This window comes from Homoserinimonas aerilata (genome assembly GCF_006716125.1).
Lineage (GTDB): Bacteria > Actinomycetota > Actinomycetes > Actinomycetales > Microbacteriaceae > Homoserinimonas > Homoserinimonas aerilata.
In genome coordinates this window covers 1-56,708 of record NZ_VFOM01000002.1, presented here as the reverse complement: position 1 = coordinate 56,708, position 56,708 = coordinate 1, and the positions used below count along the sequence as shown (strand labels likewise).

At 65.6% G+C, this 56,708-nt stretch carries 55 protein-coding genes, 2 tRNA genes and 2 pseudogenes (1 of these 59 running past the window's edge); 25 read left to right on the top strand and 34 right to left on the bottom strand.

All coding sequences use genetic code 11. The features are described from left to right. Nucleotides 1–1,010: the 5' portion of a histidinol-phosphate transaminase gene (locus FB562_RS10385; protein ID WP_246081457.1), read on the bottom strand. Its footprint begins 73 nt before the window's first position; the window shows 1,010 of its 1,083 coding nt (coding positions 1–1,010); it begins with the start codon at nt 1,008–1,010; its stop codon lies off the left edge, out of view. A 58-nt stretch (nt 1,011–1,068) separates the two neighbouring features. Between FB562_RS10385 and FB562_RS10380 the strand changes: the two genes are divergently transcribed. Next, nucleotides 1,069–1,473, top strand: a complete 405-nt coding sequence (locus tag FB562_RS10380) for a phage holin family protein (protein ID WP_141881237.1) — start codon at nt 1,069–1,071, stop codon at nt 1,471–1,473. A 38-nt stretch (nt 1,474–1,511) separates the two neighbouring features. On the opposite strand, the gene FB562_RS10375 is transcribed toward FB562_RS10380, so the two are convergent. Both FB562_RS10375 and FB562_RS10370 read right to left on the bottom strand, forming a co-directional pair. Further along, a complete protein-coding gene (locus FB562_RS10375) occupies nt 1,512–2,954 on the bottom strand; it encodes a hypothetical protein (RefSeq protein WP_141881236.1) in 1,443 nt (480 codons plus the stop codon). Then, the gene (locus FB562_RS10370) at nt 2,951–3,277 is read right to left on the bottom strand and encodes a hypothetical protein (RefSeq protein ID WP_141881235.1); all 327 of its coding nucleotides are present in this window, start codon (nt 3,275–3,277) and stop codon (nt 2,951–2,953) included. Before FB562_RS10370 ends, FB562_RS10375 begins: the two co-directional genes overlap by 4 nt. Nucleotides 3,278–3,424: 147 nt before the next feature. Here FB562_RS10370 and FB562_RS10365 point away from each other — a divergent pair, with 147 nt between their 5' ends. After that, nucleotides 3,425–3,946 (top strand): low molecular weight protein-tyrosine-phosphatase, encoded by a 522-nt coding sequence (locus FB562_RS10365; protein WP_141881234.1) that lies wholly within the window; start codon nt 3,425–3,427, stop codon nt 3,944–3,946. Then, nucleotides 3,943–5,340, top strand: a complete 1,398-nt coding sequence (gene purB, locus FB562_RS10360) for an adenylosuccinate lyase (RefSeq protein ID WP_141881233.1) — start codon at nt 3,943–3,945, stop codon at nt 5,338–5,340. The genes FB562_RS10365 and purB overlap by 4 nt, the downstream gene beginning before the upstream one ends. Before the next feature lie 130 nt (nt 5,341–5,470). Here purB and FB562_RS10355 read toward each other — a convergent pair whose 3' ends face one another. The 7 genes and pseudogenes from FB562_RS10355 to rpsF form a co-directional block, all read right to left on the bottom strand. Further along, nucleotides 5,471–5,740: a hypothetical protein gene (locus FB562_RS10355; RefSeq protein ID WP_141881232.1), complete on the bottom strand. Its 270-nt coding sequence runs from the start codon at nt 5,738–5,740 to the stop codon at nt 5,471–5,473. Then, on the bottom strand, nt 5,737–6,345 hold the full coding sequence (locus FB562_RS10350) for a hypothetical protein (RefSeq protein WP_141881231.1): 609 nt from the start codon (nt 6,343–6,345) through the stop codon (nt 5,737–5,739). The genes FB562_RS10355 and FB562_RS10350 overlap by 4 nt, the downstream gene beginning before the upstream one ends. Nucleotides 6,346–6,485: 140 nt before the next feature. Then, nucleotides 6,486–7,862 (bottom strand): replicative DNA helicase, encoded by a 1,377-nt coding sequence (dnaB, locus tag FB562_RS10345; protein WP_141881230.1) that lies wholly within the window; start codon nt 7,860–7,862, stop codon nt 6,486–6,488. Nucleotides 7,863–8,377: 515 nt separating this feature from the next. Then, on the bottom strand, nt 8,378–8,830 hold the full coding sequence (gene rplI, locus FB562_RS10340; RefSeq protein ID WP_141881229.1) for a 50S ribosomal protein L9: 453 nt from the start codon (nt 8,828–8,830) through the stop codon (nt 8,378–8,380). A gap of 11 nt (nt 8,831–8,841) precedes the next feature. Next, nucleotides 8,842–9,105, bottom strand: coding sequence for a 30S ribosomal protein S18 (gene rpsR / locus FB562_RS10335; RefSeq protein WP_141881228.1), 264 nt, complete (start codon nt 9,103–9,105; stop codon nt 8,842–8,844). A gap of 44 nt (nt 9,106–9,149) precedes the next feature. Next, nucleotides 9,150–9,659, bottom strand: a complete 510-nt coding sequence (locus FB562_RS10330; RefSeq protein ID WP_141881227.1) for a single-stranded DNA-binding protein — start codon at nt 9,657–9,659, stop codon at nt 9,150–9,152. Between the two features lie 90 nt (nt 9,660–9,749). Then, nucleotides 9,750–10,112, bottom strand: a pseudogene (rpsF, locus tag FB562_RS10325) (30S ribosomal protein S6); the annotation flags it as partial. A 153-nt stretch (nt 10,113–10,265) separates the two neighbouring features. Between rpsF and FB562_RS10320 the strand changes: the two are divergent. Beyond that, a complete protein-coding gene (locus tag FB562_RS10320; RefSeq protein ID WP_141881225.1) occupies nt 10,266–11,339 on the top strand; it encodes an inositol-3-phosphate synthase in 1,074 nt (357 codons plus the stop codon). Here FB562_RS10320 and FB562_RS10315 read toward each other — a convergent pair. The 8 genes from FB562_RS10315 to FB562_RS10280 are packed head-to-tail and all read right to left on the bottom strand — an operon-like array spanning nt 11,317 to nt 20,377. Beyond that, nucleotides 11,317–12,924, bottom strand: coding sequence for a long-chain-fatty-acid--CoA ligase (locus tag FB562_RS10315; protein WP_221625404.1), 1,608 nt, complete (start codon nt 12,922–12,924; stop codon nt 11,317–11,319). The two genes, FB562_RS10320 and FB562_RS10315, sit on opposite strands and share 23 nt — an antisense overlap. Before the next feature lie 55 nt (nt 12,925–12,979). Then, a complete protein-coding gene (gene fabG / locus FB562_RS10310; RefSeq protein WP_141881223.1) occupies nt 12,980–13,738 on the bottom strand; it encodes a 3-oxoacyl-ACP reductase FabG in 759 nt (252 codons plus the stop codon). Next, on the bottom strand, nt 13,735–14,955 hold the full coding sequence (locus FB562_RS10305) for an acetyl-CoA C-acetyltransferase (protein WP_141881222.1): 1,221 nt from the start codon (nt 14,953–14,955) through the stop codon (nt 13,735–13,737). The genes fabG and FB562_RS10305 overlap by 4 nt, the downstream gene beginning before the upstream one ends. Continuing rightward, nucleotides 14,955–15,803: an SMP-30/gluconolactonase/LRE family protein gene (locus FB562_RS10300; RefSeq protein WP_141881221.1), complete on the bottom strand. Its 849-nt coding sequence runs from the start codon at nt 15,801–15,803 to the stop codon at nt 14,955–14,957. The genes FB562_RS10305 and FB562_RS10300 overlap by 1 nt, the downstream gene beginning before the upstream one ends. Before the next feature lie 11 nt (nt 15,804–15,814). Beyond that, on the bottom strand, nt 15,815–16,846 hold the full coding sequence (locus FB562_RS10295; RefSeq protein WP_141881220.1) for an ABC transporter permease: 1,032 nt from the start codon (nt 16,844–16,846) through the stop codon (nt 15,815–15,817). Beyond that, nucleotides 16,846–17,820, bottom strand: a complete 975-nt coding sequence (locus tag FB562_RS10290; protein WP_141881219.1) for an ABC transporter permease — start codon at nt 17,818–17,820, stop codon at nt 16,846–16,848. Before FB562_RS10290 ends, FB562_RS10295 begins: the two co-directional genes overlap by 1 nt. Further along, nucleotides 17,817–19,307 (bottom strand): sugar ABC transporter ATP-binding protein, encoded by a 1,491-nt coding sequence (locus FB562_RS10285; protein ID WP_185740538.1) that lies wholly within the window; start codon nt 19,305–19,307, stop codon nt 17,817–17,819. The genes FB562_RS10290 and FB562_RS10285 overlap by 4 nt, the downstream gene beginning before the upstream one ends. A 32-nt stretch (nt 19,308–19,339) precedes the next feature. Further along, a complete protein-coding gene (locus FB562_RS10280) occupies nt 19,340–20,377 on the bottom strand; it encodes a sugar ABC transporter substrate-binding protein (RefSeq protein ID WP_185740537.1) in 1,038 nt (345 codons plus the stop codon). 168 nt (nt 20,378–20,545) lie between these two features. Here FB562_RS10280 and FB562_RS10275 point away from each other — a divergent pair, with 168 nt between their 5' ends. After that, nucleotides 20,546–21,181: a TetR/AcrR family transcriptional regulator gene (locus FB562_RS10275; RefSeq protein ID WP_185740536.1), complete on the top strand. Its 636-nt coding sequence runs from the start codon at nt 20,546–20,548 to the stop codon at nt 21,179–21,181. A 5-nt stretch (nt 21,182–21,186) separates the two neighbouring features. Here FB562_RS10275 and FB562_RS10270 read toward each other — a convergent pair whose 3' ends face one another. Then, a complete protein-coding gene (locus FB562_RS10270) occupies nt 21,187–22,620 on the bottom strand; it encodes a CCA tRNA nucleotidyltransferase (protein WP_141881215.1) in 1,434 nt (477 codons plus the stop codon). 101 nt (nt 22,621–22,721) lie between these two features. Between FB562_RS10270 and FB562_RS13825 the strand changes: the two genes are divergently transcribed. The 6 genes from FB562_RS13825 to FB562_RS10245 all read left to right on the top strand — a co-directional run bounded on the left by FB562_RS13825 (nt 22,722) and on the right by FB562_RS10245 (nt 30,096). Further along, nucleotides 22,722–24,536: a DUF6049 family protein gene (locus FB562_RS13825; protein WP_246081455.1), complete on the top strand. Its 1,815-nt coding sequence runs from the start codon at nt 22,722–22,724 to the stop codon at nt 24,534–24,536. Then, nucleotides 24,533–26,200, top strand: coding sequence for a murein biosynthesis integral membrane protein MurJ (murJ, locus tag FB562_RS10265; RefSeq protein ID WP_246081454.1), 1,668 nt, complete (start codon nt 24,533–24,535; stop codon nt 26,198–26,200). The genes FB562_RS13825 and murJ overlap by 4 nt, the downstream gene beginning before the upstream one ends. A gap of 68 nt (nt 26,201–26,268) precedes the next feature. Beyond that, the gene (gene trxB, locus FB562_RS10260; RefSeq protein ID WP_141881213.1) at nt 26,269–27,243 is read left to right on the top strand and encodes a thioredoxin-disulfide reductase; all 975 of its coding nucleotides are present in this window, start codon (nt 26,269–26,271) and stop codon (nt 27,241–27,243) included. Between the two features lie 46 nt (nt 27,244–27,289). Beyond that, complete coding sequence (gene trxA / locus FB562_RS10255) at nt 27,290–27,616, top strand: thioredoxin (RefSeq protein WP_141881212.1); 327 nt, start codon at nt 27,290–27,292, stop codon at nt 27,614–27,616. A 122-nt stretch (nt 27,617–27,738) separates the two neighbouring features. Continuing rightward, nucleotides 27,739–29,064: an aminotransferase-like domain-containing protein gene (locus FB562_RS10250; protein ID WP_141881211.1), complete on the top strand. Its 1,326-nt coding sequence runs from the start codon at nt 27,739–27,741 to the stop codon at nt 29,062–29,064. A 66-nt stretch (nt 29,065–29,130) separates the two neighbouring features. After that, nucleotides 29,131–30,096: a D-alanine--D-alanine ligase family protein gene (locus tag FB562_RS10245; RefSeq protein WP_141881210.1), complete on the top strand. Its 966-nt coding sequence runs from the start codon at nt 29,131–29,133 to the stop codon at nt 30,094–30,096. A 108-nt stretch (nt 30,097–30,204) separates the two neighbouring features. On the opposite strand, the gene FB562_RS10240 is transcribed toward FB562_RS10245, so the two are convergent. From FB562_RS10240 to rpmH, 8 genes are all read right to left on the bottom strand, one after another. Next, nucleotides 30,205–31,170, bottom strand: coding sequence for a ParB/RepB/Spo0J family partition protein (locus FB562_RS10240; protein WP_141881209.1), 966 nt, complete (start codon nt 31,168–31,170; stop codon nt 30,205–30,207). A 40-nt stretch (nt 31,171–31,210) separates the two neighbouring features. After that, a complete protein-coding gene (locus tag FB562_RS10235; protein WP_141881432.1) occupies nt 31,211–32,056 on the bottom strand; it encodes a ParA family protein in 846 nt (281 codons plus the stop codon). A gap of 433 nt (nt 32,057–32,489) precedes the next feature. Next, nucleotides 32,490–33,137, bottom strand: coding sequence for a 16S rRNA (guanine(527)-N(7))-methyltransferase RsmG (rsmG, locus tag FB562_RS10230; RefSeq protein ID WP_141881208.1), 648 nt, complete (start codon nt 33,135–33,137; stop codon nt 32,490–32,492). A 20-nt stretch (nt 33,138–33,157) separates the two neighbouring features. Then, nucleotides 33,158–33,682 carry a Jag family protein gene (locus FB562_RS10225; protein WP_141881207.1) on the bottom strand — a complete coding sequence of 175 codons (525 nt, stop codon included), beginning with the start codon at nt 33,680–33,682 and terminating at the stop codon, nt 33,158–33,160. Nucleotides 33,683–33,688: 6 nt separating this feature from the next. Beyond that, complete coding sequence (gene yidC, locus FB562_RS10220) at nt 33,689–34,636, bottom strand: membrane protein insertase YidC (RefSeq protein ID WP_141881206.1); 948 nt, start codon at nt 34,634–34,636, stop codon at nt 33,689–33,691. A gap of 9 nt (nt 34,637–34,645) precedes the next feature. Beyond that, a complete protein-coding gene (gene yidD / locus FB562_RS10215) occupies nt 34,646–35,071 on the bottom strand; it encodes a membrane protein insertion efficiency factor YidD (RefSeq protein ID WP_141881205.1) in 426 nt (141 codons plus the stop codon). Beyond that, nucleotides 35,068–35,547: a ribonuclease P protein component gene (rnpA, locus tag FB562_RS13965; protein ID WP_141881204.1), complete on the bottom strand. Its 480-nt coding sequence runs from the start codon at nt 35,545–35,547 to the stop codon at nt 35,068–35,070. Before rnpA ends, yidD begins: the two co-directional genes overlap by 4 nt. A 20-nt stretch (nt 35,548–35,567) precedes the next feature. Beyond that, nucleotides 35,568–35,705 carry a 50S ribosomal protein L34 gene (rpmH, locus tag FB562_RS10205; protein ID WP_022881903.1) on the bottom strand — a complete coding sequence of 46 codons (138 nt, stop codon included), beginning with the start codon at nt 35,703–35,705 and terminating at the stop codon, nt 35,568–35,570. A gap of 308 nt (nt 35,706–36,013) precedes the next feature. Here rpmH and dnaA point away from each other — a divergent pair, with 308 nt between their 5' ends. The 9 genes from dnaA (at nt 36,014) to FB562_RS10160 (ending at nt 46,234) form a co-directional block, all read left to right on the top strand. Further along, nucleotides 36,014–37,423, top strand: a complete 1,410-nt coding sequence (dnaA, locus tag FB562_RS10200; protein ID WP_141881203.1) for a chromosomal replication initiator protein DnaA — start codon at nt 36,014–36,016, stop codon at nt 37,421–37,423. Between the two features lie 394 nt (nt 37,424–37,817). Beyond that, nucleotides 37,818–38,966 (top strand): DNA polymerase III subunit beta, encoded by a 1,149-nt coding sequence (gene dnaN / locus FB562_RS10195; RefSeq protein ID WP_141881202.1) that lies wholly within the window; start codon nt 37,818–37,820, stop codon nt 38,964–38,966. 2 nt (nt 38,967–38,968) lie between these two features. After that, on the top strand, nt 38,969–40,153 hold the full coding sequence (recF, locus tag FB562_RS10190) for a DNA replication/repair protein RecF (protein WP_141881201.1): 1,185 nt from the start codon (nt 38,969–38,971) through the stop codon (nt 40,151–40,153). Continuing rightward, nucleotides 40,146–40,661: a DciA family protein gene (locus FB562_RS10185; protein ID WP_141881200.1), complete on the top strand. Its 516-nt coding sequence runs from the start codon at nt 40,146–40,148 to the stop codon at nt 40,659–40,661. Before recF ends, FB562_RS10185 begins: the two co-directional genes overlap by 8 nt. A 165-nt stretch (nt 40,662–40,826) precedes the next feature. Next, on the top strand, nt 40,827–42,881 hold the full coding sequence (gyrB, locus tag FB562_RS10180; RefSeq protein WP_141881199.1) for a DNA topoisomerase (ATP-hydrolyzing) subunit B: 2,055 nt from the start codon (nt 40,827–40,829) through the stop codon (nt 42,879–42,881). A gap of 65 nt (nt 42,882–42,946) precedes the next feature. Next, on the top strand, nt 42,947–45,601 hold the full coding sequence (gyrA, locus tag FB562_RS10175; RefSeq protein WP_141881198.1) for a DNA gyrase subunit A: 2,655 nt from the start codon (nt 42,947–42,949) through the stop codon (nt 45,599–45,601). Further along, a complete protein-coding gene (locus FB562_RS10170; RefSeq protein WP_141881197.1) occupies nt 45,594–46,001 on the top strand; it encodes a DUF3566 domain-containing protein in 408 nt (135 codons plus the stop codon). Before gyrA ends, FB562_RS10170 begins: the two co-directional genes overlap by 8 nt. Before the next feature lie 53 nt (nt 46,002–46,054). Beyond that, nucleotides 46,055–46,128 (top strand) — tRNA-Ile (locus FB562_RS10165). Nucleotides 46,129–46,161: 33 nt separating this feature from the next. Then, nucleotides 46,162–46,234 (top strand) — tRNA-Ala (locus FB562_RS10160). Between the two features lie 425 nt (nt 46,235–46,659). Here FB562_RS10160 and FB562_RS10155 read toward each other — a convergent pair. From FB562_RS10155 to FB562_RS10145, 3 genes are all read right to left on the bottom strand, one after another. Then, complete coding sequence (locus FB562_RS10155) at nt 46,660–47,796, bottom strand: hypothetical protein (RefSeq protein WP_141881196.1); 1,137 nt, start codon at nt 47,794–47,796, stop codon at nt 46,660–46,662. Beyond that, nucleotides 47,793–48,173 (bottom strand): PadR family transcriptional regulator, encoded by a 381-nt coding sequence (locus tag FB562_RS10150; protein ID WP_141881195.1) that lies wholly within the window; start codon nt 48,171–48,173, stop codon nt 47,793–47,795. The genes FB562_RS10155 and FB562_RS10150 overlap by 4 nt, the downstream gene beginning before the upstream one ends. 168 nt (nt 48,174–48,341) lie before the next feature. Continuing rightward, nucleotides 48,342–48,977, bottom strand: a complete 636-nt coding sequence (locus FB562_RS10145; RefSeq protein WP_141881194.1) for a hypothetical protein — start codon at nt 48,975–48,977, stop codon at nt 48,342–48,344. A gap of 167 nt (nt 48,978–49,144) precedes the next feature. Here FB562_RS10145 and FB562_RS10140 point away from each other — a divergent pair, with 167 nt between their 5' ends. Continuing rightward, nucleotides 49,145–49,684, top strand: a complete 540-nt coding sequence (locus FB562_RS10140; RefSeq protein ID WP_141881193.1) for a peptidylprolyl isomerase — start codon at nt 49,145–49,147, stop codon at nt 49,682–49,684. A gap of 33 nt (nt 49,685–49,717) precedes the next feature. Further along, the gene (locus FB562_RS10135; protein WP_141881192.1) at nt 49,718–50,602 is read left to right on the top strand and encodes a rhomboid family intramembrane serine protease; all 885 of its coding nucleotides are present in this window, start codon (nt 49,718–49,720) and stop codon (nt 50,600–50,602) included. 39 nt (nt 50,603–50,641) lie between these two features. On the opposite strand, the gene FB562_RS10130 is transcribed toward FB562_RS10135, so the two are convergent. Then, on the bottom strand, nt 50,642–51,766 hold the full coding sequence (locus FB562_RS10130) for a DUF998 domain-containing protein (RefSeq protein WP_141881191.1): 1,125 nt from the start codon (nt 51,764–51,766) through the stop codon (nt 50,642–50,644). Nucleotides 51,767–51,832: 66 nt separating this feature from the next. Next, entirely contained in the window at nt 51,833–52,075 is a 243-nt protein-coding gene (locus FB562_RS10125; RefSeq protein WP_141881190.1) for a cell division protein CrgA, read from the bottom strand. An 89-nt stretch (nt 52,076–52,164) separates the two neighbouring features. Here FB562_RS10125 and FB562_RS10120 point away from each other — a divergent pair, with 89 nt between their 5' ends. From FB562_RS10120 to FB562_RS10115, 3 genes are read left to right on the top strand one after another with little or no spacing between them, the layout of a single operon-like run. Beyond that, nucleotides 52,165–53,004 carry a class E sortase gene (locus tag FB562_RS10120; RefSeq protein ID WP_141881189.1) on the top strand — a complete coding sequence of 280 codons (840 nt, stop codon included), beginning with the start codon at nt 52,165–52,167 and terminating at the stop codon, nt 53,002–53,004. Continuing rightward, on the top strand, nt 53,004–53,162 hold the full coding sequence (locus FB562_RS13630) for a hypothetical protein (RefSeq protein WP_185740535.1): 159 nt from the start codon (nt 53,004–53,006) through the stop codon (nt 53,160–53,162). Before FB562_RS10120 ends, FB562_RS13630 begins: the two co-directional genes overlap by 1 nt. Beyond that, nucleotides 53,159–53,797 (top strand): aminodeoxychorismate/anthranilate synthase component II, encoded by a 639-nt coding sequence (locus FB562_RS10115; RefSeq protein WP_141881188.1) that lies wholly within the window; start codon nt 53,159–53,161, stop codon nt 53,795–53,797. The genes FB562_RS13630 and FB562_RS10115 overlap by 4 nt, the downstream gene beginning before the upstream one ends. Before the next feature lie 32 nt (nt 53,798–53,829). On the opposite strand, the gene pknB is transcribed toward FB562_RS10115, so the two are convergent. Then, nucleotides 53,830–55,524 (bottom strand): Stk1 family PASTA domain-containing Ser/Thr kinase, encoded by a 1,695-nt coding sequence (pknB, locus tag FB562_RS10110; protein ID WP_141881187.1) that lies wholly within the window; start codon nt 55,522–55,524, stop codon nt 53,830–53,832. A gap of 107 nt (nt 55,525–55,631) precedes the next feature. After that, nucleotides 55,632–56,708 (bottom strand): annotated as a pseudogene (locus tag FB562_RS13625) (serine/threonine protein kinase); the annotation flags it as partial.

Below are 56,708 nucleotides of genomic sequence, written 5' to 3'. Positions count from 1 at the left end.
TCTCCGATGGAGATCCGGATGCCCTCCCCGAGCGCCCGGGCGACGATGCCGCGTTCCATGAAGAGCTCTGCTGCTGCGGTCGTGAAATCTCCTGTCGGGAGCCAGACGAAGTTGCCGTGTGAGCGCGGCACCTTCCAGCCCTGCGCGATGAGCGCATCCGTGATCTGTTCGCGCCTGGCGATGATCTCGTCGAGTTGCTGCCGGTAGTCGTCCTCGTGGGCGAGCGCGGCGAGCGCGGCCCGCTGGCCCTGCTCCGTGACGGAGAGCGGGATGGCGGTGGCGCGCGCGGCGTCGAGAATGTATGGGGCACCGAGGCCGTAGCCGATGCGCAGGCCGGCGAGCCCGTACGCCTTGGAGAAGGTCTTGAGTACGACGAGATTCGGATGCTCGGCCAGCAGAGCAGGACCGCGCGCCGCATCCGGCCCCGCGAACTCGATGTAGGCCTCGTCGAACATGACGAGCACGCTGCGGGGCACCTCGGCCATGAATGCGGTGAACTCGTCTTCTGTGACGATCGTCCCGGTCGGGTTGTTGGGGGAGCAGACGATGATGGCGCGCGTGCGCTCGGTGACGGCGGCGGCCATGGCGGGCAGGTCGTGCCGGTGGTCGGTCAGACTCGGCACCTGAACGCTGTTCGCACCGGCGACGGTGACGAGCCCGGGGTAGGCCTCGAAGGAGCGCCACGAGTAGATGACCTCGTCGCCGGGCCCTGCGACGGCCTGGATGAGCTGCGACAGGATCGAGACGGAGCCGGCCCCCACGTGCACCATGTCGCTGCTGACGCCATGGCGAGCGGCGAGCACATCACGCAGTGCCTGAGCGGATGCATCCGGGTAGCGATTGATCGTGGCCTCGGCGATGGCGGCGGTCACGGCGGGGTGCGGCGCGAAGGGGCTCTCGTTCGACGACAGCTTGAAGGCATCCGGCGCGGCCTGCCTGCCTTGTCGGTAGGGCTGTGTCGCTGCGATCTCGGGGCGGATGCGCACGGGCGGGTTCTCTGCGGTGGTCACCCATGCAACTTTACGCACGAGCGTTGATCGACGCCGCGTCGGCTGCGATAGTGGGGTCATGTCCCGCTTTCTTGTGCGCCTGCTGATCAATGCCCTCGCCCTCTGGTTGACGACCCTCCTTGTGGCCGGTGTGCGCGTGGTGCCGTTCGCGCCTGGCGACACCCTGGCGGTGGTGCTCACCTATCTGCTGGTGGCTCTCGTCTTCGGCGTGGTGAACGGGTTCATCGGCAATCTGGTGCGCATCGTCGCATTCCCGCTGTACATCCTGACGCTCGGGCTGATCGCCCTCGTCGTCAACGCGCTGCTGCTGATGCTGGTGGCCTGGCTGACCGGCCTGCTCGGCTTCGGCCTCGTCGTCGACGGATTCTGGTGGGGTGTTCTCGGTGCCGTGGTGCTGGCCATCCTGAGCTGGCTGATCTCCATCGTTCTGCGGCCGGTGTTGGGCTCCTCGGCCCGCCGCTAACCTGACCCCGGCTTCACAGGCGTCGGTGACCGCGCACATCAGCGGGTGGCCGTCGCGTCTTCGCTGATGCGACGGGCCTGCCAGGTGCTCGTCTCGACGCTCACGGCGCCCCTGGTGAAGGAGTCGAACGACTTTCCCACAGCGGTCACGTGCGCTTCGCCACTGCCATCGATGAGCGCGGCGGTCTGCTGGTAGCGCGACAGATCATGGGAGGGCAGGAGCGTGCCCAGCGGCACGGTGGTGTTGGCGAAGAGGTCACGGGTGACGATGACGGCAGTGGTGCTCTTCTCGAGCCCGCCCGCGGCGATCACGAGGTCTCCCGCGTGTTCGACCTTGAGTACGGGCACATCGGGCGAGTCCATCTGCCCGGTCGGCCCACCGAGGGTGAGCACGCCTCTCACGTCGTAATCGCCCGAGCCCGCGACCGCCATGGCGAGCATCGCGCCCTGCGAGTGACCGGTCAGCATCACGGGCGTCTCCGCGGTCACGCCCGCGTCGGCCATCGCCTGTACGAGTGCGCGGGTCGAGCCGGCGAGCTCGCTGCCGGAGACGAGCCCCAGATTGCTCGTCAGATCCCACGGATCTTCTCCGGTGACGGGTGAGAAGTCCTTCGTGCCCGCGATGTACACCTCGAAGCGGTCGGGCTCGCCCGTGACCTCGTAGCGATCGATGCGAATCTGCTGAGGGCTCGGCGGGATGCGGGCCGCCCTGTCGGCGAAACCTGCGGGCACCGCGGATGGCGCCGTCGCGTCGATCCGAGACTTGCTCATGCGGGTGGCCGCCACGGGGCCCTCTCTGAGCAGACCGACCGCCCGGGCTCCCGCCGTCAGCACGGTCGCCGTGCCGGCGAGCCCGGTCACGGCGATCTGGTCGCTGCCGAGGAACGCGACCAACTCCGAGGGCAGGCCGAGCAGGCCGCCTCCGAAATCGTCGACGCTCATCACCCCGAGTCTCACCAGCTCCACGGTGCGGGGATCGTTGAGCACCTCCCGGTTCATCTCCAGCCAGCGCGCGACCAGGGAGCCCTGGTCGATCGCGGCCAGCGCGGCGAAACCTGCGACGCTGACACCGGCCCCGAGGAGGAACAGCCCGCCGATCGCCGGTACGGATGACATGAGCGCGCCCAGCCCGTAGGCCTGCCTCCCGGCGAGTTCCCGCAGCATCGACTGGGTCATCGCCTCAGCAAGGCCATAACCGGATGCCGCGGTGTCGAGCAGGCCTGCGAGCATCTGCCCGTCGATCACCAGCGCCTCCAGAAAGAAGCGTGCCTCGTCGATGGCGCCCTCGGCGAGCGCCGCCGAATACGGGAGGTTCGCCATGACGATGTCCTCTCCCGTGACCACGCGATCGACCCGGTCGAGCAGCATCCGACAGCTCGCCACCTCCTCCGACAACTGCCGAAGCTGAGCGGAGTAGCCGCCGATCTCCGCAGTGGTGACCCTGTGCATCCCGCCGCCGGAGACGGAGAGGTCGTCACTCATCTGCTGCCCCAATCCGTGCCGCGGAGCGCGCTCGAGCTGTGCGCGATCGCGGCATCGAGGGCGTCGAGCGCACGCACGGCCTCCCAGCGGAGCTTGGACAGCGACAGGTCGAAGGCCAGGCGCGCCGGCCCGCTCCACTCCCCGGTGCCCTCCTGTGGCAGAAGGGCAAGGGCCTCCGCACAGCGAGACCTCACCCGCCGCAGCCCGTGCAGCTGGTCGATCACCTGATCCCTCATACCCTGACAGTCCTCCTCGATCGAACGTGTTGCCCCGGCGACGCCGCCCATCGCGTGTCGCAGTTCCATGCTTGCGGCCCCGCGCATCCGAGCCCCTCGTCGCGGAGCGATCTGTGAAGAACGCGTGCATCGCAGCGCAACTGAGGAGAAGCGGGCCGCCCTTGCCCCCCGATCGAAGGAACCCGGGGAGACCGGGGGACAGCGCGGGGCTGCGAACTGCGAGAGAATGGGGCAATGAGCTTCGACCGCACCCTCGATGAGTCGGCGCTCTTCAGAATCTGCTTCGTCTGCACGGGCAACATCTGCCGCTCGCCGATGGCGGAGGTCATGTTCCGCGACATGGTCGCCAAGGCGGGCCACAGCAAGTCCATCGCCGTGATGTCCGCCGGAACCGGCGACTGGCATGTCGGCGAACGCTCCGACGAGCGCACCATCGCGACGCTCGCCGACGGCGGCTTCGACGGAACCGGGCACAGGGCCCGTCAGTTCGACCCCGACTGGTTCGACAAACTCGACCTCGTCGTCGCCTTCGACCGCAGCCAGGAGCGCATCCTCAAGAACTGGGCCAGCACCGAGACCGACCGCAGCAAAGTCCAACTGCTGCTGAGCTTCGACCCGGAGCAGCAGCAACTGGACATCCCCGACCCCTACTACTCCGATGCGGCGCTGTTCGAAACAGTGCGCCGCACAATCCACCAGGCAAGCGCGGCCCTGTTCCGCCAGATCGAGCCGGCCATCCGGCGAGGAGTGTCATGACCCCCCTTCCCCCCCAGCCCCTCAGCCCGCTCGACGGGCGCTACCGCGCCGCCGTGTCAGACCTCGGTGAGCAGCTCTCCGAGGCCGGCCTCAACCGCGCCCGCGTGCAGGTCGAGGTCGAGTGGCTCGTGTTCCTCACCGACCGCTCGCTCTTCGGCTCCTCGCCGCTCAGCGACGAGCAGAAGGCGGCGCTGCGAGCCGTCGTCACCGACTTCGGGCAGGAGGCCATCGACGCGCTCGCCCGCGAAGAGGCCGTCACCCGCCACGACGTGAAGGCCGTCGAATACTATGTGCGGGCCCAGCTCAGCCGGCTCGGCCTCGACTCCATCGCCGAGCTCACGCACTTCGCCTGCACGAGCGAAGACGTGAACAACCTCTCCTACGCGCTCACGGTGCGGGCCGCCGTCGCCGACACCTGGCTTCCGCGCATCCGCACCCTCATCGACACGCTCGAGCAGCGCGCGCTCGACTACCGCGACACCCCCATGCTGGCGCTCACCCACGGGCAGCCTGCGACGCCGACCACCATGGGCAAGGAGCTGGCCGTGTTCGTGCACCGCCTGCGCCGCGTGCTCGCCCGCATCGACCGGGTCGAATATCTGGGCAAGTTCAGCGGCGCCACGGGAACCTTCGCCGCCCACCAGGTGGCCGACCCTGGGCAGGACTGGCCCGCACTGTCGGAGGAGTTCGTCACCGGCCTCGGTCTCGTCTGGAACCCGCTCACCACCCAGATCGAGTCACACGACTGGCAGGCAGAGCTGTACCAGGCGGTCAACCATGCGGGGCGCATCCTGCACAATCTGTGCACGGATGTCTGGACCTACATCTCGATGGGCTACTTCACGCAGACACCCGTGAAGGGCGCCACGGGCTCCTCGACGATGCCGCACAAGATCAACCCGATCCGCTTCGAGAACGCGGAGGCCAACCTCGAACTGGCCGGCGCCCTGCTCGAATCGCTCGCCCAGACGCTCGTCACCTCTCGCCTGCAGCGTGACCTCACCGACTCGACCACGCAGCGCAACATCGGCGTCGCCTTCGGCCACTCGCTGCTGGCGATCGACAACATCCAGCGCGGGCTCGCCGAGATCAACCTCAACGAGGCGAAGCTCGCCGCCGACCTCGACAGCAACTGGGAGGTGCTCGCGGAGGCCATCCAGACGGTCGTGCGGGCCGAGGTCACGGCTGGTCGCAGCCAGATCAAGGACCCGTACGCGCTGCTCAAGGAGCTCACCCGTGGCAACCGGGTCGATCATGCCCAGCTGCTCGCGTTCGTCGAGGGGCTCGACATCGGGGCGGCCGCGAAAGAACGTCTCGCCGCGCTCACACCTGCCACCTACACGGGCCTCGCGAGCGGCCTCGTCGACTACCTGAAGACCCCGCCAACGGCGTAGGTCGCCCCGCACTCCGCCCCCGTTCACCTGACACTTCGCGACAGATCTGTACCAGCGCAGGTGGCGGGCCTGTCGCGAAGTGTCAGGTGGGCGACGGATGCCCGTGACAGGCGATCCACTCACCCGCGGGTCAGTGCGGCGCTCCGCCGCCCTGCTTGTTCTGCGCGTCGATGTCGTCGAGCTCGGCGGAGTCTGGCTTCATGGCGAGCGCCAGCAGCGCCAGCGTCATCATGCTCAGGATGAAGATGATGCCGGTGACGATCGCGGTGATCTCGATATCGCGGGTCACCATGAGGGTGATGAGCCCCGAGAACACGGAGATGCCGCCGCCGATGAGCAGGTACTCGAGCGGCCGCATGCGGTCTTTGCGGCTGGGTTGTGTGTTGCGGGGTGCGCTCATGCCGTCGCCTCGCCCTTCTTCGTAGAGGTCTGTGCCCAGCGCAGCGAGAGGCCGGCGATGACGTGGTACACGCCGACGAGCACGGCGTAGGCACCGAACAGGCCTGTCGCGAGGATGGGGTCGGGCGGGATGATGAGGAAGACGAGGGCTGCGATGGCGGTGAAGCCGCCCACGGTGAGCCAGTCGCGCCCGATGGCGCTGTCTCGGCTGCGGAGACCCGCATACAGTTCGAGGAATCCGGTGATGGCGGCGAACACGGTGAGCAGGAGCAGGAACTCACTCAGCCCGCCGGGCGTCACGCCCGCACCGGTGCCGAATGTGATCCCCGCGCCACCGAGCATCGCGGTCACGATGCCCTGGATGATGATGACGGTGCGCGTGGCCCCCGGCGCCAGTGCGCGCCCACCGAAGGCAGCGAGCACCACGCCGCTGGCGAGCGCGAAGATGCCGAAGACGAGTGAGCCGACCGTGGCCGAGTGATCCTGCATGAAGGTTATGGCGAGCCCTGCGCCGAGTGCGGGGACGGCGCGGCCGAGGTCGAGTATCCAGACGCCGCCGGGTCGGCCCGCGACTGTCTTCTCGACCGGATCCTGCAGAGTCGACACGGGCCCTCTTCCTGATAGACGAACCCAGCCAGTCTATCGCCGCGTCCCTGTGCCCGACCCCGGCCCGAGGGACGGCATCCGAGGTGTCGCCTCAGGCCGCGAACCCTCCGTTCGTCGCGCATCACGGAGGGATGCTGGCGCTACGCCGGCGCCATGTCCGTGAAGCGGGAGAAGTGGCCCTGGAAGGCAACCGTGACGGTGCGGGTCGGCCCGTTGCGGTGCTTGGCGACGATCAGGTCGGCTTCGCCCGCGCGCGGGTTCTCCTTCTCGTAGGCGCTCTCCCTGTGCAGCAGGATGACCATGTCGGCGTCCTGCTCCAGCGATCCGGACTCTCGCAGGTCGCTGAGCGCTGGCATCTTGTCGGTGCGCTGCTCCGGCCCACGGTTGAGCTGCGACAGCGCGATGACCGGAACCTGCAGCTCCTTGGCGAGCAGCTTCAGCGCACGCGAGAACTCACTGACCTCCTGCTGTCGCGACTCGACGCGCTTGCCGGATGTCATCAGCTGCATGTAGTCGATGATGATCATCTTGAGCCCGACCTTCTGCTTGAGACGCCGGCACTTGGCACGGATCTCGACCAGGGTCATATTGGGGCTGTCGTCGATGTAGAGGGGCGCGTCGTTGATGCGGCCACGGGTGGATGCGATCGTGGTCCAGTCGCGGGCATCCACCGTTCCCTTGCGCATGCTCTGCAGGGGAACGGCCGCCTCGGCGGAGAGCAGGCGCATGGCGATCTCGGAGCGGCCCATCTCGAGCGAGAAGAAGATCGAGGGCATGTCGTGCTTGATGGATGCGGCGCGAGCGAAGTCGAGGGCGAGCGTCGACTTTCCGAGAGCAGGTCGAGCGGCGACGATGATCATCTGCCCCGGGTGGAAGCCGTTCGTGAGGTCGTCGAGCTCGGCAAAACCGGTCGGCACGCCCGTCATGGAGCCGTCGTTGCCCTTGGCCGCCTCGATCTCGTCGATGGCCGTCGTGACAGCGACCGTCAGAGGAATGAAGTCCTCCGCCTCGACTCCGCCGGCGACAGCGTAGATCTCGGCCTGCGCGTTGTTGACGAGGTCGACGACCTCGCCCTCGCTCGCGTAGCCCATCTGCACGATGCGGGTGCCCGCCTCGACGAGCCTGCGCAGCACCGCCTTCTCGGCGACGATGCTCGCATAGAAGCCGGCATTCGCGGCGGTCGGCACGACGCCCGTGAGCGTGTGCAGGTAGTCAGCTCCACCGGCCCTGGTCAGCTCGCCCGTCTTGGTGAGCTCGTCGGTGACGGCGATCACATCGGTCGGCTCGCCGTGCGAGTAGAGGCTGAGGATGGCGTCGAAGATGATCTCGTGCTTGGGGATGTAGAAGTCGATGGCGCGAACAGACTCGATGACGTCAGCCGTGGCATCCTTGCTCAGCATCATGCCGCCCAGAGCACTCTGCTCGGCGAGCAGATCGTGCGGGGGAGTGCGCTCTGACGGACGCTGCTCTGAGCTCCTCTCGGAAGACCCTGCGAGTCCCAAGTGCGCTATCGACAATTCCGTACCTCTTCTCAGGACTGTTCTACAGTCCGCCCCCGACATCGGTCATCCGACACCCTGCCGTGCCCGTGAAGCCTGGGGATCGCCTGCATGCGCGGAACCCCTCCGCCATGCCTACCGACTCGATATGTCCCCGAGCCACAGTAGCCGCGACCTACCCGCTGACGCGCCTGCTGCACAACGATAGGAACCGAATCACCCCACCACAAACCACCCTGTGGATAACTCTGTGGAGGAATCGGGCGAAACGCCGGGACGCGTGTGAACAAGCTGTGGACTGAACTGTGGAGAACAGAAGAAATCTGAGCAATAAGTGCCGTCTGATCAGGGATTTCTCTATTCACACCATGTGTGTAGAAAGATGTTTACAGTTGCACTTGAAGGTTGCTCCCCTGTCGCCCATGCTGTGCACAAATATGGGTACAACGCTTGACAACTGCGCCCGGAAACGACAGATGGCGGCGGGCCGAAGCCCACCGCCATCCGCTCCCGGAGACCGGGAAACCACAAAACTACTTGGCCGCAACCACCTGAATGGTGATCGTCGCGACGAGGTCGTCACGCAGGCGAACAGTCGCCTCGTGCTCGCCCGTCACCTTGATCGGAGAGGTGATCTCGATCTTGCGCTTGTCGACCGTTCCGATACCGGCTGCGGCGACCGCATCCGCGATGTCGGCGTTCTTGACCGAACCGAAGAGACGACCCTCCTTGCCGGCCTTGATCGTCAGCTTGACCTTGGTGGCCTCAAGCTTCAGCTTGAGGTCCTTGGCCTCCTCAACGGTCGCGTGCTCGCGAGCTGAACGAGCCGCCTTGATCTGCTCGATCTGCTTCTCGCCGCCACGGCTCCACGCCACAGCAAGACCCTGGGGAACCAGGTAGTTGCGGGCGAAACCGTTCTTGACCTCGACGATGTCGCCGGGGGTGCCGAGGCCTGTGACCTCGTGCGTCAGAATCAACTTGGACATATCACTGGCTCCTAACGGCCTGAGCCGGCGTAGGGAAGCAGCGCCATCTCACGTGCGTTCTTGACCGCACGGGCGATGAGCCGCTGCTCCTGGACGGAGACACCGGTGATTCGACGGGCGCGGATCTTTCCCCGCTCCGAGATGAACTTGCGGAGGGTGGCGACATCCTTGTAATCGATGACGCCGACGCGAATGGACTTCGCGGGGGCGGCGTTCTTGCCGCCCTTCATGTTGCGGAGGGGCTTGCGGCGGTCGCCGCTGCTCTTTCCTGCCATGGTTTCCTACTTTCGGTAAAGATGAATGCTCGCGCGGGCGCGGGCTAGAAGGGTGTCTCGTCGCTGTAGTTGCCCGGCGTGTTCCACACGTCGCCACCAGAGGTTGAACTGGCGGGTGCAGCTGCAGCCCACGGCTCGTCCGCGACCTGACCACGCTGGCCACCGCCACCGCCACCACCCTCACGCCCGGAGGACGTGCGGGTGAGCTGCGCCGTGGCGTAGCGAAGGCTGGGACCGATCTCGTCGATCTCGATCTCGAAGCTTGTGCGCTTCTCGCCCTCTTTGGTCTCGTAGTTGCGCTGCTTGAGACGGCCCGTGGCAATGACGCGGGACCCCTTGGTCAGGGACCCGGCCACATGCTCGGCGAACTCGCGCCACACGGATGCCCGCAGGAACAGCGCCTCGCCATCCTTCCACTCATTGCTCGCACGGTCGAAGGTGCGGGGAGTGGATGCGATGGTGAAGTTGGCAACCGCCAGCCCGTTCTGCGTGTACCGCAGCTCCGGATCGCTGGTGAGGTTGCCCACCACAGTGATTACGGTTTCGCCGGCCATCGACTACTCGCTCTTCGCGGCTTCTGCAGCCTCAGGAGCGGCCTTCGGGGCAGCGGCCTTCGGAGCCTCGGCAGCCTTCGGCGCCTCTGCGGCCTTCGGGGTGGCAGCAGCCTTGCGGGCCGCCTTCTCCTCCGAGAGCTTGGTGGCGGCAGCCACCTGAGCGATGGCCTCTTCGGCACGCAGCACCTTGGTGCGCATGACAGCCTCGCTGAGCTTCAGCTGGCGGTCGAGCTCGACCGTCGCATCCGCATTCGCAGTCATGTCGACGACGGCGTAGATGCCCTCGGACTTCTTGTTGATCTCGTAGGCAAGACGACGCTTGCCCCAGATGTCGACCTTGTCGATGGTTCCACCATCGTTGCGGATGACATTCAGGAACTTGTCCAGACTGGGGGCCACGGTGCGCTCATCGATCTCAGGATCGAGAATTACCATTAGTTCGTACTGATGCATAACTAACCCACCTCCTTCGGACTAAACGGTCACAGACGGTCTGTGACAGGAGGGTTGAGGCATCTGCTGTCTGCGGAGGCGCCGAATGGCGCACGCACACAACCTGCCTAGTGTAGTCAGAACAAGCTTTCACTATCAAGGAGAACTATTTCCATGTCGATTCGGGTTGCCCTCGCGGGCGTCGGTAACTGCGCGAACTCTCTCATCCAAGGGGTGACGTTCTATCGCGATGCCGCCGACGGCGACGTGGTGCCCGGCCTCATGCACACCCGCTTCGGCGGCTACGGCGTCGGCGACGTCGAATTCGTCGCCGCATTCGACGTCGATGCGACCAAGGTCGGCCTCGACCTCGCCGAGGCCATGTGGGCCGGCCAGAACGACACCTACCGCTTCGCCGACGTCACCCCCACAGGCGTCACCGTGCAGCGCGGCCCGACGCTCGACGGCCTGGGGGAGTACTACCGCGACAGCATCGAGGAGTCCTCCGAGCATCCGGTCGACGTCGCCCAGGCCCTGCGCGATTCCCGCGCCGACGTTCTCGTCATATACCTCCCCGTGGGGTCGGAGGAGGCCGCCCGCCACTACGCCCAGGCCGCCCTGGATGCCGGCGTCGCCGTCGTCAACGCACTGCCCGTCTTCATCGCCAGCGACCCCGTGTGGGCGCAGAAGTTCGTCGACGCGGGCCTGCCCATCGTCGGCGACGACATCAAGAGCCAGCTCGGCGCGACCATCACCCACCGCGTGCTCGCCCGACTGTTCGAGGAGCGCGGGCTCGTGCTCGACCGCACCTACCAGCTCAACGTCGGCGGCAACATGGACTTCAAGAACATGCTCGAACGTCGCAGGCTCGAATCGAAGAAGATCTCCAAGACGCAGGCAGTCACCAGCAACCTCGACGCCACCATCGACCCCGACAATGTGCACATCGGCCCGAGCGACCATGTTCCGTGGCTCACCGACCGCAAGGTCGCCTACGTGCGGCTCGAGGGCCACGGCTTCGGCAACGCGCCCACGAGCCTCGAATACAAGCTCGAGGTGTGGGACTCGCCCAACTCGGCCGGCGTCATCATCGACGCGGTGCGGGCAGCGAAGCTCGCGCTCGACGCGGGCATCGCGGGGCCACTGGAGGCGGCATCCGCCTACTTCATGAAGTCCCCGGCGAAGCAGCTGCCCGACCCTGTGGCGCGCGAACTGCTGGAGCAGTTCATCCGCGATTCGGGGAAGTAGCGAGGGTCCTCAGCACATCCTTGGCGACCTTTCCTGTCGTGTTCCGCGGGAGAGCATCGATGAACCTGATCTCATCGGGCAACCACCACTTCGGAACCCTGTTCCTGAGTTCATCGAGGATCGACTGTGCCGACCCGGACTCACCTCGCTGCATGACGACGAACGCAACCGGGCGCTCCAGCCATTTCGGATCGGGGCGCGCCACCACGGCCGCCTCGGCCACCGAGGGAAGGGCACAGATCGCATTCTCCAGGTCGATCGACGGAATCCACTCACCGCCGGACTTGATCAGGTCCTTGATGCGATCGTGGATGGTCACATAACCGAATTCATCGATGCTTGCGATGTCTCCCGTGCGCAGCCAGCCGTCATCCGTCAGAAGCTCATGGCCGACGTCACCGAGGTACGCCGCAGCCACTGTGGGGCCGTGCGCCTGCAACTCGCCCGTCGACACGTCATCGTGAGGAAGCAGGAGGCCCGAGTCGACATCCGCCACCCGTAGCTCCACGAACAACGCAGGCTGCCCCTGCCGGGCGAGAACCTTCTCTCGCTCGGCCTGCGATACGCCGTCGTGATAGCTGCGCAGGCCGCCGATCGCCCCTGTCGGGTTCAGCTCGGTCATTCCCCAGGTGTGCATGATCGGAACACCGACACGCCGCTCCCACTCCGCCGCAAGCGGGGGAGGCGTGGCGGACCCGCCGCCGAGCACGATGCGCAGTGAGCTCAGATCGGCCTCCTCCAACTGAGGCAGCATCCCACTCCAGATCGCCGGGACGGCGGCCATCACGGACACGCGATGGTCCTCGACCAATCGCAGCAGCGAGCGAGGCGAGAGATCAGAGCCCGGCAGCACGAGGTCGGCCCCCGCGAAGAGCGCCGTGTACGGCAGCCCCCAGCCGTTGGCGTGGAACATGGGAACGATCGGCATGACCGTGTCGCGCTCCGAAATGCCGACCAAGCCCGCAGCCATGCCGCCGAGTGAGTGCAGCACGGTCGAGCGGTGGGAATAGACAACCCCCTTCGGATTGCCCGTCGTGCCGGATGTGTGGCAGATGCTGGCAGCGGAAGTCTCGTCCTCGACACTGAAGCGCCCCGAGAACGGCTCCACACTGCTCAGCAGTTCTTCGTAGTCGATGATGCGGTCATCATCGGGCCGGTCGGCGCCAGAACCGTCGTCGATGACAACCCAGTGGCGAATTCTGTCGAGCCTCTCGGCGAGCGGCCAGATGCGCTCGAGCAGCGACAACTCGACGACGATCACGTCGTCCTGTGCCTCCTCGATGACATGCCGGAGCTGCTCTGCGCTCATCCTGATGTTCAACGGGTGGAGCACCCGGTCGGCGCAGGGCACCGCGAAATACAGTTCGAGATGCCGGTCGGTGTTCCAGGCGAAAGTGGCCACCCGAGCGCGCGCCGGAACATCCAGGGCATCCAATGCGGCGGCCAGTCGACGCACCCGAACCGCCCACTCCGCGACGGTGGTGTGTCGCACGGCTCCGGCCTCCGCCGTCGTGATGCGCTTCATGCCGGAGATCTGCTCCGCCCGGTGGAAGATCATCGGGATGGACAGAGGAACGGACTGCATCAACCCCAGCACGGCCACTCCCTCCGCTCGACCGCCACCTGTCGCGATTCGACGCTCACGCGTACGGTCCTCCCGCGACGTACAGTATCTGGCCCGTGACGAATGAGGCGTCATCCCTCGCGAAGAATGCGACGGCGGCGGCGATGTCCTCGGGCTGGCCCATGCGGGCGACAGCCGTTTCTGCCACCATCTTCGACGCGAACTCGTCGTAGCTGATCCCCATGCGGTCGGCGGTCTGCACGAGCATGTCGGTCTCGATGTAGCCGGGCGCGATGCAGTTGGCCGTGACGCCGAACTTGCCCAATTCGATCGCCAGGGTCTTGGTGAATCCCTGGATCCCGGCCTTCGCGGCCGCGTAGTTCGACTGCCCTTTGTTTCCCAACGCGGAGATGCTCGACATGTTGATGATGCGCCCCCATCCGGATTTGGTCATGTGACTCTGCACCGCGCGAGTCATGAGGAACGAACCCTTCAGGTGAATGGAGAGCACCAGATCCCACTCCTGCGTCGACATCTTGAACAGGGGGTTGTCCCGGATGATCCCGGCATTGTTGATCAGGACGACCGGCGCGCCGAGTTCCCGGGCACAGCGAGCGACCGCCTCCTCCACCTGTTCCTCGTTCGAAACGTCTGCCCCGAGGGTGATGGCCCGTCCGCCCGCAGCTCGGATCTGCTCAACGGTGTTTGCGCAGGCCACCTCGTCGATGTCCAGGACCCCGACGGCAAAGCCATCCTCGGCCAGACGCTTGGCCACGGCGGCGCCGATGCCCCGTGCGCCGCCGGTGACGATGGCCGTTTTCGTGTTCTCGCTCATGTCAGTCTCTCGATGATCATCGCCATGCCCTGTCCGCCCGCCACACACATCGTCTCCAGTCCAAATTGCTTGTCCTTCTCCCGCAGCCCATGGATGAGCGTTGTCGTGAGGCGCGCGCCGGTCATACCGAACGGATGTCCGACCGCGATAGCGCCGCCGAAGACGTTCAACCTCTCCGGGTCGATACCGAGTTGTCGCTGCGACGGAATCACCTGCGCGGCAAAGGCCTCGTTGATCTCGACCAGGTCGATGTCGTCGATGCCGAGTCCCGCCCGCAGCAGCGCCTGCCGCGACGCCTCCACCGGGCCCAGGCCCATGATCTCCGGCGACAGCGCGCTCACGCCCGTGGCCACAATGCGGGCCAGTGGCTGCAAGCCCAGCTGCCTCGCCTTGGTGTCGCTCATGATCACGAGCGCTGCCGCACCATCGTTGAGCGGGCAGCAGTTGCCCGCCGTCACCCGACCGTCCTCCCGGAAGGCCGGCGTCAACCCGGCCAACGCCGCTGCGGTGACACCCGCACGCGGACCATCGTCGGCATCGACGACGGAACCGTCGGGCAGAGTCACCGGGGTGATGTCGCGCTTCCAGAAGCCATCGGCGATCGCCTTCTCTGCCCGATGCTGCGACAGGAGGGCGAAGGCATCCATCTCCTCTCGGCTGATGTCACACAGTCGCGCCACATTCTCAGCGGTGGCGCCCATCTCGATGTAGACATCCGGCAACAGTCCCATCGAGCGCGGATCGACCCACTCTTTCGAGTCGTCGCGCAGGCCGTCCTGCGTCCTCTCCGCTGCAGCGTCGAACAGCGGATTGCGGGTGTTCGGCCATCCGTCGGCGCTGCCCAGGCGGTAGCGCGACACCGTCTCGACGCCGCCCGAGATGAAGGCCTCGCCCTCGCCGGAACGGATCGCATGGAAGGCCATGCGTGTGGTCTGGAGCGACGACGAACAGTAGCGATTCACGGTGGTGCCCGGCACCGAGTCCAGGCCGAGGCGCACCGCCACAGCGCGAGCGATGTTGAAGCCAGACTCCCCGGCAGGCTGGCCGCAGCCCACCAGGATGTCATCCAGCTCGCGAGCGTCGAACCCGGGGAGCTGCGTGAGAGTGGCCTCGATCATCCCCGCGAGCAGGTCATCCGGGCGCATCTCCGCCAGTGAGCCCTTGACCGCGCGCCCGATCGGTGATCGCGCCGCAGAGACGATCACCGCGTCGGGCATCATGCGGTCTCTCCGGGCACATCGACGATGATGCGTTCGATACGGCCGGCGCGAATCTCGGTCTCGTCCGGCTGGAAGCTGTTCGCCGTCGACAGCAGGAGGCTGCGTCCATCCTCGCCGCCGAGAACGCAGTCGACGGCGAGGCGATCACCCAGGTCGATGACGTCTGTGACCGTGCCTCCCTCCGTCACCCGCAGGAACTCCTTCGTCACAATCGATGAGACCCAGATGGCGTCCTCGCTGTCTCGGCACAGGCCGTCGGGAGTGCTGCCCTCGGGGAGTTCCGCCCACAGCCGCTTGTTGTGGGGGCGCCCCCCTGCATCCACGTCATACGCGGTGAGGCGGCTCCCGAAGGTCTCGGCCACCACCAGCTCCCCGCTGGTGAGCAGAACCATGCCGTTCGGGAACGTCAGATCATCGGCGACCACCGACCACGCGCCCGAGGCGTCGACATGGATGAGCGGCCCTCCCTGGGCAGGCTCGTCGGCGTAGAGGTCGTAGCCGAAGCCGCCGATGAGAAGGCTTCCCGAAGGCATCCGAATCAGGTCATTGATCGGATACGGCGTGGCCGCAGAGAGGTCCGCGAACACCGTCACCTCGCCATCCGAACCAAGCCGGTACACCTTGCGCGTCAGCATCCCGCTCACCACAAGGGAGCCGTCCGGTAGCCAATCGATGCCCGAGAGCCGGTCGTCGACAGTCATCACCGTCGTCAGATTCGAGCCATCAGCATCCACCCGGTGCACGGTGCCGGAATGCATATCGCTGAACCACAGTTGTCCGTCGTGCCAACGACAGCCCTCCGGGAATCGGAGGCCCTCCAGCAGGATCTCGGTGTGAGCAGTCATGCTGTGCTCCTTCAACTCTCAGTGTTTCGGTCGGGGAGGACGGCGATCTCTGTCACGCCATCCTGCTGCCTGCTTCTCAGGCGGGTTCGGATGCCACCAATACGGTCTCGCAACCCCGGAGCATCTGCGAGCACCACCAGGGCGAGGAAGGTCGCGAAGATGAGCTGGGTGACGAAGCCGGGAAGCGCCGCGAAGACGACGGTCTGCGAGAGCACTGCGACAGCAAGCGCACCGAACAGCAGGCCGGTGCCGGAGCCTCGCCCGCCGGAGAGCGAGACTCCGCCGATCAGCGCCGCGACCGCCGCCAGCACCAGCGGCTGCATGCCCGGGTTGGGGTTCGCACTCGAGTAACTGAAGTTCAGCAGCGCCCCGCTGAGTGCGGCCAGCATGCCGGAGACCGCGAACACGCCGATCAGCCTGCGATCGACGGGAACGCCGGACACTCTGGCGGCTCGGCGATCGTCGCCGAGGGCCCGCAGTTCCGGACCCAGGCGAGTGGATGCAAGAACAACGGCCACGATCACGAAGATGAGCAGCACGATGATGCTGCGAGGCGACAGGACGCCGAGAATCGTCTGGTCCACCCACATGGAGGCCTCAACATTGGTGTATGTCACCGAGAGTCCGCCGGAGAGAACCGAGGTGAGCCCCAGCAGGGCGATATAGCTGGCAATCGTCACCGGCATCGACGAGAGTCGGAACTTGGCGATCACCGTGCCCTGCACGAGCCCGACCACCAAGCCGGCGAGCACGCCGGCCGCGACGCCGAACAGCGGATCCTGTTGGCCGAGTTGCACGGCCACCATCCCGCCGAGGGCAGAGACCCCCACCACGGAGACGTCGAACTCGCCTGCGATCATGGTGATGCCGAGCGCCAACGCGAGCAGACCGAGTTGGGCGAGGCCCTGCAGCATGTTGTAACCATCGAAGATGGTTACGGTGCGCCCGGTGGCGGCCGCGGTGACGGCAAAGATCAGCACCACCACCACTATGGCGAGCAACGGGACGAGCGTCTCTGTACGCCGGATGTTCCTGGCGATCATCACTTTTCCCTCTTCGATTCGAGATGCACCACGATGACGAGCACAAGCACCAGCAGGCCCTTGACGAGCAGTTGGGCACCGGTCGAGAATCCGCGCAACAGCAGCAGGTCGGCGATGATCGCGATGGCGAGCGTTCCTCCCACGGTGCGTAGGGCTGAGCCCTTTCCACCGGCGATGGCTGTGCCTCCGGCCAGCACCGCCGCAATGGCGTCGAAGGTGATCGTTCCGCCGAGGTTGATGGTTGCCGTGGTGTTGAACGCGGCGAGGAAGAGCGCGCCGACGGCAAGGAGGACGCCGCCGACGACCCAGGCGAAGAGCACGATGTGCGGCACCGGCAGGCCCGCTGCTCGCGCCGCCCGTCGATTCTCGCCCACCAGATACATCTGCTGGCCTCGAACTGTTCTGCGCAGGATGATCTCAGCCAGGACGGCAGCGCCGATGAAGACGAAGACGCTCAGCGGGATTCCGAGCGGCGTCGAGTTCAGCACCTCGAAGTTGTTCACCGTGGGGTAGACGGTCGTTCCTCCGGTGACGAAGGTGGCCAGTCCTGTCAGTGCGAACGCGGCGGCGATGGTGAGGACGACAGGATTGGCGGACCAATAGCCGACCAGAGCGCCCTGGATCGCCTGGATCGCGGCGCCCGCCAAGAGGGCCACGGCGATGGCCGGCACAAGCCCGAGCTGCTGCGAGGCGAGGAAGACCATGGCGATCACTGCCATCGTCTGTGCCGTGGCCAGGGAGACGATGGATCCGACGATCATGATGAATGTTCCGCCGAGCGCGGCGAGCCCCACGATGCTCGCGGAGGCGAGAATCGCCTTCGCATTGTTGATGGTGAAGAACTGGGGGGTCGTCGCGCACAGCACGGCGAGCGCGACGATGACGACGGCGATCGTCACCTTTTGCCACGGAAGATTGCGGATGCCCGTGCTCGCGCTCGTATCCGTCGTCGCGGCGGTCATGGCTCCGGTCATGGGGTGCCCTCCGAGATGTGGACCATGTCGTACATGAGCTCATTGGCCGATACTGTGCCACTGTGCTGCCGAACCACTCTTCCGTCCTTCATGGTGATGATGATGTCTGCGAGATCGACGAGCTCATCCAGCTCGGTGGAGGCGAACAGCACGGTCACACCGGCGTCGGCTGCCCGGCGGATCAGCCCGTGGATCGCCGCGCGGCCGCCGACGTCAACCCCGCGGGTCGGTTCGTCGATGAGCAGCACGCGCGTGTCGTCGCGGAGAAGTGTTCGCGCGATGAAGACCTTCTGCTGATTGCCCCCGCTCAATGAGGACACCGGGCGTCCCAGCCCTGCGTTCGGAAGCGAGACCAGCTCGGCCAGGGCGGCGACACGTCTGCGCTGGCGAATCCTCTGGATGAAACCCCATCGGCTGATCGCCGAAAGCCTGGTCGCCAGCAGGTTCGTGGCGATCGAACGGCTCAGGAAGAGCCCTTCCGACTTGCGGTCGTTGGATATGACGACGACTCCGGCCTTGGCCGCCGCCGCGGGGTCGGCGAGCCGCAGTCGGCCAGTGGCAACCCTGACCGCACCCACCGCAGACGGTTCAAGCCCGCCGAGAGCACGCAGCACGGTGGATGCCCCTGAGCCGACCTGGCCGGCGAGCGCATAGATCGTGCCGGCACTCGCATCCAGGGTGAAGGGAGCCAGTTCGCGCCCGACCGCCAGACCGCTGATCGAAAGCCCGGGGGTCTCCTCGTCGTGGGCGGGAACCCGTCGCTCCAGGCGGTGCGGCGCCTCACCGAGCATGTCGGCCATGAGGGTCGCGATGTCCGTCTCGGCTGAGTTGCAGGTGCGAACGAGCCGGGCATCGCGCAGAACCGTCACGTGATCGCACAGCGCGAGAACCTCACCCAGGCGATGCGAGACGAAGATCACCGCGCAGCCCTGCTCGGCGACCCGACGCACCGCCGCGTACACGTACTGGGATTCCGTCTCGTTCAGCGTCGCGGTCGGCTCGTCCAGGATCATCACCCGTGGTCGCTGCCCCAGCGCTCGGGCGATCTCGACGAGCTGCCTCTGGCCGAGGGTCAACTCCTCGACCCGGGTGTTCACATCCACGCCGGGAAGCCCGACGCTCGTGAGAAGTTCACGTTCGAGCACGTGGGTCAGGCGAGGCCGGATGCCCGCATCAGCTGCGCCGAGACGCACCGACCCGAGACGCATGTTCTCGGAGATCGACAGTGCCGGCACCAGGCTGAGCTCCTGATCCACCAGCGAGATCCCCTGCCGCTGGGCGGCACGACGCGAACGGAGCCGCGCAGCCTCCGAGTCGAGCCCGATCGTGCCGGAGTCGGGTTGCAGCTGTCCGGTGAGCATCTTGATCACCGTGCTCTTGCCCGCCCCGTTGTGGCCGACCAAGCCGTGGATCTCTCCGCGGGCCACGGAGAACGAGACGTTGTCGACCGCGAGATTGTCACCGAACCGGAGGGTCAGCCCGTCCACTGTGAGGACGGGCTGACGCTCCAAAGGTTCTGTTATGCCTTGCTGCATCGGTCAGCGAACTCATCCAGGTTGGCGGCTGTGACGCGGTCCTCGGTGAGGGTGACGACGCGCGGCGGCTCCTTGCCCGTGAGGAGCTCAATCGTGTACTCGGCCGTCTTCTGCGCAATGGTGCCGGGGTCCTCCGTTGCCGTTCCGTAGAGTTCACCGGCCCTGATCGACTCGATGCCCGCCTTGAAGCAGTTGCCTCCACTCACGATGAGTCCGTCCTCTCCTCCCACGGCGAAGCCGAGCTGCTTGGCGGCATTGATGATGGGGAGCGCCATGTAGTCGGCCATCCCGTATGCGCCCTGGACCCCATCCGGGCCGTACTTGGCCAGAAGTTGCTGAGCGAGGGTGCCAGAGAGCGTCGGGTCCCAGTTGCCGTCCTGGACATCCAGGATCGTGAAGGATGGGTTCTCGTCGAAGACCTTGTTGAACCCCTTCATGCGATCTTGGGTGACCAGCATCGCCTGGGTGCCTGCGACGACGATCACATTGCCCTCGTCCCGGCCCTGCGCCTTGATCCCCTCGATGATGTTGGTCGCGGCAAGCTCGCCGAGCGCAACGTTGTCGGAAAGGACGCTTCGGATTCCCGGGTCATCGGCGATGGCCGGATCTGCCGGTCCGTCGACGACGATCACGGGGACGCCGGCCTCGACCGCCTTGCGCATGGGGCCGACCATCGCCTGCGTGTCGACCAGGAGGGTGACGATGACGGACGGCTTCTGTGCGACAGCCTGGTTGAAGTTCTGCACCTGGATGCCGGCGTCCATCGTCGTGAGGTCGAGGACGGTGGCGCCCTCCGCCTCGAGTGCCGGCATATAGACGGAGTTGAAGTACGCACCCCAGGGGCTGGTGTCGCCGTAGCCGACGAAGGCGATGGTCTCGCCGCTCAGTGACCCTTCCGTCTTGGCGGTGTCGCCTGGTCCGGTGGCTGAGCATGCGGCGAGGAGCCCGATGGACATGGCGCCGGCTAGCACAGCCGAACCCCACCTTCGTGGCATGGAACGACTGCTGTGGATTGAGCTCATTGGTTTCTCCTTTGAAACGTGAGGACGCGCTGAGCGGGCGATCTGCATCGGATGCCAGATTATGACTGAGCGCTCGCTCATCGTATTACATCGCCCGTGTATGTTGTCAACAGATCACTTCGAGATCGATACACTCGAACCCGAACAGGGCGGACAAGGACAACGACATTGCCCCAGGAAAACACTCACGTCGAGCTGTCAGGCCGCCACGAGGTCCTCGACGAGGTCGAGCCCCTCTCTGCCCGAAAGCTCGCCAACGCCGCCCTGGACTCGTTCTTCACCGCTGGCTACGGGGGCACGACCACCCGGCATATCAGCGAGCAGGCCGGAATGAGCACCGGCTCCCTCTACTCGAGCTTCCGCTCAAAAGAAGAGATCCTCTTCCTTCTCGCGCGACTCGGGCACGAGTCCGCTCTCCGCGCCCTCAGGGAGGCCGCAGGGCAGTCCCCTCCCGCCGCGTCGCGCGTTCGCGGGATGATCTACGAATTCACCATCTGGCATGCGCGCAACCACCGGATCGCCCGCGTCTCCCAATACCAGCTGGCCGCGCTCACGCCCCAGCACCATGCGATCATCGCCGGCCTCCGGCACGAGATCGAGGCAGTGCTGCAGACCGAGGTCGAAGCCGGGGTCGCACAAGGCGAGTTCGACATCGATGACATCAAGGGCTTCGTACTGGCCGCCCTGTCACTCGGAATCGACGTCGCCAGATGGTTCTCGCCCGAAGGTCGCCTCACCCCGGAGGCGCTCGCAACCTCCTACGCCGACCTCGCGATGCGGATGCTTCGACCCACCAACCACTGACCCGCTCAACCCGCGGTGCGCTCCGCATGCCATTCGCGCAGGCGGCGGGTGGCCTCCTCCTCGCCGAGGGGGCCCTCGTCGAGCCGCAGTTCGAGCAGGAACCGGTACGCCTCTCCGACCTCGCGGCCGGGGGAGATGCCGAGCAGCGCCATGATCTGTTCGCCGTCGAGGTCGGGCCGCACGGCGGCGATCTCCTCCTGGGCGGAGAGTTCGGCGATCCGGTCCTCCAGGTCGTCGTAGGCGTGGGCGAGCCTGTCGGCCTTGCGCCTGTTGCGGGTGGTGACATCCGCCCGGGTGAGGATGTGCAGTCGCTCCAGCTGGTCGCCCGCGTCACGCACATAGCGGCGCACCGCCGAGTCGGTCCAGGCTCCCTCCGTGTAGCCGAAGAAGCGCAGGTGCAGCTCGATGAGTCGCGAGACGCTCGTCACCGTCTCCTTGTCGAAGCGCAGCGAGCGCAGGCGTTTGGCGGCGAGCTTCGCGCCGACGACGTCATGGTGGTGGAAGGTGACGACCCCGCCGGCTTCGGTGCGCTTGGTGGCGGGCTTTCCGATGTCGTGCATGAGGGCTGCGAGCCGAAGCGTGAGGTCGGGCGCCGCATCCGGATGCCTCTCCCGTTCCAGGTCGATGGCCTGGTCGAGCACGGTGAGGCTGTGCTGGTAGACGTCTTTGTGGTGGTGGTGCTCGTCGACCTGCAGGCGCAGCGCCGGGATCTCGGGGAGCACGTGCTCGGCGAGGCCTGTCTCGACCAACAGTTCGATTCCGGCGCGCGGCGCATCCGTTCTCAGCAGTTTCGACAGCTCGTCGCTGATGCGCTCGGCGGAGATGATCTCGAGGCGGGGGGCGAGCGCGCGCATCGCCTCCTGTACGTCGTCGGTGACGACGAAACCGAGCTGCGAGGTGAAGCGGGCGGCCCTGAGCATCCGCAGCGGGTCGTCGCCGAAGGACACGTCGGCCGCAGCGGGGGTGGCCAGCCGTCGCGCGACAAGGTCTTCCACACCACCGGAGGGGTCGACGAGTTTCTGCTCGGGCAGCCGCAGCGCCATGGAGTTGACGGTGAAGTCGCGGCGCACCAGGTCGCCCTCGAGGGAGGTGCCGAACTCGACCTCGGGTTTGCGGGTCTCCCCGTCGTAGGCGTCGGTGCGGTAGGTGGTGATCTCGACGGTGTGCCCGTCGATGACGGCGCCGATGGTGCCGAAGGCGCGGCCGATGTCCCAGTGCGTCTGGGCGATCGGGGCGACGATGTCGACGATGCGGTCGGGGTGGGCGTCGGTGGTGAAGTCGAGGTCGTGCAGTTCGCGCCCGAGGAAGGCGTCGCGCACGGGGCCGCCGACGAGGGCGAGTTCGTGGCCGGCGTCGGCGAAGGCTCGGGCCAGCCGCGAGATATGGGGAGCTTCTGCCAGTGCCGCCAGCCGTGTGATCGCCGAGGCTACGCTTTCCATCGCACCAGACTAACGGGGCTCGACGTGCCATCAGCGCGGCCCAAGGCATCCCCCCTAGAATCGTCGTCATGCTGGCCGACTGCGAAAAAGCGCGCCGGCCGATGCCCCTGATCCTGAAGTTCGGTGCCGCCCTGCTCGGCGCCGCCCTTGCTGTGGGGGGCTCGGTCGCGGCCGGAGCGACCGCGAATCCGGGTGACGAGGCCAGCCGGCAGGAGAGTGCGGGGCCGGATGCCATGGTCGCCGCCGCCGACGGCAACCCGAGCCGCGTCGCGATCGTCGGCTCCATCACGGTTCCTCCTGCCGAGGCGGGGCTGATCCCTGCTGAACTCCTCGAGGCGTACACCGCTCCGACGGGCGAGCTGACCCGGCAGCTGAATTCGCTCAACGGCAGGCCGGTCGCCATCGGCGTCGACCCGATGATCGTCGCGTCGATCCGCATTCTGGGCACGACTGCGCCGGCCTCGGCGACGGCGTGGCTCGAACGGCTCGCGACCGCCGACAACGAGACCTTCTCGCTTGGGTACGCGGATGCGGATGTCGCGGCGCTGAGTCAGGCCGGGCTTGGCACGATCCCCGGCCCGCTCTCGTTCACCATCGACCCCACGCTGTTTCCTGAGGAGTCCACCGCCCCGGGCGACGGCAACGGCACGACGGATGGCGAACCCGGGTCGAGCACGCCGCCGGCCTCCGCGAGTGCCAGCCCGGAGCCGCCCACCACACCGACCGTGCCGACGCAGGAGACGCTCACCGATCTCCCCTGGTCGCTGGATTCGATCGTGTGGCCGCGCAACGGCGACATCGTCGCCGCCGATCTGGGCGTCTTCAACTCCGCGGGGCCCGTCACGACCCTTGTCGACTCAGAATCGGTGGCCTTCCCCGGCGGCGCGCCCCGCGCATCCGCCACCTCTGCCGGCAGTTCGCTGCTCGTGGCCGACAGCCCCGCCTCCGCCCAGCTGCAGTTGGCCGCCTCCTCGACGAATGACGAGTCCTGGGCCGCCGCCATGGCGTCGCTCACGGCCTCGCTCGCCAGCTGGCCCGACAGCAGCAGCACCATGCTGCTCACGCTCGACCGCAGCATCCCGCTCGGCGTCAACCGTCTGGCGATCACGCTCGACACTCTTGCGCAGGATCCGGGGGTGACCACGACGACCCTTGCTGCGGCCCGCGGGGAGGCATCCGTCGAGGTCGCCGTCGTCGATCGTCCCGTCGCGCCGGAGCGCACCTCGCAGCTGGCCACCATGTTCGCGACGGAGCCGGGCCTGGCACAGTTCGCGACCGTGCTCGCCGATCCGACCCTGATCACCGGCGAGCGCCGCCTCGCCCTTCTGGCGCTGTCATCGAACTCCTGGGCCGATCTGACCGCGGGGTGGACCCCCGCCGTCAACTCCTATCTGAGTCGCTCGGTCGAGATCCTCGAGTCGGTGAAGGTGGAGGAGAGCAGCACCCTCAACCTGCGGAGCTACACGGGCAATCTCCCGATCACGGTCAGCAACTCGCTGCCGTTCCCTGTGACGGTGGCCGTGCATGTCGCGGCGGACACCGCCATCCTCGATGTGATCGAGTCGCCCGTCTCCGTTGTCGTCGAGGCGGGCTCGCAGGCGCGCGCCCTCGTTCCTGTGCGCTCGATCGCCAACGGCGATGTGATGCTTCGGGTGAATCTCACGAGCGGAACCGGCGTGGCCGTCTCGAGCCCGGTCATCATCACCACGAATGTGCAGGCGGAATGGGAGACGGCCTTCACCGCGGTCTTCGTCGCCCTGCTCGTGATCGTGTTCGCCGTCGGAATCGTGCGCACGGTGACCCGCCGTCGTCGCGAACGCCGCGCGCGTCTGGCCGCCGAGTCAGCGCCGGATGCCTCACCAGAGTCGGTCGAGAAGGTCGGCGACCCGGTCGACGCCGATGGGCAGGCTCCGTGACCCGCACGGGCGCAGCCACCCCCTCACCCGGCCTCGGACGTTCGAGCGCCCTGCTCGCATCCGGAACCGTCGTCTCCCGTGTTCTCGGCTTCATCAAGGCGATCGTGCTCGCGCAGACGATCGGCCAGACGGCCAGCGCCTCCGCTGATGCCTTCGGTATCGCCAACACCCTGCCCAACAACGTCTACGCGCTCGTTGCGGGCGGCATCCTGGGCGCCGTCATCGTGCCGCAGATCGTGCGCTCGGCCCTGCATGATGACGGGGGCCAACGCTTCGTCAACAAGCTGCTCACGCTGGGGCTTGTGGTGTTCCTCGGCATCACGGTGCTCGCGACGGTCGCGGCGCCTGTTCTGGTGGCGATCTACACGCAGCAGGCCTCTGACGGCGGCAACGGTTTCACGAGCGAGGGTCTCGCCCTCGCGACGGCCTTCGCCTACTGGTGCCTGCCGCAGATCCTCTTCTATGCGGTGTACAGCCTGCTGGGTGAGGTGCTCAACGCGCGCCACGTGTTCGGGCCCTTCGCCTGGGCCCCGGTGATCAACAACCTTGTCGCCATCGCCGGCCTTGTGGCCTTCACGGTGCTGTTCGGGGGAGCAGAGGCGAACAGCTCTCTCGAGGTCTGGACGCCCGATCGCATCGCGCTCCTCGCCGGCAGCGCCACCCTCGGAATCGTCGCCCAGGCCGGGGTGCTCGCCTTCTTCTGGCGGCGCACGGGCCTGCGCTTCCGCCCCGATTTCCGCTGGCGCGGCGTCGGCCTCGGTCGAACAGGCAAGTCGGCCGGCTGGGTCTTCGCCATGATCCTTGTGACGCAGCTCTCGGCGATCGTGCAGAGCCAGGTCACCTCGCTGGCCACCGACGAGGGAGCATCGATCGCGACCAGCCAGAATGCGTGGCTGATCTTCATCCTCCCCCACTCGGTCGTGGCGGTCTCGATCGCGACCGCGTTCTACACGCGCATGAGCACGCATGCCAGCCGCGGCGACATCCCGGCCGTGCGCAGCGATCTCTCCTCGGCCATCCGCACCATAGGCCTCATCATCACCTTCGCCTCTGCGGGTCTGATCGTGCTGGCGCTGCCCTTCGCCCGCGTCTTCGAGAGTGACTTCGGCCATGTGCAGGCGATGGCGGCCGTGATCATCGCCTATCTGGTGGGGCTGATTCCGTTCAGCGCGGTCTTCGTCATGCAGCGGGCCTTCTATTCGTTGGAGGACACCCGCACGGTCTTCTTCATCGAGCTGGTGAAGTCGGCGCTGTTCGTGCTCGGCTTCCTGATCTGTACGACCCTCCCCGTGGATCTGATCGCCGTCGGAATCGCCCTTGTGACCTCTGTTGCGATCACGTGCCAGACGGTTCTCACCTTCCTGCTGCTGAGGCGCAAGATCGGCCCCCTCGGCGGGCGCGCCATACTGCGAAGCCACGTGCAGTTCGTGGTGGCGGCGATCATCAGCGCCTGCATCGGTGCCGGCCTGCTCGCCCTGCTCGGCGGCCTGCACGACGGCGGTTTCGCGGTCGGCAGCATGCCGGGTGCACTCGTCTCCATGGTGGTCATCGGATGCGTCATGGGCGCCGCGTACGCAGGCCTGCTCACCCTCATGCGCAACGCGGAACTGCGGGCGCTGCTCGCCGTCGTGCTGCGTCGCATCCGCCCGGGCGCCGCGGAATAGTCGGCGAATAGTATGGGTTGTATCGCTCGACAGCCTTGACCGTCACCCCTTTTCGAAAGAGAGTCACTGTGCGCCAGCTCATCATCATCGGCTCAGGCCCCGCCGGCTACACGGCGGCGATCTACGCTGCCCGGGGAGGCCTCAACCCCCTCCTGATCATGAGCTCCGTTGAGGCCGGCGGCGAGCTGATGAACACGACCGATGTCGAGAACTACCCCGGATTCCCGGAGGGCGTCATGGGCCCCGATCTCATGGAGAAGTTCCGCCAGCAGGCTGAGCGCTTCGGCACCGAGATGGTGGCGGATGATGTGGTGAAGCTTGAACTCGAGGGTGACGTCAAGACGGTCACAGTCGGCAACGGTGACGTGCACGAGGCGCTCTCGGTGATCTTCGCCACCGGCTCCGCGTACCGCAAGCTGGGCGTCGAGGGCGAGGAGCGGCTCAGCGGCTACGGAATCTCGTGGTGTGCCACCTGCGACGGCTTCTTCTTCCGCGGCAAGACGATCGCCGTCGTCGGCGGCGGAGACTCGGCCATGGAGGAGGCCACGTTCCTCACCAAGTTCGCCGAGAAGGTGTACCTGATCCACCGCAGCGAGGAGCTGCGCGCCTCCAAGGCGATGCAGGATCGCGCCAAGGCCGACCCCAAGATCGAGTTCCTGTTCAACAAGACCGTCAAGGAGGTCTACGGGGCGGAGCAGGTCACGGGCCTCTCACTCGTCGACACGATCGACGGTTCCGAAAGCGTGCTCGACGTGAGCGGCCTGTTCGTCGCCATCGGTGCCGACCCCCGCACGCACCTCGTGCACGGCCAGCTCGATCTCACCTCCGCCGGCACGATCGCCGTCGAGGGCCGCAGCTCGCGCACCTCCCTCGCGGGCGTGTTCGCAGCGGGCGACGTCATCGACCCCACGTACCGGCAGGCGGTCACGGCGGCAGGCTCCGGCACCGTCGCGGCACTCGACGCAGAGCACTTCCTCTCCTCGCTGCCCGCCGCCCTGCGGGAGCAGGCGGCAGCTCCCGCAGAAGAAGTCGTTCCCGCCTAGGCCGCACGAACCCCCGATCCACGAAAGCCCACGAAAGAGAGAGCACATGTCAACAACACGCGACGTCACCGATGCCAACTTCGAGGCCGAGGTCCTGAAATCCGAGAAGACGATCATGGTCGACTTCTGGGCCGAATGGTGCGGCCCCTGTCGCATGGTCTCGCCGATCCTCGACCAGATCGCCGCAGAGCACGCCGACAAGATCGAGATCGTCAAGCTGAACGTGGATGACAACCCGCAGACCGCGATGAAGTACCAGATCACGTCGATCCCGGCGATGAAGGTGTACCGCGGGGGAGAGGTCGTCAAGACCGTCATCGGTGCCAAGCCGAAGCCCGCACTCGAGGCAGACCTGGCCGAATTCCTGGCCTAAGAGCATCCGCGGCCCCGCGCCGCGACCCCACGAAGGCCCGTACTGAGACAAGTGCGGGCCTTCGTCGCGTATTCTGATCTCTTCACCACTCTTCGAGCGCCTCAGGGCACCTGGGATGACCAATGACAACCCACGAACCGACATCGGGGGGGTCGAGCACGCGATTCGACCCCTGGTACGACCACTATGCCGACCGCACCGCCGGCCTGAGCGCATCCGAGGTTCGTGCCCTGTTCGCCGTGGCCTCCCGGCCCGAGGTCGTCTCCCTCGCCGGTGGGATGCCCTACGTCTCGGCGTTGCCGAGCGAGCTCGTCACGGGCGCCCTCGACCGGGTCATGCGCGACCACGGCCCGCAGGCGCTGCAGTACGGCTCCGGCCAGGGAACCCCCGAACTTCGCGAGCGCGCCCTCGAGATCATGGCCCTGGAGGGCATCCGGGGCAGCGTCGACGACGTCGTCATCACGACGGGCTCACAGCAGGCGCTCGACCTGGTCACCAAACTGTTCATCAACCCGGGCGATGTCATCCTCGCCGAGGCACCCAGTTATGTCGGCGCGATCGGCGTCTTCCGCTCGTACCAGGCCGAGATCGCCCATGTTCTCATGGACGACGACGGGCTCATCCCGCAGGCCCTGCGCGACGCGATCACCCGCCTCAAGGCCGACGGCAAGACGATCAAGTTCCTGTACACGATCCCCACCTTCCACAACCCGGCCGGTGTGACCCTCAGCTGGGAGCGCCGGCTCGAGATCCTCGAGATCTGCCGCGCCAACGACATCCTGGTGCTCGAGGACAACCCCTACGGGCTGCTCTACTTCGATTCCCCACCGCCGAACGCGCTGCGCTCGATCGAGGAGGACGGGGTCATCTACCTCGGCACCTTCTCCAAGACGCTCGCCCCCGGGTTCCGTGTCGGCTGGGCCCTCGCGCCGCACGCCATCCGTGAGAAGCTCATCCTCGCGAACGAATCGGCCACGTTGTGCCCCAGCGCATTCAGCCAGTTCGCGATCAGTGAGTATCTGGCATCCGCCGACTGGAAGGGCCAGATCGACACCTTCCGTGGCGTGTACCGCGGCCGCCGCGACGCCATGCTCTCCGCTCTCTCCGAGCACCTGCCTGAGATGAGCTGGACCGTGCCCAACGGCGGCTTCTACGTCTGGCTCACGCTGCCGAGTCCGCTCGATTCCAAGGAGATGCTGCCGAGAGCCGTCAAGGAACTCGTCGCCTACACTCCCGGCACCGCGTTCTATTCGGATGGCGGGGGTCGCCAGAAGATACGCCTCTCCTTCTGTTACCCCAACGAGGAGACCATCCGCACCGGCATCCGACGCCTCACCTCCGTCATCAACGAGGAGCTGGAGCTGCTCGACACCTTCTCGAGCACAGGGCAGATGGAGGTCGTGCGCCCGAACGCGCACGTCACCAGCCCGCCGCCGAACATCAACTAGCGCTGCACGCCTCTGCAGCATCCCCGACCGCCGCAGGAAGACCCGCAGGAAAGAAGTTCCGCAACCATGGACGAGTTCACTCCCCAATCCGTGCTGATCCTCGCCGGCGGCATCTCGCATGAGCGCGACATCTCGCTGCGCTCCGGCCGCCGCATCGCCGACAGCCTGTCGTCGCAGGGCGTCAAGGTCGATCTGCGCGACCCCGACGCCTCACTGTTCTCCTACATCGAGTCGACGAAACCGGATGTCGTCTGGCCGGCACTGCACGGCGCCGGCGGCGAAGACGGCTCACTGCGGGGCCTCCTCGACTTCGTCGGCGTGCCGTTCGTCGGCTCCCGTGCCGGTTCATCCCGGCTCGCCTGGGACAAGCCGACCGCCAAGGTGCTCGTCAAGCGCGCTGGCGGCTCCACGCCCCGCTCCATCGCGCTCTCCCGCGACACCTTCCGCGATCTGGGCGCTGTGAACGTCCTGGAGCGCATCGCCGCCGAGCTGAGCGGCCCTGTCGTCGTGAAACCGGCCCAGGGCGGCTCCGCACAGGGGGTCACGATCGTCGACGACCCCGCAAATCTCGCCAGCGCCATGGTTCACGCGTACCGTTACGGCGATGTGGCCCTCGTCGAGCAGAAGATCGTTGGCACCGAGATCTCGGTCTGCATCATCGACACGGGCGATGGCCCTGTCGCGGTTCCTCCGGTTGAGATCGAGCCGTTGTCGGGCGTGTACAGCTTCGAGGCCCGCTACAACGCGGGGGAGACGCGCTTCTACACTCCCGCCCGCATCTCGGATGAGGTCGCCGCCCGCTCCGCGGATCTCGCCATCATGGCGCACACGACCCTCGGGCTGCGCCACATCTCGCGGGTCGACATCATGATCGACGCAACGGGAACGCCGTTCTTCCTCGAAGCGAGCGTCATGCCGGGCCTCACCGAGACCTCACTGTTCCCGCGGGCACTCGAGGTCGCCGGGCACGATGTCGGCTGGGCCTATCTCGCACTCTGCCAGGCGGCCGTGCGCGACAGCATCGCTCGCTGAGACGGTCGGCCGGATGCTCCGGCACGGCCGAGCGCACGGCTCACTTCAGCGACTTTGCAAAAACCCCTGATCAGAGGGCACTAATGCTGTCGGGCGTCGCCGCCGGGCTCAGCTGAACCCGGGCTCGCCCAGCTCGCCGAGGATGCGGTTGAGGTCGCCCACCGTCGCGAAATCGATGACGATGGTTCCCTTGCTGGAGCCCAGGCTCACCTTCACGCGGGTGTTCAGGCGGTCGCCCAGGCGTTCGGCGATCTCGTCGAGCTGACCCTGCCTGCGGCCCTTGCTCGGCTTCGTCGCTCGGGCCGGTTTGGTCGAGACGAGGCCGGCAGCGGCCTCGGCCGCCCGCACTGAGAGGTCCTCGTTCACAATCTTGTCGGCGAGCTTCTCCATGGTCGCGGTGTCGCCGGCCGACAGGATGGCCCGCGCATGCCCCGCGCTGAGAACACCTGCCGCGACGCGACTCTGCACGGCCGACGGCAGGCGAAGGAGGCGAAGGGTGTTGGTGATCTGCGGGCGAGAGCGACCGATACGCTCTGCCAGCTGGTCCTGGGTGATGCCGAAGTCGGCCAGGAGCTGCTGGTAGGCGGATGCCTCTTCAAGCGGATTGAGGTTGGCCCTGTGCAGGTTCTCGAGGAGGGCATCCCGAAGCATGGCGTCATCGGCCGTGTTCTTGATGACGGCGGGGATCGTGGCAAGCCCGAGGTGCTTGCTGGCGCGCAGCCGCCGCTCGCCCATGACGAGCTCGTATTTCGGCTGCCCATCGACGGCATCCGGGATGGGCCGCACGACGATGGGCTGCAGCACGCCGATCTCGCGGATCGAGTGGATGAGCTCGTCGAGATCCTCCTGCACGAACACGCTTCGCGGCTGGGCGGCATTCGGCACGATGTCCGCGGGGGAGAGATTGGCGAGCCGGGCGCCGGGCACGGCGGCGAGCGACTGCTCGTCGGCGTCATCTCTCGCGACGCGCGCTCCAGTCGGGAAGAACACGTCCACGGGACGCTCGGGTGAGCCCTCATCCGTGGGGATGAGTGCGCCGATTCCACGGCCCAGCCCGGTGCGCTTCGTTGCCATTGATTCTCTTTCGATAGTGCTTCTGATCAGGGGTTTTATACTACTGCTGTGCTATCGGTGCACCGCGGCGAGCGATCTCCGCGGCCGCCTCGAGGTATGACAGGGAGCCCGGAGAGTTCGCGTCGTAGCCGATCACGCTGAGCCCGAAACTCGGAGCTTCGGAGATGCGCACCGAGCGCGGAATGAGCGTGTCGAGGACCTGATCCGGGAAATGCTGACGAACATCCTCGGCCACCTGGTTGGCCAGATTGGTGCGGGAGTCGTACATCGTGAGCAGAATCGTCGAGACGTTGAGCTCCGGATTGAGGTGGCGCTCGATGAGCTTGATGTTGTTGAGGAGCTGGCTGAGACCTTCGAGTGCGTAATACTCGCACTGGATGGGGATGAGCACCTCACGGGCTGCGACGAAGGCGTTGATCGTCAACAGGCCCAGCGACGGCGGGCAGTCGATGAAGACGTAATGGAAGGGCTCATCGCGCTCAGCCAAGAAGGCGTCGAGTGCCGAGCGCAGGCGCTGTTCCCGCGCAACCATCGAGACCAGCTCGATTTCGGCGCCGGCGAGATGGATGGTCGCGGGGATGCAGAACAGAAGATCGCTTTCCGGGCTCTTCTGTACGACATCCGCCATCGGCACATCGTTGATCATGACGTCGTACACGCTCGCCGTCTCGGACCGGTGCTCGATTCCGAGGGCTGTGGAGGCGTTTCCCTGCGGATCCAGGTCGATGACCAGCACGCGAGCACCGCTCTTCGCGAGCGCCGCGGCCAGGTTGACGGTCGTTGTCGTCTTACCCACGCCGCCCTTCTGGTTCGCGATGGTGAAGACACGGGTCTTGGAGGGAACGGGAAGGTCCTCCGCCTCGATGGCACGGCGACGACGCGTGATCTCCGAGAGCTCGCGGGCGAGGGGAGTGTCACTGAAACCGGCGAGGGGGCTGCCCGAGCGTGCTGACTTTCCCGGAGCAGGCGCGGTTGACGCAGTATCGTCCGTCGCGTCGCCGCTCCCGCGTTGCTCGGTCTCCTCAGCGATAACACCGGATGCCTCGGTGACCTCTGGCTCGGGTGACTCCACATCCTGCTCGGGTGCACGCTCTTCTTCTGCGGTCACGGCTTCCTTGTTCTCGGTCGTGTCGTGATGTTTCACGTGAAACATCTTGGGGCGAAACTGCATCTGGGCCGGCACCGATCGTCTGTCGTGGTCGTCTGGGGGTCTCGCGACGGCATCCAGGCGGCTTCTTGGTCTCGGAAGCCCGAATCTTCACCGTCGGGGCGAAACCAGCGGGGATGTCATCGACGGGATATCGGGGGTGCGACATCCATCAATCAACTGTAGCCCGAAAGACTCGCGTGGGCTCGGTGTCGAGGTCTTCACCGAGCATCACGATCTCGACGTCAGTGAGGCGGTGCTTGCGGATGACCTTGGTAGCGGCAGCGAGCTCGGCCTCGACGCTCGCACCCTTGAGGAAGACCAATTCACCGCCCGACTTCATCAGGGGAGCAACGAGCGGGATCAGCTTGGAAAGCGCGGTGACGGCGCGGGCCGTTGCCTGATCGAGCCAGGGACTCAGCTGTGCCTCTTCCGCTCTGGCACGAACAACCTCGACATTGTCGAGGGAGAGCAGGCTCTTCTGCTCATTCAGCCAGGCCACCCGCCGTTCCATCGGCTCGATGAGAACAAAATCGACATCCGGGCGCGCAATCGCCAGAACAAGCCCGGGCAGTCCAGCACCGCTGCCGATGTCACCCACCCGGCCCGGCCGCAGCAGCGCCGCAAGCAGTGCGGAGTTCACGACATGCCGCGTCCACAGGCGGGGGAGTTCCAGTGGGCCGATGAGCCCCAACTCCTCTCCGCGCCGCGCGAGGTCGTTCGTGAAGGCACGAGCGAGATCGATGCGGTCGCCGAAGAGCGCGGTCGCCACGGATGGTTCCGGTTCCAGACTTTCAGGGAGAGGCGCTGCGGATGTCATCGGCAATGTTTCACGTGAAACTATGCGCGAGTGATCACCGTGTGGCGATCACGACCCTCGCCATGCGACTCCGAGGTGAAGCCCCGATCCGCGACGATATCGTGCACGAGCTTGCGCTCGTAGGAGGACATCGGGGGGAGTGCAGCAGAGGCGGCCCCTCCCTCGATCTTCTCGATCGCGTGCTCGACGAGCTTGCTCAGCTCGGCCTGACGTGCTTCGCGCGATCCGCCGACATCAAGGATCAGCCGCGAGAACGATCCGGCCTTCGTCTGCACCGCGATGCGGGTCAGCTCCTGCAGCGCATTCACCGTCTCCGGCTTCGACAGGAGGCGAAGATCGCTGTCCTCGTTCGAGTTCACTGAGACATAGGCGCGACCGTCACGGGCATCGATGTCGATGTCCCCGTCGAGATCGGTGATGTCGAGGAGTTCCTCGATGTAGTCGGCGGCGATCTCACCCTCCTCCTCGAGCTGGGAGAGGGTTGTTGCCTCATCGACGGCCGGAGCCGTCTCGTGCACCGTGGAGTCTTCAGTCGTGTCGGTCACTGTGGCCTACTTCTTCTTCTTGTTGCGGTTCTTGGGGTTGACGGGTTGCTGGCGCTGGGTCGTCTTGGGAGCCTCGATCTCCGGGGAATCGCTGTCTTCGACGATCGTGATTCCGCGACGCTGGGCCCGCTTCGCCATACGCGCCTCGCGTGCCAGGGCGGCTTCGCTGCCAGGGGTCGGCATGTTGCGGATGACGAGGAACTGCTGGGCCATGGTCCAGAAGTTGGAGACCAGCCAGTAGAACATGACGCCGAGGGGGAAGGTGAAGCCGGAGAAGAGGAACACCAGGGGGAGCATGTAGAGCAGGATGCGCTGCTGCTTGAACATGGGGCTCGCCTGCATCTCGGGCGACTGGTTCTTCGACATGATCTGCAGCTGCGTGATGAACTGCGACGCGGTCATCAGAACGACCATGATCGAGGCGATGACGATGACATTGACGTTGCCTTCGGCGGTGCTGATGGCCAGCTTGAGCGGCGCACCAAGGAAGACGGACTCACCGAAGGAATGCGAGAGCGACTTGGTGAGCAGGCCTACGCCGATTCCTTCGTGCTGAGCGTTCTGCAGCACCGAGAAGAGGCCGAAGAAGATCGGCATCTGCAGCAGGAGGGGGAGGCAGGAGCTGAGCGGATTGGTTCCGGTCTTCTTGTAGAGCTCCATCGTCTCGCGCGACATGGCCTCGCGAGAGAACTGGTCCTTCTTGCCCTTGTACTTGTCCTGGATCTTCTTCAGCTGGGGGGAGACCTCGAGCATCCGGCGCTGGCTCTTGATCTGCTTGACGAAGATCGGGATGAGCGCTGCGCGGACGACGAGCACGAGGCCGACGATGGACAGGACCCAGGTCGTTCCCGCATCCGCGTCCATCCCCAGGGAGGTGAAGAACCAGTGAAAAGCGACGAGGATGGCCTCGATGACCCATTTGATGGGCCAGAGAATCGTTCCTAGGAAATCCATGGTGTTGGATCAGACCTTTCTGTGGTGCTTCGATTCGGGTGTGGATGAGATGTTCGCGTCACGCGCGGAATGCGCGGCCTCACAGGATGTGACGAAGCCGAAACGGTTGGTGTGATGGCTGTGCCTCTTGTTCTCGGGCACATCGTCGACTCCGCCGGCAGACCAGGGATTGCAGCGGAGGATCCGCAGAGATCCGAGCCAGATTCCCTTGAACACCCCGTGCTGCTGAATGGCACCGAGCGCGTAGCTCGAGCAGGAGGGGTAGTAGCGACAGACATCTCCGTAGAGTGGCGACACGAGCTTGCGATATGTCTGGAGAACCGCGATCGACACGTTGCGGGGGAGAAGAAGTAACCCTGTTCCGAAACTACGGATGTTCGGATGCTCTGGCTCGCGATCATCCGTCACGCGCGGGGAGACATGGAGGGCTGTCATGACCCCTCCACTGTTTCACGTGAAACATTCGCATCCGCCGAGTGTGGAACCGAGGGAGTGACGGATGCGCCGAGCGCCTTGCTGAGAAGGCCGTCGACGTCACTTCGCAGAGAGTCCCAGTCGATGGTCGCCGTCGGCGGGTGCGCCCTCAAGACGATGTCGGCACCACCTGCGGGGGAGCGGCGAGCGGAATCACCGGAAGAAGGATCCTCGAACGTGGCGGCGGAATCGTCGTGCACCGCAGCATCCGGAATCGTCACATACTCGGAACAGATCGCCTTGAGCCGGCGCCTGACCCTGTTGCGCACCACTGCATTGCCCACAGCCTTGGAGACAATGAAGCCGAAACGGCGCGCCGAAGAGTCCGGGCGAGCAGTGATAGAAACCGTCACCAAAGACGTCGATGTGCGTCGTCCGCGCCGAACGACAGCACGGTAGTCAGCGGCCCTGACGAGCCGGTTGGCTCGAGCCAGCACCGAAACGGACCGAGAGGGCGCTACGCCGAGAGCTCGGTGCGGCCCTTGCGCCGACGGGCGGCCAGGATCGCGCGACCGGCACGGGTGCGCATACGAAGACGGAAGCCGTGGACCTTGGCCCGGCGACGGTTGTTCGGCTGGAAAGTTCTCTTGCTCATCTTGGATCTCCGCGGTGCTATAGAAAAGACTGGTGTTGACGGGGCGACATTGTGCATCCGCAGTTCAGGACAACGACTGCGAAGAGACAGGGAACATCGAAGAAACCCGTGTGGGCTGAAGTCAACTGCTTAAAAATACGTTCTTAAAGGCGTGCGGTCAAACCGTGCCACCCCAAACTCATGATTATGCCCATGAAAAGCACAGGGTTGCCCTCGACCCGCCGACACAAACTAAGGTGGTCTCACTGCACAGGCGGTGGATAACCCTGTGTATAACCACCCATCACGACGAACCGGGGAGTCGACGCATGACCGATTCAGCCGATCCCACACAGGGATTCTGGCAGAACATCCTGACAACCCTGCGATCGGATGAGCGGATCACCCCTCAGCTGCAGGGATTCCTCAGTCTGGTGGAGCCCCGGGGCATCATGGCCGGCACCCTCTACCTCGAGGTTCCGAACGATCTCACCCGCGGGATGCTGGAGCAGCGCATCCGCCTCCCCCTCCTCAACGCGATCTCCTCGCTCGGCGATGAGAGTGAGCTCACCAACTTCGCCATCGTCGTGAATCCGGAGATCTCGCACAGCGATCTCGAACAGCCCGCGGACCCCATCGACGACCAGCCCTATATAGAGCAGCCGGCGCCGCCGACCATCGACAGCAGCAAGCGCAGCGATTCGCGGCTCAACCCCAAGTACAACTTCGACAACTTCGTCATCGGCGGATCCAACCGCTTCGCGCATGCCGCGGCCGTCGCTGTTGCCGAGGCCCCGGCCAAGGCCTATAACCCCCTCTTCATCTACGGCGACTCCGGCCTGGGCAAGACCCATCTTCTGCACGCGATCGGCCACTACGCGGAGAGCCTCTATCCGGGCATCCGGGTGCGCTATGTGAGCTCGGAGGAGTTCACGAACGACTTCATCAACTCGATCGCCAACAACAGGTCGTCGGTCTTCCAGTCTCGCTACCGCGACATCGACATCCTGCTCATCGACGACATCCAGTTCCTGCAGGGCAAGGACAGCACGCAGGAGGCGTTCTTCCACACCTTCAACACGCTCCACGATCACAACAAGCAGTTGGTGATCACGAGCGATCTGCCGCCCAAGCATCTGACCGGTTTCGAGGATCGGATGCGCTCCCGCTTCGAGTGGGGCCTGATCACGGATGTCCAGGCCCCCGATCTTGAGACCCGCATCGCGATCCTCCGCAAGAAAGCGCAGAGCGAGCGGCTCCAGGTGCCCGACGACATCCTCGAGTACATGGCGTCGAAGGTGTCGTCGAACATCCGCGAGCTCGAGGGAACCCTCATCAGGGTCACGGCGTTCTCGAGCCTGAACAAGACCCCCGTCGATCTGGCGCTCGTGCAGACCGTACTCAAGGATCTGATCACGCTCGACGACGACAATGTGATCGCGCCGGTGGAGATCATCAATCACACCGCTGCATACTTCAAACTCACGGTCGATGACCTCTACGGTTCGTCTCGCTCGCAGGCTGTCGCGACGGCCCGGCAGATCGCCATGTATCTGTGCCGTGAGATGACGAGCCTGTCGCTGCCGAAGATCGGCCAGTTGTTCGGCAACCGCGACCACACGACGGTCATGTATGCGAACAAGAAGATCACGGAGCTCATGAAGGAGCGCCGCTCGATCTACAACCAGGTCACCGAGTTGACGAGTCGCATCAAGCAGAATCAGCGTTTCAACTCCTGATTCCGGTCTCGACACACCGCAATCCACAGTTGTGGAAAGTCTGTGGATAACTGTGAATAACACGCCGCAGCCATGTGGATGGAATTCGCGGGCTTGTGGAAACAGCCGTCGGGCGCCGTCGACGAATCACATGTCCGTGACTTCGACTGCACAGGCCGTCCACAACTCACACGGTTGTACTTTCCCGCTCCTGATTGGCATCGCCTCGGTTATCCACAGTTCCCACAGCGGTTAATGATGTTAAATTCTTTAACAATTGATTGGGACTTGAGATAACCCTGTGGATGACGGGCTCGGCCTGCGTCCTCCCCGCAGCTGCTGGCCCGTCTGTCTCAGGTCTGTGCCAGTATTAAGCCCCACGGACGCATGTGTTCCGTAGCTGAAGGGATCCTCCATGAAGTTTCAGGTCAACCGCGACGTTTTCAGTGAGGCCGTCTCGTTTGCCGTGAAGCTCCTGCCACAGCGCACGACCCTTCCGATCCTCAGCGGCATCCTCATCGAGACGACGGATGCCGGACTCCGGCTGTCATCGTTCGATTACGAGGTCTCGGCCCAGACGACGATCGAGGCGAGTGTCGAGGAGCCGGGCGTCATCCTGGTCTCCGGTCGGCTCCTGGCTGACATCGCGAGCAGGCTCCCGAACGCTCCCGTGCAGTTCTCCACAGACGGTTCCAAGATTTCGGTCGTCTGTGGTCCCGCCCACTTCACCCTCCTGAGCATGCCCGTCGAGGAGTACCCGACCCTGCCCGAGGTCGAGGAGCAGTCCGGTCTTCTGCCGGCGGATGCCTTCTCGGATGCCGTCTCGCAGGTCGCGGTCGCCGCATCCCGCGACGATGTCACGCCTGTCATCACGGGTGTGCAGCTCGAGGTGACGCAGACGAGCCTCAGTCTCATCGCGACCGACCGCTACCGCGTCGCGGTGCGCGAGATCGAGTGGGACGCCGGCGACACGGTCATCTCTGAGCCGATCACCGCGCTGGTACCTGCGCGCACCCTGCAGGAGATCGGCAAGACCTTCGGGCACAGCGGCACCATCTCGGTTGCCATCACGAACAAGGACGAGCGCGAGATCATCGCGTTCCGGGCCGATCAGAAGACCGTCACATCGCTGCTGATCAAGGGAAACTTCCCGCCGGTCAAGAGGCTCTTCCCCGAGGATGTCGAGAACTACGCGGTTCTCAACACGGGCGAGCTCATCGAGGCCGTGCGTCGTGTCTCGCTCGTTCTCGAGCGGGAGGCCGCGCTGCGCTTCACCTTCACGACGGATGGCCTCACCCTCGAGGCGATCGGCAGTGAGCAGGCCCAGGCATCCGAGGCCATCGACGCGCATCTCAACGGTGGCGACATGGTCGTCTCGTTGAAGCCGCAGTTCCTGCTCGATGGTCTGAGCGCGGTTCACTCGGAGTTCGTGCGCATCAGCTTCACGCGCACCGAGAACCCCAACAAGCCGGGCCCTGTGCTCATCACCAGTCAGACGTCGAAGGACCAGCCGGCCGCCGACAGCTACAAGTACCTGCTTCAGCCGAACCTGTTGCTTCGCTAGCGTTGTTCGTCTCGCACCTCAGTCTCACCGATTTCAGGAACTACTCGCGCGCAGAGGTCCCGCTTGAAACGGGCCCGAACCTTTTCGTGGGCAGCAACGGCCAGGGCAAGACGAATCTGGTCGAGTCGCTCGGCTTTCTGAGCACGCTCGGATCGCATCGGGTGTCGAGTGATCAGGCCATGATCAGGCAGGGTCAGCAGGCTGCGATCGTTCGGGCCCGACTGCAGCACGGTGAACGCCAGCTGCTCGTCGAGGTCCAGATCAATCGGGGTGCCGCGAACAAGGCGCAGGTCAACAGGTCCGCCATCAAGCCCCGTGAGCTTCCGCGCTATTTCTCGAGCGTGTTGTTCGCTCCGGAGGATCTGGCGCTCGTGCGCGGGGAGCCCTCGGGTCGGCGCCGCTTTCTCGACGAGCTGCTGGTGCAGCTCTCCCCGCGGATGGCCGGGGTCATCGCCGATTACGACAGGGTTCTGCGACAGCGCAACACGCTTCTCAAGTCGGCTCGAGCATCCGGGGTCAAGGGTTCTCAGCTCAGCACACTCGAGGTGTGGGATGAGCGCCTGGTCGATCTCGGGTCCCAGCTGATCGAAGCCCGAACGGGTCTTGTCGCCCGCCTGTTGCCCGAGGTGGCCGCGGCCTACGAGACGATCGCCGGTGAAGACCATCATGCGACGCTCTCCAATGCCCTGAGCATCCTGTCATCCGGCGGCGAGGATGACGACGAGACCCCGTCGGATGCGCGCAGTGGCGCGATCAGTGCCGCGGATACTGCGGTCGCGTTCAGAAATTCACTCGAGCGGCTCCGCCGCAGCGAATTGGATCGAGCGGTCACGCTCGTCGGGCCGCATCGCGACGATCTCGTGCTTGAGTTGAACCGGCTTCCGGCGCGCGGCTATGCGAGTCATGGTGAGTCCTGGTCCTTCGCGCTGGCCCTCAAGCTCGCGTCGGCCCAGCTTCTGCGGCGGGAATCCTCGACGGGTGACCCGGTGCTGATCCTCGATGATGTGTTCGCCGAACTGGATGAGAAGCGGCGCGGAAGACTGGCATCCGCGGTTCATGATGTCGAACAGGTACTCATCACCGCTGCCGTTCACGATGATGTTCCCGAGCAGTTGCGCGCCCACACGGTGCACATCTCGGGCGGCACGATCGTGGATGGCTCCACACATGGTGAGTCGGATGGCTGAGCCGGCGGATCAGAAGCCAGTTGCGGATGCCCAGGAGCATGTCGAGGTGTATCTGCGCTTCAGGCGCGTCTTCGGTGATGGGTCGTCGCGCTCCCGGGATGCACGCAAACGCTCGAAGAAGGAGCCCGGCGCGAGCACGCCCTTCGGCTCCGGCAGGGATCCGCACGGCATCGGCGACGTCATGGATGCGCTCACCAGCCGGCTGGGCTGGAATTCTCCGATCGCGCGGTCGGAGGTGATCGCCTCGTGGGACCGGATCGTGGGGGAGGAGACCGCGGAGCATTCCTCGCCGATCGGCATCGAGGAGGGTGTGCTGACGGTGCGCTGCGATTCGACGGCATGGGCCACGCAGCTGCGCCTGATGAGGGTGCAGATCATGACGCACATCGCGCGGGAGTTCCCGGATGCGGGCATCGACTCGGTTCGCTTCAGCGGACCGAACGCCCCTTCCTGGAAACGGGGCCCCAGATCGATTCCAGGGCGCGGCCCTCGCGATACTTACGGTTGACGACCCAAAACAGCTAGCCGACGCGAAATTAGGCCCTCAGTCGACGGAAAATGCCTTTTTCGCAGGCGAAGCTTGGTAGAATGGAGAAGTCGTCACGGCAGCTCCCGAAGAGGAGATCAGGCCGAGAGGATCTCGTCGTTCTATCCGTCAGGAGTTCAATTTCAGATGTCATCCCCTTCGCCCGAGAATTCATCTGAGAACGACATTTCCCCCGCTCCCGCAGCTCCTGCGGCTTCTCCTCGCAAGCCGCAGACCGCCGATGAGCAGAAGCACAACAACGAGAGCTACGGCGCCGGCCAGATCCAGGTGCTCGAGGGTCTCGAGGCTGTGCGCAAGCGTCCCGGCATGTACATCGGCTCGACCGGTCCGCGCGGTCTTCACCACCTGGTCTACGAGATCGTAGACAACTCGGTCGATGAGGCCCTCGCCGGCTACTGCGACACCATCCTCATCACGATCCTCCGCAACGGTGGGGTGCGCGTGGTCGACAACGGGCGAGGCATCCCGGTCGACATCCACCCGGTCGAGAAGAAGTCGACCGTCGAGGTCGTTCTCACCATCCTTCACGCCGGCGGAAAGTTCGGTGGCGGCGGATACGCCGTCTCCGGCGGGCTCCACGGCGTCGGCAGCTCGGTGGTCAACGCGCTCTCCAAGGAACTCGACGTCGAGGTCCGCCGGCAGGGCAACGTCTACCGCCAGCAGTTCCAGAACGGTGTGCCGCAGGCTCCGCTCGAGAAGGGCGAGGCATCCGACGACACAGGAACGACGATCACCTTCTGGCCGAATGACGAGATCTTCGAGACCGTCGTCTTCGACTACGAGACCCTCCGCACCCGCTTCCAGCAGATGGCCTTCCTCAACAAGGGCCTCACGATCTCCCTCACGGACGAGCGCGAACAGGAGGACGGCAGCGATGGCCGCGGCGACGTGTTCCTGTACCAGCGCGGTCTCGTCGACTACGTCGAATATCTGAACTCGGCCAAGAAGGCCGAGGTCGTGCATCCGGACATCATCTCGATCGAGTCGGAGGACACGGAGCGCAGGATCGCCCTCGAGGTCGCGATGCAGTGGACCACCTCGTACAGCGAGAGCGTGCACACCTACGCGAACACCATCAACACACACGAGGGTGGCACGCACGAGGAGGGCTTCCGCGCGGCGCTGACCACCACGGTCAACCGTTATGCGCGTGAGAAGGGCATCCTCAAGGAGAAGGACGAGAACCTCACCGGCGACGACGTGCGCGAGGGTCTCACCGCGGTCATCTCCGTGAAGCTCGGCGAACCGCAGTTCGAGGGCCAGACCAAGACGAAGCTCGGCAACACCGAGGCGAAGTCCTTCGTTCAGAAGGTTGCCGGCGAGGCGCTCACCGACTGGTTCGGGCGCAACCCGGTGCAGGCGAAGGATGTCATCCGCAAGGCCCTGCAGGCATCCGCCGCCAGGATGGCCGCGCGCAAGGCCCGCGAGCAGACCCGCCGCAAGGGCCTGCTGGAGTCGGGCGGCATGCCCGGCAAGCTGAGGGACTGCGCGAGCAAGGACCCGAGCGTGTCGGAGATCTTCATCGTGGAGGGTGACTCGGCTGGTGGTTCTGCCGTGCAGGGGCGCAACCCCGACACCCAGGCGATCCTGCCGCTTCGGGGCAAAATCCTCAACGTGGAGAAGGCGCGTCTCGACCGTGCCCTGGGCAATGCCGAGGTGCAGGCGATGATCACGGCGTTCGGCGCCGGAATCGGTGAGGACTTCGACCCGGAGAAGGTCAGGTACCACAAGATCGTGCTCATGGCCGATGCCGACGTCGATGGCCAGCACATCACGACGCTGCTGCTGACGCTGGTGTTCCGCTACATGCGTCCGCTCATCGACCTCGGTTACGTCTACCTGGCCCAGCCGCCGCTGTACCGACTCAAGTGGTCGAACTCGCCGCACGAATACGTGTACTCCGATCGGGAGCGTGACGCATTCGTCGAGGCCGGCCTCGCCGCCGGCAAGCGCATCCCGAAGGAGAACGGCATCCAGCGCTACAAGGGTCTGGGTGAGATGGACTACAAGGAGCTGTGGGAGACCACCATGGATCCGGAGACCCGCACGCTGCTGCAGGTGACCCTCGACGATGCGGCCGCCGCCGACGAGATCTTCTCCACCCTCATGGGAGAAGACGTCGAGTCGCGCCGTAACTTCATCCAGCGGAACGCCAAGGACGTGCGTTTCCTCGACATCTAGCGGGGTGAGCAGGCCCCCCGGGGCCACCTCAGAATCCCATCACCGCTTCGAAGAACAGAGAATTCATGGCTGACAACGACAACACCGAGAACCCCACCGACGATCACATCCCGGGCAAAGAGATCGACACCGCGCACGACAAGGTGACGCAGGTCGACCTGCAGCTGGAGATGCAGCGCTCCTACCTCGACTACGCGATGAGCGTCATCGTCGGTCGGGCGCTGCCGGAGGTGCGTGACGGCCTCAAGCCCGTGCACCGCCGCGTAATCTACGCCATGTACGACGGCGGCTACCGCCCCGACAAGGGCTTCTCCAAGTGCACCCGCGTCATCGGCGACGTCATGGGCCAGTTCCACCCGCACGGTGACTCCTCCGTGTACGACGCGCTCGTGCGTCTCGTGCAGCCGTGGAGCCTGCGCTACCCGCTCGCGCTCGGGCAGGGCAACTTCGGTTCGCCCGGCAACGACGGCGCGGCCGCCCACCGGTACACCGAGACGAAGATGGCCCCCCTCGCGCTCGAGATGGTGCGCGACATCGAAGAGGGCACCGTTGACTTCCAGGACAACTACGACGGGCGCACGCAGGAGCCGACCGTGCTCCCGAGCCGGTTCCCGAACCTTCTGGTCAACGGTTCCGTCGGCATCGCCGTCGGAATGGCCACCAACATCCCGCCGCACAATCTGCGCGAGGTCGGCCAGGCCGCCCTGTGGCACCTGGCGAACCCCGAGGCGAGCCAGGAGGAACTGCTCGAGGCCCTGATGCAGCGCGTCAAGGGCCCCGACTTCCCGACCGGCGCGCAGATCCTGGGCACCAAGGGAATTCAGGATGCGTACCGCACGGGCCGCGGATCGATCACGATGCGCGCCGTGGTCAACGTCGAGGAGTTGCAGGGTCGCACCTGCCTCGTCGTCACGGAGCTGCCGTACCAGGTCAACCCCGACAACCTCGCACTGAAGATCGCCGACCTCGTCAAGGACGGCAAGATCACCGGTATCGCGGACATCCGCGACGAGACCTCAGGGCGTACCGGCCAGCGTCTCGTCATCGTGCTCAAGCGCGACGCCGTCGCGAAGGTCGTGCTCAACAACCTCTTCAAGCACACCCAGCTGCAGGAGAACTTCGGCGCGAACATGCTCGCGATCGTCGACGGCATCCCGCGCACCCTCTCGCTCGACGGCTTCATCACCGAGTGGGCAGCCCACCAGATCGACGTCATCGTGCGGCGTACCAGGTTCCGCCTGCGCAAGGCGGAGGAGCGTGCGCACATCCTGCGCGGCTATCTGAAGGCGCTCGACGCGCTCGACGAGGTGATCGCCCTCATCCGGCGCTCGCCCACCGTCGACGAGGCGCGCGAAGGCCTCATGGCGCTGCTCGACATCGACGAGCTGCAGGCCAGCGCGATCCTCGACATGCAGCTGCGCCGGCTCGCCGCCCTCGAACGCCAGAAGATCATCGACGAGCACGACAAGATCGAAGCGCTCATCATCGACTTCAACGCGATCCTCGCCAGCCCGCAGCGTCAGCGCGACATTGTCAGCGAGGAGCTCACCGAGCTGATCGAGAAGTTCGGCGACGACCGCCGCACCGAGATCATGTTCGGCTTCGACGGCGACATGAACATGGAGGACCTCATCCCCGAAGAGGAGATGGTGGTCACCGTCACGCGCGGCGGGTACGTCAAGCGCACGCGCAGCGACAACTACCGCAGCCAGCACCGCGGCGGCAAGGGAGTCAAGGGCGCCCAGCTGCGCGCGGACGACGTGGTCGAGCACTTCTTCGTCACGACGACCCACCACTGGCTGCTGTTCTTCACCAACAAGGGCCGCGTCTACCGCGCGAAGGCGTATGAGCTGCAGGAGGCCGGCCGCGATGCGAAGGGCCAGCACGTCGCCAACCTGCTTGCGCTCCAGGCGGATGAGGAGATCGCCCAGATCCTGGACATCCGGGACTATTCGGCGGCGAAGTACCTGGCACTCGCGACCCGCGGCGGGCTGATCAAGAAGACGGCCCTCACCGAGTACGACACGAATCGTTCGGGCGGCATCATCGCCATCAACCTGCGCGATGAGGACGAACTGGTGTCGGCGATGCTCGTGGAGGACGACTCCGACCTGCTGCTGGTCTCACACCAGGGCATGTCGATCCGCTTCACCGCCAGCGACGAGGCGCTGCGCCCGATGGGCCGCGCGACGTCCGGCGTCATCGGAATGCACTTCAGAGACGGCGACCACCTGCTCGACGCATCCGTCGTCACGGATGCCGGTTTCGTCTTCGTCGTGACGGAGGGCGGCTTCGCCAAGAGGACCTCCGTCGACCAGTACCGCGTGCAGAATCGCGGCGGCCTCGGCATCAAGGTCGCGAAGCTGCAGGAGGCCCGCGGCGATCTCGCCGGCGCCCTCATCGTGGCCGAGGATGACGAGGTTCTTGTGGTTCTTGCCGGGGGCAAGGTGGTACGCTCGTCTGTCGCCGAGGTCCCGGCCAAGGGTCGTGACACGATGGGCGTCGTCTTCGCGCGGTTCGGCGAGAACGACAGGATCATCGCGGTCGCTCGCAACAGTGAGCGAAACCTGGGTCAGGATGTGTCCAGCAACGACGGGCAGAATGACGAACAGGATTCTGTCGGCGACACTGCAGGCACGGATGAGACAAGCATTGTTGATACGGATGCAGCCGACACGGATGCCACCGAAATCACGAAGGACGAGGTCGTAGATGAGTAGCGTCGCCGAGAAACTTCAGCGCAAGTCGCAGAAAGCCGTATCGTCGAAGCAGGTTCGCCTGCGGTTGGTGTACATCGACTTCTGGTCGGCCATCAAGCTGTCGTTCCTCATCGCGGTGACGCTCGGCATCGTGCTGATCGTGCTGACGTTCCTCAGCTGGCTGCTGCTCAGCACCCTCGGCATCTTCAGCGACCTCGACTCGATGATCGCGGACGTCACGGGCGGGGACTCGTTCAGTCTCATGAACAGCCTGTCGCTCATCCAGGTGGTCGGCTTCTCCGTCATCGTGGCCCTGCTGAACACCATCGTCGGCACCGCGCTCGGCGCCGTCGCGGCGCTGCTGTACAACTTCACGGTGAAGATCACGGGCGGGCTGCTCGTCGGGTTCACCAACAACTGACCCGATTTAAAGAAAAGGGTCAGCGTACGATACTCTCGTATCTGCCCATAAACGGGGATATAGCTCAGGCGGTTAGAGCGCTTCGCTGATAACGAAGAGGTCCCAGGTTCAAGTCCTGGTATCCCCACGCACGATTCTTCTCGAATCTCGCACCCCCTCCGGGGCCTTAGCTCAGTTGGTAGAGCGCCTGCTTTGCAAGCAGGATGTCAGGAGTTCGAATCTCCTAGGCTCCACACTTTTTCTCTTCTCCCTGTGGTTGCGGCTGGGCACGCCCGCTCCCATCCGGTGTCGGCCCGTCTGGATGCTGGCGCGCGCCGATGCTTGCGCCGCGCCGTCGCTGGAGCATGCCGCTCGAGTACGCCTTTCGGTTGCTCCAGAGCGCCCCGAGCCGCCGATTGGCGTACTCGACGCGGTCTTCTCGGGCGAAATCTCGCGGCGAGCGTCTTTCCACATGTGCAATCACCTGTGGATAACTACACGGCTGTGATTCGAGAAAGACCCACCTCATCGAATGACAAGTTTCGAAGCTTTAACCGGATGCCGATGCGCCGTTCCCGAGCGTCAGCGGCACCTCGACCGTGAAGGTCGGCGGTAGCTCCAGCGCGGCCGGATCGATGGGGGAGCCTGTACGGCGGCGTCCAGGGGAGGTCATCGCCGGTCACCCCACCGGTGCCGGAGCCAACTGCTGCGAACCGTCCGGCACGGCATCCGGTTCTGTCGATTCGGGGGCGGCGGGCGTCTCGTCGCCGGGGGCCGGACTCTCGGACGGGCCCTCCGTTGCATCGTCGGGCTCGGGGAGCGCTGAGAGCGGGCGCGCTTTTTCGAATGGAAGAGGGGCGTCTGTCACCCGGGAGCGGTCGATGACCTCGCGGCCGTCGCGGTCATAGCTGAGGCCGCGGGCATCGACGGTGTCCAGTGGAAACACATTCCAGCCGCTGCGGCCCGCCCTCTCATTGGGGACATAGCCGAACTCGTATCCTGAATTGTCGATTCCGGCCCATAGCCAGGACATCCCGGGGTCATAGGAGGCCATGAGGGGATTTCCCGTCTGGTCGAAGAGCTGCACCTCGCGCAGCGGCGTACCATCGGCGTCGTAGGCGAAGATGTTCGTCACATCGCTTCCATTCATCCGCAGGCCCGAGCTGGGCTCGGCGCCCATTGCATAGTCCTCCCTGGCGTGTGCGATCGACGATTGTGTGCCCACCGCCGCAGCGCCCATGAACGGCAACGTGATTACGGCGATGATGCTCACGAGAATCTTGACCCCGTGCAGCCATTTCCAGAAGAGCCATCGTCCACGGCCCCATTGGATGCTCACCACCAGGCACGATGTGAGCAGCAGCCATCCAGACGCTGTGGGTGGGAGGGCGAAGTGGAATTCCCACGAAGTGAACATCCGAGCCAGGATCTGGAACACCACCCACCCGCGCAGCACCCACCAGAACGGGCGCAGGGAGACGGCGAAGTCGAGCGCTGCGGAACCGAAGCGAGTGGACCGGATGCGTCCGGCGGCCGTGGAGGGGATCTCGCCCAGCCAGGCGTAGAACTGCTCTCCCCGCTTCGTGCGCCGGTCATCTCGCTGGGGCAGCCCGGCGGCGGCGCGCAGCTCTTCGGCGTAGGCCTGCGGATCGCCGAGCGTGAAGTCGGCTCCCGCATCCGTCGCCTGTTCGAGGAGATCTGCCTCGAGCCCTTCGGTGAGCTCGTCGAGGTCGTCGGCGGGCAGGTCGTCGAGCGCGGCCCGTACGGCGGCGGCGAACTCCCGGATGGCGGTGCTGGCGGATGCTGTTGCGGTCATGACCTGTCCCCGATCGTGCGGATGCCGGAAGTGGAAGGGGTGCCCCCGGCTGTGCTGCCGGGCTGCTCCAGTAGTCGTGTGAGTGTTGTCGAGAAGCGACCCCAGTCGGTGCGCTGCTCGGTCAGCATGGTGCGCCCCTCCGGTGTGATCGCGTAGTACTTGCGGTGCGGCCCGCCGTCGGAGGGCACGACATAGGTGGAGAGGGCGCCGCCGGCGTACAGGCGACGCAGCGTGCCATAGACGGATGCATCGCCCACCTCGTCAAGGCCGGCCGCGCGCAGTCGGCGCACGACGTCGTAGCCGTAGCCGTCGTCGTCGTGGATGACGGCGAGCACCGCCACGTCGAGCACCCCCTTGAGGAGTTGGGTCGTATCCATCGCGTTCCCTTCGCTGGTGCACGCCACAGTACTACGCAGTGCGCAGTAGTGTCTATCGCGACACACCGGAGCACGGGCGCGCACACTGACGCGGATGCGACAGGCGGCGGCAACGCAGAAGCGCCGCCACCCGCAGGGGGTGGCGGCGCCTCGTGAAGCGGTGTGCGGCTAGAGCAGGCCGTCCGGATCGGCGGCCGGGGCATCCGGCTCGGTGATCCACAGCTCGTCATCGGCGCGGAGGGTCTGCCAGACGGCGTAGCCGAGCCCGGCGAGGGCGACGAGGCCGACACCGAGAACGATGTAGCGGCCCGGGCCCGTCTTCTTCGGGGGCAGGATGCCGACCTTCTGCCCGTACTTCTCGGCCTTCTTGCCGTACTTCTTGGTGGCCTTCTTCACCTTGTGGCCGGTGACCTCGAGCTGGTGGCCCGTGCGATCGGTGGCGCGACGGATCTCTCGCACGGCATCCTTCACCCTGGCGTCCTTCGCGACCTCGATCACGGCGAGCGTGGAGGCGACGGCGGAGGCGAGCGACGGCAGCACGTCATGCTTGATCTTGTCGCGGGTGAAGTCGCCGGCAGACTGCGCGGCGTGCACGCCGGTCGCGACGACCGGCCTCACCCTGTGCTCGTAGGTGTCGCGGACGCGGGGGGCAACCTCTTCGCGGCCCACATAGCCGACCTGACGGCCCGCCTCGCGGACGACCCGGCTGGCATGATCGAGCACCTCTCTCTGGTCATCCCAGAGATCGGATGCCGAATGCTTCAGGCGCTTCAGTTCACGTGCACGTTTACGGGACAAAGCCATGAGAGACCTCCAGTCGGCGGCGTACGGAGCACTTCCATCCTCGCACGGCGGGCACTGTGAGCGACCTGAGTATTGCTGACACGCCGGATCGACGGATGCTGTGCGCCCTCAGCGAATGACACGACAATGACACGACTTCGCACAGACATCAATGGAATACTGATGGCATGTCTGTGCACACCCATGTAGCTACTTTCCATACATCCCTCGGTGACATCAAGGTCAACCTGCTGCGCAACCACGCGCCGAAGACGGTCGACAACTTCATCGGCCTTGCGACCGGAACCAAGGAGTGGACCCACCCGGAGACGGGCAAGGTCTCGACCGATCCGCTGTACGACGGCGTGATCTTCCACCGCATCATCGACGAGTTCATGATCCAGGGCGGCGACCCGCTCGGCCAGGGAACCGGTGGCCCCGGCTACCAGTTCGACGACGAGATCCACCCGGAGCTCGACTTCACGAAGCCCTACGTGCTCGCCATGGCGAACGCGGGCACCCAGATGGGCCGCGGCACCAACGGTTCGCAGTTCTTCATCACCACCGTGCCCACCACCTGGCTGCAGGGCAAGCACACCATCTTCGGCAAGGTCGAGGATGAGGCGTCGCAGGAGGTCGTCAAGACGATCGAGGCCGTGAAGAAGGACCGCCGCGACAAGCCGGTCGAAGACGTCGTCATCAACAGCATCACCGTCGAAGAGGTCTGATCAGGTGATCATCCTGGTGCAGGGGGATGTGCTGTGAGCGGCGCATCCTCCTCTCCTGATTCTGCTGGAGACTCCGACACCTCCGGCAACTTCTGCTACCGGCATCCAGACCGGCAGAGTTTCATCCTGTGTCAGCGTTGCGGTCGCACCATCTGCCCCGAATGCCAGACGCAGGCGCCCGTCGGCGTTCACTGCCCGGAGTGCGTGCGCGAGGCGCGCCAGTCCGCGCCGCGGACCAAGCCGGCCGTCGTCACCGCCATCAACCGCGCCCGCCGCGGCGACGGACCCATCGCCACCTATTCGATCATCGGCGTCACCGTGGCGATCTGGTTGCTGCAGATGGTGACATCCGGCACGGGAGCGGTGACGGGTGCGCTGCTCTACTGGGCGCCGTACACCGAGATTCAACCGTGGCGCATGATCACCACGATGTTCGTGCATTCGGAGCAGTCGTTCCTGCACATCCTCTTCAACATGTATTCGCTGTGGATCTTCGGGCGCATCTTGGAGCACATGATCGGGCGCGGCCGCTTTCTGGCGCTGTACTTCTTGAGCGGCATCGGCGGCTCGATCGCGGTGCTGCTCCTGGCTCCCGCGACGCCGGTCATCGGTGCATCGGGCGCGATCTTCGGCCTCCTGGGCGCCTTCTTCGTGATCCAGCGCGGGCTCGGCGGCAACAGCATCCAACTGGTCGTGGTCATCGGCATCAACCTGGTGATCGGCTTCGTCGTTCCCGGAATCGCGTGGCAGGCGCACATCGGCGGGCTCATCGTCGGTGCGCTCGTGGCCTTCATATTCATGCGCACGCGGCGTCGTGACCAGCGATCGAAACAGCTCTGGATGCTCGGCGCGGTGCTCGCAGGACTGGTCGTTCTGACGGTCGTCGGTGTGCTGCTCCTTCACTCCTCGTTCGCATGACGCACGAGTTATCCACAGGAGATTCCACAGTGGGGATAATTACAGCTGTGTAGTTGCCCGGAATTCCGGGCGAGAGGCTGTGGACAGTGCATCCGGCGTCGTCGCCTCGTGCAGGGCGGCCGCGATATTGCGAACAAAGATGATCAGCCAGGCGAAGACAACGGCACTCACAACCAGCTCGAAACCCGTGAGGTTGTAGTAGCCGACCGGCCAGAACAGCACCGTCGCGGTGCCGATCACGGCGATGAAGATGCTCGTCACGACCAGGAATGTCGGCTGCATGACAGGGGCGAACCAGCGGATGCCCACCATCAGCGCGAAGAACACGACAACAAGCCCCGTGGCGAAGATGTTGTGCACGGGTTCCGACAGATTCACCGGCACGAGAGCGACCCCGATCAGGGCGACGCCGATCGTCACCAGCAGCCAGCGCACCATCTCGGACCGCCACCGCACATGCTGCTCCCGCCTGCGGGCGAGCTCCTCGAGGTCGGTGGTCACATAGTCGGCGAGGGTTATGACAACGAGCCCCGCGATGAGCACCGTCGCATTGAACGCGTAGCCGGAGAAGCCGGTCGAGACGCCCAGGGCGCTGAAGTTGCTCTGCCACCAGTGCGGCTCGTCGGCGGTGAGCATGCTCGTGAGCGAACCGCTCACCACGAACACCGCCAGCAGCTGCGAGAGCGAATAGGTCGAGACGGCGGATGCCGACAGGAAGGTCACATAGGCGGTGAGCGCGGTCACGACCCCACAGGTGAGGGCCGAGGTGATGGCATCGAACGCGAGACCCTCGAACGCCCGCTGCAGCAGCGAGAACATGGCCAGCGCAGCCATGAACGCGATCGCGGCATGCGTGAACGACAGCCCCGTCACATCCAGAACGAAACGGGGCAGCCAGACGGAGCGTCGCCAGGAGTTGACGGGGGAGCGCATCGAGAGCACGTAGCCGACGACGAACACGACGACGGCGATGCCCGAGGCGGAGAGCGCCGTGATCAGGCCGATCGAGAATGCGCCGAACAGGGGGGCGTCAGCGCCGCGCACACCCACCGCGATGAGCGCCACGACGAAGCCGCCGACGAATGCCGCGATAGCCGATGTGAGAGCGCGCGATTCAGCACTGATCGCCGAACGAGGGGCCGGATGCCGGAGGGACTGCGCCATGAGACAAGTGTCGCAGAGCGGCTGGCTGAGAACGGAAGCCTCAGCGAGGTGAAGAAGCGGAAGCCGTCAGCGCCAACGGGTCGTCATGAGGAAGCCGACGAACATGATGCCGAAGCCGACGAGGATGTTCATGTCGCCCAGACCGGGAATCGGCAGCGTGCTCTGGCTGATGTAGTACACGAGGATCCAGATCAGGCCGAGCAGCATGAGCCCGAACATGATCGGCTTGAACCAGACCGGGTTGGGGGCGTCGGCACCCGAGCGGTTCTCGCGGGGGGCGTCGGTCTTCGTTTTCGTCGATCTGGCCATGCGGGCATTCTAGCGGGAATGCGCCGCCCACCTCAGCCCCTGCGTCGGTGCGGGGCCGGGCGCATCGGCCAGCGAATAGAATCACAGACATGACCAGCCCGATCGTTGCAGGGGAGGGGCCTGCCCAGGCCGGCCCCGAACTGCGGCGACGCAGGCGGCGGAAGACGCGGAGCGGACGCCCACGGCTGAGCATCATCGGTCTGGTCGGCGAGCTGTTCGTCACCGCCGGCGTGCTCGTGTTCCTCTTCCTCGGCTGGCAGTTGTGGCTGAACGACCTCGTCGTCGGCGAGGAGCAGCGCAGCAGCGCCCTCGAACTGAGCGAACAGTGGGGCGGCGCCGACGCAGGTGATGGTGCACCCGCATCCGAGGCCCCCACAGACGTCGACGAGCCCGCACCCGACTACGGAGACCCCGTCGTCGCCACAGCTCCCGCGAACGGTGTCGGCTTCGCCACGATGTACGTTCCGCGTTTCGGCGCCGACTATGTGCGCGCCATCGGCGAAGGTGTCGGCCTCGCATCCGTTCTCAACAACAACGAGCTCGGCATCGGCCACTACTCGGGAACCCAGATGCCCGGAGAGGTCGGCAACTTCGCGCTCGCCGCCCACCGCACCACCTACGGCGCCCCGTTCAACCGCATCGCGGAGCTGCAGCAGGGAGACCACATCTACGTGCAGACGGCCGACGGCTGGTTCGACTACGTGTTCCGCTCGATCGAGTATGTGCGCCCGAACGGAATCGGCGTGCTCGACCCCGTGCCCCAGACCACCGGATTCGCGGCGAGCGATCGCGTGATCACCCTGACCACCTGCCATCCGATGTTCTCCGCCGCCGAGCGTTTCATCGCGTACGGCGTGCTGGAGTCGTGGCAGCCCAACTCGGCCGGCATGCCCGCCGAGCTGGCCGCCCTGAGAGGGGAGGCCGGCTGATGTATTCGGCGCTCTGGCGACTGCTGCCCGGCCCCCTGTGGTTCCGCATCCTGCTCGCGGTCATCCTCGTCGTGGTCGTTCTCCTCGCCCTCATCCTCTGGGTCTTTCCCTGGGTGAACACATTTATCGGTACCCCGGAGGTGACGGTTCAGCAATGACCAGAATTCTTGTGATCGACAACTACGACAGCTTCGTCTACACGCTCGGCGGCTACCTGCTGCAGCTTGGCGCGACGATCGACGTCGTGCGCAACGACGACTTCAGCGAGGCCGAAGCGGCCGAGCGCATGGCCGACTACGACGGCGTGCTGCTGTCGCCGGGCCCGGGAACGCCCGCCAAGGCCGGTGTCTCCATCGCCATGGTGCGCGCCGCGCTCGAGGCGAACAAGCCGCTCCTGGGTGTGTGCTTGGGGCATCAGGCGATCGCGGAGGCGTTCGGAGCCACCGTCACCCACGCCGAGGAGCTCATGCACGGCAAGACATCGCTCGTCAGCCACGACAGCAGCGCCTTCTACGAGGAGGTGCCCGAGCCGTTCACGGCCACCAGATACCACTCGCTGGCCGTCGTCGACGGCACCGTGCCCGACGATCTCATCGTGACCTCGCGCACCGAGGGTGGCGTCATCATGGGGCTGCAGCATGTGAGCGCGCCGATCTACGGCGTGCAGTTCCACCCCGAGTCGGTTCTCACCGAGGGTGGCTACCGGATGCTCGCCAACTGGCTGGCCGTCGCCGGCCTCCCCGAGGCGCGCGAGACAGCGAACGGGCTCACCCCGCTCGTCAATCTCGACTGAGGAGTCGGGGCTGAGCAACCCGCGCTGAGGCGTCAGCCCGCGCAGTAGGTGATCGAGATCGTCGAGCGCTGCGGATGCTCACCCGGCGCCAGATCCTGACCGGTCACCGTCTGCCCCCCGCAATTGCGGTCAGGAATCGCGTTCACGGTGAGGCCGATCTCCTGCAGGGTGCCGATGGCCGTGTTGAACGGCTGATTGCGAACATCCGGAACCGTCACGAGGCCGCTCGACACGACGAGATCGATCGTCTCGCCCACCTTGACGGCGGTGCCCGCCGCGGGGCTCGTGCTGACGACGGTCCCCTCCGCCAAAGTGCCGGAGTTCTCCTTGTTGACCGCGCCGATCTCGAAGCCTCGATCGGTCAGCGCCGCCGTGGCGGCATCCTGCGACTGGCCCGACAGATCGGGCACCGTCACCGTCGCCGGCCCGGAGGAGACGTAGACCTTGATGGCCTGGGTGGCCGCGACCGTGGTGCCTGCGGGCGGATCGGTGCGCACGATCAGGCCCTCGGCGACATCGTCGCTGGCAACATCGAAGCGGCTGGCCACGAGATCGTACTTGCCCAGGGTGTCGACGCCGTCGTCGTACTTTGCGTTGACGACGTCGGGAACCGAGACGGAGAGGCCCTGCGTGAGATTCAGCGACGGGAGGTTCACCACCCAGATCGCGAGCGCGATGAGCACGGCGGCCATGATGGCGACGCCCGCCCAGATCCAGGCGACGGGAGGACGATTCTGCGTGCGCACCGCCCGCTCCGTGTTCTGAGACGACAGCTGCCGCAGGGCAGCCTCGGAACCAGCCGTCGCGCTCGGGTTCACACCGAACAGCGTGGAACTGAAGTCATTGGCCGGGGTCGCCTTGCGCACCGGCATCTCGCCTGCAGCGCCAGCCTTCAGCTCGTCACGGAACTCGGATGCCGTCTGGAAACGCTCGAACTTGTCCTTCGCGAGCGAATGCAGCACAACGGCGTCGAGAGCCGGCGGAACCTTCGGATTGATGGTGCCGGGCGCGACGGGCGCCTCACTGATGTGCTGGTAGGCCACGGCAGCCGCACGGTCGCCGCGGAACGGCGGGCGGCCCGTGAGCATCTCGAACAGCACGACACCGGTCGAATACAGATCGGTGCGGGCATCCACCGTCTCGCCCTTCGCCTGCTCAGGCGAGAAATACTGGGCGGTGCCGAGAACAGCACTCGTGTCGGCGACCGTCGCAGAGTTGTCGCTGACGGCGCGGGCGATGCCGAAATCCATCACCTTGACCTGGCCATTCTGAGTGACCATGACATTGCCGGGCTTGATGTCGCGGTGCACGAGCAGCGCACGGTGGCTGTACTCGAGCGCCGTGAGCATACCGTCGGCGATGCGAACGGCCTCCTGCGGGGAGAGCGGGCCGTCGGCGATGATGTCCTTGAGCAGGCGCCCGTCGACGTACTCCATGACGATGAACGGCAGTTGCGTCTCGATGCCGTTGGCGTCGGTGACGGTCTCCTCGCCGGCGTCGTAGACGCGAACGATCGTCGGATGCGCCATACGGGCGGCCTTCTGGGCCTCCTCGCGGAACAGCAGCCTGAAGTTCGGGTCGATCGCAAGGGAGGGCTTCAGCAGCTTGATGGCGACGCGGCGCCCGAGGCGCGCATCCGTGCCCTCATGGACATCCGCCATGCCGCCGCGGCCGATGAGCTTGCCGACCTGATACCTACCAGCCAGGAGGCGAGCATCTTCAGTCACAGTTCATCTCCCGGATTAGGCCAACGAATAGCCAGTGTAATCGGTGTCTGCTGTACAGCCATATCGCCCTGCCGCCGTGAGACCAGCAGAGATGTCTACCGGATGCGTCACGCCGACGGTGCGGCCCCGCCCCCGCCATTGCCGTTGCCGTTTCCCGGGTCCGTGCTCGGCGGAGGAGACACAGGAGGTGTGACCGTGATCGTGACGGTGTCGGATGGCGGTGACTGGATGCCCGAGCACTCGGCCAGATAGCTGACGGTCACCGAGGTCACGCCGTCGTCGACGACGATCTCGGCGCTGTGCTGACCCTTGCCCAGCGGGTTTCCGGCGGTTGTGGTGGCCCCCGTCAACGAAAGCCGGTAGGCGGTGTGGTTGGTGCCCGGGGCGCAGCCCGTGTACGTCGGCCACGTGATCGTGACGGTGTCGCCCGGCTCCGCAGTCGACGACGAAGCGCTCGGCGCGGCCGGCTTCGCCGGGTCGGGGATCGGCGCGTAGATCGTCGCCGTGACCACACTGCCCGGGTCGAGACGGCCGGTCGGGTTGATCTTGTAGACCTTGCCGACACTGTCGGGGTCTGGCGCGGTGTTGCCCTCCACGACCTCGGCACGCAGATCGAGCAGGCCGAGCGCGTTGCGCACTTCCATCTCAGTCATGCCGAGATAGTCATCCTGCACGACCGCGACTTTGTTGTCGGCGCTCGGCGTCGTGCTCGGCTTCTGGCTCTGAGTCTGCGACGGCGGCGCAGAACTCTGCGACGGCTCGTCGCCCGGCGCGAACACGAGCGCCAGGATCACACCGATGAGGGCAACCAGCAGGATGCCGACGAGCGCGATGAGCGGCCACGTCCACGGATTGCGCGACTTGACCTCATCCGGCCCGTCCATCGCGGACATCGGCTGCGTCGCCGACAGGCCACCCGCAGCACCCAGACCACCGGCCGCGGACGGCAGAACGCGGGTGGCCGCACTCGTGTCGACGCCCGGCGTGATCAGGGTCGTGAACGCCTCGGCGCCTGCGACACCGGGAACGGCGGCCGTCGCACCCGCGACATCACCGCGACGCAGCGCCTGCGCGGCACGCGCGAGATGCGCCGACGAGGAGGGACGCTCGGCAGGGCTCTTCGCAATGCACGAGTAGACGAGATTGCGCACAGGCTCCGACACGGTCGCCGGAAGATCCGGCGG

Coding starts and splice junctions, on each gene's coding strand:
- FB562_RS10380 (WP_141881237.1), top strand. CDS start 1,069: ATGTCCCGCTTTCTTGTGCGCCTGCTGATCAATGCCCTCGCCCTCTGG.
- FB562_RS10375 (WP_141881236.1), bottom strand. CDS start 2,954: ATGAGTGACGACCTCTCCGTCTCCGGCGGCGGGATGCACAGGGTCACC.
- FB562_RS10370 (WP_141881235.1), bottom strand. CDS start 3,277: ATGCGCGGGGCCGCAAGCATGGAACTGCGACACGCGATGGGCGGCGTC.
- FB562_RS10365 (WP_141881234.1), top strand. CDS start 3,425: ATGAGCTTCGACCGCACCCTCGATGAGTCGGCGCTCTTCAGAATCTGC.
- purB (WP_141881233.1), top strand. CDS start 3,943: ATGACCCCCCTTCCCCCCCAGCCCCTCAGCCCGCTCGACGGGCGCTAC.
- FB562_RS10355 (WP_141881232.1), bottom strand. CDS start 5,740: ATGAGCGCACCCCGCAACACACAACCCAGCCGCAAAGACCGCATGCGG.
- rplI (WP_141881229.1), bottom strand. CDS start 8,830: ATGTCCAAGTTGATTCTGACGCACGAGGTCACAGGCCTCGGCACCCCC.
- rpsR (WP_141881228.1), bottom strand. CDS start 9,105: ATGGCAGGAAAGAGCAGCGGCGACCGCCGCAAGCCCCTCCGCAACATG.
- FB562_RS10330 (WP_141881227.1), bottom strand. CDS start 9,659: ATGGCCGGCGAAACCGTAATCACTGTGGTGGGCAACCTCACCAGCGAT.
- FB562_RS10320 (WP_141881225.1), top strand. CDS start 10,266: ATGTCGATTCGGGTTGCCCTCGCGGGCGTCGGTAACTGCGCGAACTCT.
- FB562_RS10315 (WP_221625404.1), bottom strand. CDS start 12,924: ATGCAGTCCGTTCCTCTGTCCATCCCGATGATCTTCCACCGGGCGGAG.
- fabG (WP_141881223.1), bottom strand. CDS start 13,738: ATGAGCGAGAACACGAAAACGGCCATCGTCACCGGCGGCGCACGGGGC.
- FB562_RS10305 (WP_141881222.1), bottom strand. CDS start 14,955: ATGCCCGACGCGGTGATCGTCTCTGCGGCGCGATCACCGATCGGGCGC.
- FB562_RS10300 (WP_141881221.1), bottom strand. CDS start 15,803: ATGACTGCTCACACCGAGATCCTGCTGGAGGGCCTCCGATTCCCGGAG.
- FB562_RS10295 (WP_141881220.1), bottom strand. CDS start 16,846: ATGATCGCCAGGAACATCCGGCGTACAGAGACGCTCGTCCCGTTGCTC.
- FB562_RS10290 (WP_141881219.1), bottom strand. CDS start 17,820: ATGACCGGAGCCATGACCGCCGCGACGACGGATACGAGCGCGAGCACG.
- FB562_RS10280 (WP_185740537.1), bottom strand. CDS start 20,377: ATGAGCTCAATCCACAGCAGTCGTTCCATGCCACGAAGGTGGGGTTCG.
- FB562_RS10270 (WP_141881215.1), bottom strand. CDS start 22,620: ATGGAAAGCGTAGCCTCGGCGATCACACGGCTGGCGGCACTGGCAGAA.
- FB562_RS13825 (WP_246081455.1), top strand. CDS start 22,722: ATGCCCCTGATCCTGAAGTTCGGTGCCGCCCTGCTCGGCGCCGCCCTT.
- trxA (WP_141881212.1), top strand. CDS start 27,290: ATGTCAACAACACGCGACGTCACCGATGCCAACTTCGAGGCCGAGGTC.
- FB562_RS10250 (WP_141881211.1), top strand. CDS start 27,739: ATGACAACCCACGAACCGACATCGGGGGGGTCGAGCACGCGATTCGAC.
- FB562_RS10245 (WP_141881210.1), top strand. CDS start 29,131: ATGGACGAGTTCACTCCCCAATCCGTGCTGATCCTCGCCGGCGGCATC.
- FB562_RS10240 (WP_141881209.1), bottom strand. CDS start 31,170: ATGGCAACGAAGCGCACCGGGCTGGGCCGTGGAATCGGCGCACTCATC.
- rsmG (WP_141881208.1), bottom strand. CDS start 33,137: ATGACATCCGCAGCGCCTCTCCCTGAAAGTCTGGAACCGGAACCATCC.
- yidC (WP_141881206.1), bottom strand. CDS start 34,636: ATGGATTTCCTAGGAACGATTCTCTGGCCCATCAAATGGGTCATCGAG.
- yidD (WP_141881205.1), bottom strand. CDS start 35,071: ATGACAGCCCTCCATGTCTCCCCGCGCGTGACGGATGATCGCGAGCCA.
- rpmH (WP_022881903.1), bottom strand. CDS start 35,705: ATGAGCAAGAGAACTTTCCAGCCGAACAACCGTCGCCGGGCCAAGGTC.
- dnaA (WP_141881203.1), top strand. CDS start 36,014: ATGACCGATTCAGCCGATCCCACACAGGGATTCTGGCAGAACATCCTG.
- dnaN (WP_141881202.1), top strand. CDS start 37,818: ATGAAGTTTCAGGTCAACCGCGACGTTTTCAGTGAGGCCGTCTCGTTT.
- FB562_RS10185 (WP_141881200.1), top strand. CDS start 40,146: ATGGCTGAGCCGGCGGATCAGAAGCCAGTTGCGGATGCCCAGGAGCAT.
- gyrB (WP_141881199.1), top strand. CDS start 40,827: ATGTCATCCCCTTCGCCCGAGAATTCATCTGAGAACGACATTTCCCCC.
- gyrA (WP_141881198.1), top strand. CDS start 42,947: ATGGCTGACAACGACAACACCGAGAACCCCACCGACGATCACATCCCG.
- FB562_RS10170 (WP_141881197.1), top strand. CDS start 45,594: ATGAGTAGCGTCGCCGAGAAACTTCAGCGCAAGTCGCAGAAAGCCGTA.
- FB562_RS10155 (WP_141881196.1), bottom strand. CDS start 47,796: ATGACCGCAACAGCATCCGCCAGCACCGCCATCCGGGAGTTCGCCGCC.
- FB562_RS10150 (WP_141881195.1), bottom strand. CDS start 48,173: ATGGATACGACCCAACTCCTCAAGGGGGTGCTCGACGTGGCGGTGCTC.
- FB562_RS10145 (WP_141881194.1), bottom strand. CDS start 48,977: ATGGCTTTGTCCCGTAAACGTGCACGTGAACTGAAGCGCCTGAAGCAT.
- FB562_RS10140 (WP_141881193.1), top strand. CDS start 49,145: ATGTCTGTGCACACCCATGTAGCTACTTTCCATACATCCCTCGGTGAC.
- FB562_RS10130 (WP_141881191.1), bottom strand. CDS start 51,766: ATGGCGCAGTCCCTCCGGCATCCGGCCCCTCGTTCGGCGATCAGTGCT.
- FB562_RS10125 (WP_141881190.1), bottom strand. CDS start 52,075: ATGGCCAGATCGACGAAAACGAAGACCGACGCCCCCCGCGAGAACCGC.
- FB562_RS10120 (WP_141881189.1), top strand. CDS start 52,165: ATGACCAGCCCGATCGTTGCAGGGGAGGGGCCTGCCCAGGCCGGCCCC.
- FB562_RS13630 (WP_185740535.1), top strand. CDS start 53,004: ATGTATTCGGCGCTCTGGCGACTGCTGCCCGGCCCCCTGTGGTTCCGC.
- FB562_RS10115 (WP_141881188.1), top strand. CDS start 53,159: ATGACCAGAATTCTTGTGATCGACAACTACGACAGCTTCGTCTACACG.